Origin of the sequence: Okeania sp. SIO2C2 (genome assembly GCF_010692625.1) — a bacterium.
Lineage (GTDB): Bacteria > Cyanobacteriota > Cyanobacteriia > Cyanobacteriales > Microcoleaceae > Okeania > Okeania hirsuta.
Window position 1 is genome coordinate 1 of the sequence record NZ_JAAHGM010000058.1, and the last position, 45,524, is coordinate 45,524.

Sequence of the window (45,524 nt, forward strand, 5' to 3'; positions counted from 1 at the left end):
TGGATGGAAAGGTGTAAAAGCTTGACTAAAAATTTTGTTTGCGCAGCATTCGGCAGGAAAAGAACTCTGGAAAATGCCACAGCCAAGATTAATCTTTGTTTGATTCGACTGATGCTTAACAGGTTGGCGATCGCGACTTAGTATAATCTTGGACAGAAAAGATACGGTTAGGGGTTCTATAACAACTGATGATCTGAACTGGATATTATCTGTAATTTTCAAGTTTCACAAAACGGCAACTAAGGAATGAGAATTAAATAAGATCCAAAAATAGACTCAGTAATGATAGGCTGATTGTCATACAATTTTAACTTCTAATTATATTAATTCTATGAATCCTTATTCTGAAAAAGTAGAGCAACAAATGAAAAAACTGTATAACTCATTATCGGAAAAAGATCGTCGTCGCTATGCTGGGATAGAAGCGCTCAAACTGGGATGGGGTGGAATCAGTTATATTAACCTACTATTTCGGTGTGACTACTACACAATTCCATTGGGAATAGATGAACTTGATGATTCTTCAGCAATGAGTATGAGTAAGGTGCGTCGTAGTGGAGGAGGAGGTAAATCAGCGATATCAAGCATAGAAGGACTAGACGAAGCATTTTTCAAAGTCATTGCTGAACATACAGCAGGTTCACCAACGAATGAACAACTCAAATGGACAAATTTAACTCGACAAGAGATTAGTCAACTCTTAAAAGAGGAAGGCATAACAGTCAGTGTTACAGTTGTAGACCAACTGTTAACAAAGCACAACTATCGCCAGGGTCAAGCCCAAAAACGTATAACAATAGATGAACATCCCCAACGGAATCAACAATTTGAAAACACTGCTCAACCACAAGTGTCATAAATTATGGATCTTATTTAATTCTTGTTCCTAAACCAGTTCCGATACCCACATCCAGGATTTTTGTTCGGGTCTCTAAGATTAGTGCCAGTGAGTTAACAAAGGCTTGATAATCCTAATAACCTGCTTGCATCAATAAATCATAAAATTGAGCAAGTTCTATGTATTCATTCTGCTTTCTAATAGTAGCTGAAGAAGCTTGATCTATATTCGACATATTTTTGTTAGTCCTAGTTTGTAAGGTTTATCATTTTCTTTGTGGGTTTAATGCCCCACCGTCAACGGGGGTGTTCAAAATTACTTGGGGGAGCGAATCCATAAGTAATTTTCCTCCTGTCTCCAGTATAGCTGTCTCCTGTCTCCTTCTTCAATGTTCCGAGTAAGGAGGGTGAGCATTGCTCACCCAATTGGGTCACTCAATCCGCCCCATCGAGACTAAATTCATTAGCTACTTAGGCATTCGATTCGGCTGTTGGATGACCTGCGTTTTTTCCTACCTCATGGGTAAGTCCTGTGAATAGCGATCGCTATTTGCTTGAATAATGTTTCTCAAGCTGCTGAATGATTATGTCCCAGAAGTCTTCATTACTCATATCTTCCGAAGTTGGGATGCGCTCCATTGAATCTCCAAGCTCCACTTTCACAGTGTGAATCGTCCCGTCGGACTCATCGAACTCAAAGGGAGCAAAATCAGCATAGTCTAGGGAAACCGGTGCCCCCAGATCCGTGCCCACATCGAAGGTTTCACTGGCACTGAAGGCTCCGATGACGACTTGTTCGATAGTGATTGGGTCAGCGACTTCATCACCATCCACTCGTATAACCACTTCACCTGTAACCACTTCACCTGATTGCTCTAAACTCTCAATGGTTGTTTCTACTTCAATGGTGTGATGACCATCAGAGAGCGGTGCATCTGATGCAGCCTTATAACGATCTAGGAGCAGCATATTGTACTCGTACTTGAGAATTCCGTCGTCCATAAACAAGCTCACACCGCCACCGGAACCTCCCAAGGCATAGAGAACGCCGGAAGCATTTTTTTTCAGATCGACATCGATCGTAACCAGGTTGCTTTGACGACCTAGACCCGGTGCAGTGAATTCAGGCATACGAGTTGTGCCTTCATCAAAGACCCAGCTAGTGTAGGGACTCGCGATCGCTCTCAACATTCGGTTCAAAAACATCGGTAAAACCTAATAAGAAAGAGTTAACAAAATTCGGGACGCATCCCAAAATGCGATCGCCTCTTGCCAATGTATCGGGGAGCAATCAGAACGAAGTAGGCTGTTTTGTCCACCATAAAAGAATATTGGCAACGAGATTGGCGATCTAACTGGTTAGTTAATCAGGGCGAACAAAACCCACTCTATCGGTAACGACAGTTAGCTCGCACCACCAGAAGGTTCGGCAGGACCGAGATTCTCCAAACTGGGGGGTTCCCAGTACTGAGACAATGCTGGGTAGCCCGGTAAGTAGAGACGCATGAACATAAAGAAATCTCCTTCGGGTGCGGGTAGCCAGTTGGGGCAATCCTCCTGACTGGAGCAAACGCTTGGCAGGTCATGCTGGATGTAAATTGTGGTACTACCATCCTCAGCCTTGTTCATGCCACTTCGGTCTCCCACTAAGAAGCGATCTATCGGATTCGCGACCAGGGTGCGATCTGGGTTATACATGGTGATTGACCAGAAAGCTTCCACCTCAGGTTCTTGACCATCCTCGAATTTTAGTTCATAACGGTTTGCCCCGGTCAGCGGATTGTCATCCCCATCCAGCGATACATTCATGTAAATTGCCTCAATCGGATCGTTGCCAACGAAACCAGCTTCGGCCTGAATTGCACGAAACAACCAATTCCCTGATAATGAGGGTCTACCTGTATATGGAGGTGGGTAGTTCCACCCATTAACCTGGTTCTGGGCATACCCGTTAGCAAAGGCATCCCTGATAATCTGTAAACCATCGACAGCAGCGCGTGCAAGACCGCGCTTGGTACTCTCACTTTGGAGTTCCACATCTAACCCAGGCCCAACGCCAATACCCTTGAATAAATCCAGCAAAGCAGTATCTGCGGGATCAGGCGGATTGTCAACCATAGCGCGATTGATGTTCTTCCAGTCCACAAGGGGATCGTCGGAGGAATCGTCAGGTTCCAAGAGTTCGGGCCATACTAGTTCTGGAGCAGCAGAATTGTTCCACTGAGACAGAGGTGTCAACTTGTACTGGTTTTGAATGTCATATAGCTCATTTAGGTTGCCTGTTTGCCGTTCTTCCTCTTCCACCAGAGTTCGCCCGAAGAGATATGCCCAAGGCGTAGTGGAAAAACCTTCAATTTTCTGTACATTCTCAGGCAGCTCGCCTTCCCAATTAGGACCAACAATGGCATAGTTACCCGCTTCTGTTCCAGTGGCACGTTCACCCACATAGGCAAAATTATCTCCCCGGTAATCAACCATCTCAAATGTGTAATACCGAGACATTTTCGGTACGGACAAAATCAGGGGTTCGCCTCCGAGATAGAGAACTGCGTGAGAATATAGGGTGTCGTTGTTAGGGGCACCACCGCCTCCAACAAACTCATCATCCCTTAGTTCCCGGTAGTGGAAAAACTGGTTGACTGTGCCATTTTCACCCGTCATACGAGTCCAGTAAGCGTCTGACATATAGGCCCAAGGAAAAGCATAAATATACGCTTGCACCCCGAGGCTGTAAGCATATTCTTCTTCCCAATCAAAATCGGCTGCCATCACAGGAGGAGTAGCAGCACTCAGTAAGAGAGAGATGGCGATCGCTACTGCTACTACTCCTTTCAAAATCCGGTGCAAAAGACCGTTAAAAAACATAGATAAAATCTCGTAAAAGGGGTTAACAAAATCTCAGGCCGCATCCCAAAACACAATTTGGATAGCCTTGGGATGGCCTGTAGAGTCCCGATCGCTTGCTCGGAACCCTACAGGCTGAATTAGAGACGCAATAGTTCATCAATCAATGGTTTGTAATAGGTTTGATTTGAGTTTAGCGAACATGATAAAGAGGGAAATATCCCGGCTGACTATAGCCGGAATGTTGAGTTAAAACCGTAGGTTGGGTTGAGGAACGAAACCCAAACTACACTCTGAATATCGAATAGCGATCGCTATTTGTTGGAATAACGTTTCTCAACCTGCTGAATTATTGAGTCCCAAAATTCTTGATTCCCCACTTTGATTTCAGGTTGATCGGGAGGCAAATCAACCGTCACGTTATTTAAGGTTCCAGTGAAGTCAAAGGGCATTTCATCAAAATAGTCTTCAATTACAGGTGTCCCTGTATCAAAGCCCACATCGAAGGTTTCGTCCTGGCTAAATTTAACTGGGAGACTTTTCTCAACGCGACCTTGACCAATCTCAGTGTACTCAGTATCTGGAGTATCAGTTTCCTTAGCATATAGAGTAACTGTTGCTCCAGCTTCAGGTTCCTCACTATCGGTAATATACTCTGCCTTAAAGGTAACTTCGCCTGTCGGTAAAGGGCTAGTGGACTTTATATCATAGCGCTCTATCCCGGCAAAATTGTAGTGGTAAACCAGTTGATCATCCTTGATGAATAGTCCAAAACCGCCAAAACGTCCCCCTATAGTGAGTAGTATCCCTTTATCACCTGTGTTAAAGACAACATCTGCTGTAATGGTGTGGCTCTTGCCTTTCATGTCAGGTGCTGCCGTTTCCCTGGTGCGGAAATGATCGGGATAGGTGTTGGTGCGACGGCCAGTAAGAGTCGGGCGATTGGACTCATCAAATCGTTCGGTTTTGCTGTCATCCAGAGGAAAGACGTTGTATTTAGAGGCTTCAGCATAGAAGAGCTTAATCATTTCATCTAGCTTGTCTGCATTCTCAGGGTCAGCAGCTAGATCGTTGGCCTGGGAAAAGTCTTCATTAATGTTGTAAAGCTCCCAGTTCATGTGCAGCACATCAATGGAGTCGTCGTTTTGGTCAAGCCAAGGCTCACCCCGCATGGCACTAGCCATCCAGCCATGATCGTAGATCCCCTGGTTGCCCAGCATCTCAAAATATTGGGTGGTATGAAGAGTCTCAGCATCCGCATCATCAAAAGTATACACCAAACTTGTGCCTTCGATGGGCTTTTGATCAACCCCATTAACTTTAACTGGAGCCGGAATACCCACGGCTTCTAAAATAGTCGGGAAAATATCAATGATGTGACTGAACTGGTAGCGGGTAGTACCAATGTCCTTAATCCGATCTGGCCAAGAAATTGCCATGCCGTTGCGAGTACCGCCAAAGTGGGAAGCAATCTGTTTTGTCCACTGGAAGGGTGTATCCATTGCCCAAGCCCAAGCAGAGGGGAAGTGATTATAGTGCATCTGCCCACCGAGGGTATCCATGGCGGCTAGTTTGCTATCAAGGGATTCATCCAAGCCATTGAAAAAGGTTACTTCATTCAGAAGTCCTTCAATACCTCCTTCAGCACTGGAACCGTTATCGCCAGCGATGTAGATAATCATCGTGTCATCTAATTCACCTATCTCGTCGATCGCATCAATAACTCGACCGATCTCCTCGTCGGTTTGCTCGGTAAAAGCGGCACAAACTTCCATCATCCGGGCATATAATGCTTGTTCATCAGCCGTTAAAGAATCCCAGGCGGGTAAAGACTCAGGACGAGGGGTTAGTTGAGCATCTTGGGGAATTACTCCTAACGCCTTCTGTTGAGCAAAGGTTTGTTCGCGGTATTGATCCCACCCCATAGCGAACATACTTTCCCCGTTGTGTTCTGCCTTATATTGGTCATATTTGTCGAGCCATTTTTGGGGAACTTGGTGAGGGGAGTGGGTAGCACCAGTGGCGAAATAAGCCAGGAAGGGTTTTTCCGGTATCAGGACTTTTTGAGTCTTGATGTAGTTAATCGCATGATCGGCTAAATCAGTGGTGAAGTGATAAGGCGAACCATCGGCGTTGGTTGCCGGGGGTTCGACACGGGTTGTATTTTCAATTATGGGAGGGTGGTATTGGTCACTATCGCCCCCGATAAACCCATAGAAGTAGTCAAACCCTAAGCCTGTGGGCCAATGTTCAAAGGGTCCAGCTTCCGTGGCTTCCCATTCTGGAACGTTATGGTTTTTGCCAAACCAGGCAGTGCCATAACCATAAGCCTGAAGGACTTTGGCAAAGGTGGCGGCATTTTGGGGAATAATGCTGTTATATCCAGGGTATCCCGTTGAGCCATTACTCAGGGCACCAGTGGCTACGGAGTGGTGGTTTCGTCCAGTGAGTAGAGCCGCTCGTGTGGGGGAACAGAGTGCAGTGGTGTGGAATTGCGTGTAGCGCAAGCCGTTGTCTGCCACCCGATCCATCGTCGGAGTGTTAATCATCGGGCTACCAAAAGTACCAAATTGTCCATAACCTACATCATCCAACATCACTACTAGGATATTGGGAGCATTTTCGATACCAAAGGTAGAAGGCAGTTTCAGTTCCGGTATATCGGGTAGAGAGTCGGGAACGGTTAGCCCAACTTTACCCGCAAATGGGGCGTCGGGATGGGGTAGAATTTGCTGTGCCATTACTGGTGGAACAGTTGTTGTGAGGAGGAGAGAAGTGGCGATCGTAAACACCACAATCCCTCTCACCATCCGGTTCAAAAGACCGTTAAAAAACATAGATAAAACCTCGTAAAAGGGGTTAACACAATCTCAGGAACATCCCAAAACACAACATGGATAGCCTTGGGATGGCCTGTAGAGTCCCGATCGCTTGCTCGGAACCCTACAGGCTGAATTAGAGATGCAATAGTTCATCAATCAATTTGTTGTCATCAGTTTTCCAGGGCAATAATCCTATGAGGGTGGGTAATACCCACCCTACAGATGAACAGCTAGTCAGCCATACTCACGTCAATCTCATCAATGATTTTCGGTCAAAATCGAAGCTAAATAGACTACTGCAAACCCTGATTCGTCAACGCATCAAGTTGCTCGGCCATATTCTTGAGGGCCTGCTTGGTTTGTTGATCCTTGATACCCTCAACGGTATCGTCAATCACATTCGACAAATTAAAGGATTTTCCACTTTGTACTGGGGGATATTGAATCAAGCTTTGAAGATGTTCGCCTAACTTTTCGCTCATCGGTTGGAAAAGCCATGACACTTTTTGCAGAAGGTGTCCGTAAGCATCTGACGTGTCATAGCTTTCAAATGGGTCCATCCGCAGATTAAACAATAGGGGCATAGTACGAGGAACAAGATTGGCGTAGTAGTCTTCTTTGGTGGAAAAGTGGAACTTCCACGGCCCCATTCGCACTCCGGCCAAGATACTTTCGTAATAGTTGAACAGTAAGTTGCGGTTCGACTTGTCCGTCTTGCCAGTCCAGTAATCAAGATTGTTAACCCCATCAATGTACTGATGTTTTTCATAGTCCATCTTCTGTACTACATCAGGTACACCAGCCGCAGCAGCAAGGGAGGTGAACATATCTTGGTGAGCCTGAATTCCATTGAGTATCTGACCAGGCTTGATCATCTCCGGCCATCGAAGCATGGAAATTACACGAATTCCACCTTCGTAAGTGGTCATTTTTTCACCTCGGAAGGGTGTGGTTGCCCCATGAGGCCAGGAAGAATGTTCGGGGCCATTGTCTGTGGAATACCAAATGATGGTGTTATCATCTACACCCATATCTTTAAGGGCATCCAGGACAACACCGATATCATGATCATGCTGAAGCATCCCGCTACCGTGATAATCAGCTTCACTGGTATAGTCTTCGGCTGCATAACGCCATTCGTCATTTAGCCGACTGTAAAGGTGCATACGGCTGGTGTTCAGCCAGACAAAAAACGGTTTATCCTGATCCTTAGAATCTTGCATGAACTGGAGTGCTTTTGGAATTACTTCCCCTCCATCAAAATCCTTCATTCGCTCTTGGGTAAGAGGACCAGTATCCTCGATAGTTTGATAACCCACGACTCCAAAACGAGGATCTATGGCATTATTAAAAGTATCTGTGGCAAAGGAGTGGATTACACCTCGTGTGCCAAACTTATTTTCGTAGGCTTCTAGGCTACCCGAATACTTCTCACCGAAGTTTTGATAGTCTCGCTGTTCAGCTTCTTCTTGGGTATTGAGGTGGTAGAGATTACCAAAAAATTCGTCAAATCCGTGGACAGTCGGCAGATGTTCATTACGATCGCCCAGGTGGTTTTTACCAAAATGACCAGTTCTGTAACCCTGCTCCTTCATAACTTCCGCCAGAGAGGGTGATTCTGCTTTCAGTCCAAGGGTATCTCCAGGTTGTCCCACGGTAGTCATACCAGAGCGGATGGGATACTGGCCTGTAATAAATGCTGCTCGTCCGGCTGTGCAGCTTGGCTGGGCGTAGTGATCGGTGAAGCGAATCCCCTCGAAACCAATCCGATCAATATTTGGCGTGGTATACCCCATGGTCCCCATACCGTAAGAAGATACGTTCTCCCAACCAATGTCATCTCCCCAAATCACGAGAATATTAGGATGAGATTTTGCTGTCTCTGTGTCTATCAGTTGCGATTGTGCTAGTGCTGAACTAGGCAAGATACCGCAGATCGAAAAAACAGTGATTAGGAGAGACAATGTAACTGCCTTAAATCCTTGTCGGATCGTTTTTTGCGTTGGCAGTAAACGCAATATTTTGGCGCTGTTGCGCCTATATTTCAACATAGAAACCTCTTATGCTCAGGTTGTATTCACTAATGTTAAACCAGTTGATGTTATCACCCATGATCCAAAGAATGTTGGGTCAGGTTGTAGTTTTTTGGGCTAAAGCTGCGGCTGTTGGGAACTAAGGCAAAATGCCTGACACCACAAGCAATAGGGAGATCGCCATAGTAACACCCATTTTCATGCAAAGAATCACAAAAATGATCTCCTTAATTAATTTTCATATAGCTTCAAAAACTTATCTCACACTTAAAAAGCTTTCACCAGTTCAGCAATCAGCTTTGCTGATAGCTAGTTAAACAGGGACAAAAAGCTGCAATGAAAGAAGTTTGATGGCCATTGGTGATTCCGTGAGATGGACTTTAGAGTTCCAAGTAAGCGATCGGAACTTTATCAGTTGGACACCCTTGAATTGATTTATCGAATTAGGGGTTATACCCACTCCATAGCACAACGGAGCAATCCGAAGACTCGAAAATTAGTTTAATGGTAATCTATCATTTTGGATAACCAAAAATTCCAACTTTTTGAGTTATAGAAATTGATAAACTAAGTCAAAAAAAAAAATAAGTTTTACTTATATTTATTTGATTGTTTTCTATTAATGGACTGGAGCAAAAAGCACTTTATTGATGGATAGAAACAAGAGTAAAATTACGCAAACTAAAAATAATTCTGCGACGGGCAATCAGAAAATTGTCTCCAAATTCTTTACAGATATAGATGGTTTCAAAGAGTTTGTTGCCTATTCTGGGCTGGAAATAATACAACTTACTCCTGGCTCTCTTGAAGCTAGTTATTTTTCAATTCAGGTTGGTGACATCCATTTCATATATGCTCAGGCAAATCAAGGGACTCAAGCTTTTGGTAATAAATTGAAAGAATACTACTCTTTTGCCATCGTCTGGTTTGTGAATTCAGGGGAACCTTACACCTTCCGTCACCCCATCAAGGCTCAAACGACTCTTTTTGGCTTCAATGAAATGGCATTTGACTTTGTTTTTCAAGGTGGAGCGATCACAGAGATTTCTATCCCTTTGAAAACTTTTCATACTTATGCAGACAAACTACAACGCCACGATCTAGACGATAAATTCCTGACTAAAAATCATGTGAATTTATTACCAACTGGGATGAAAGAAATTAAAGATTACCTGAAACAACTATTTTGGTTAGCAGTACACGAACCTACTTGGTTACAAAAACCTGATATTGGGAAACTCGTTGCTGATGATTTCGTGCCTTTGTTAATTAGTCATATTCCCATTAAGTGCAATTCCAAGAATTTCATGAAACCTTCTCGAAGAGGAAAGTTGATTACTCAAGCAGAGAAAAAAATCTTAGGGCACTTAGATCAACCCCTAACGTTAAAACAGCTAGCTGAAAATTTAAAGTCTAGCAGTTCTGCCTTATCCTATGGTTTTCAGGACTTATTTGGTATGAGTCCCATGCGTTATCTGAAGGTGCGACGACTCAATGCAGTACGACAACACCTGAAAGCAAGCAGTCCAGAAAGTTGTATAATCGCTACCCTCGCCAGTCAATTTGGGTTCTACCACCGAAGTCATTTTACTAAAGATTACAAAGCCATGTTTGGGGAGTTGCCTTCAGAAACGTTGGGAAAGAAGGCATAAAGAACTGCAATAGTTGGACGCAAAGAGGTAAGAATCACCCTTAATCACGTCTACTGCTACTGCACCCTCGGCGGTTTTTTTGGGATCAAAACTTTCAGCTTGCCTGATACCTTCTGGATTAACGCTATAAGCGATATCCTTTCATTCAACCCGATACCAGTCGGCAGTACATTCCCAAACGTTACCGTCATGTCATACATACCGTAACCATTCGCTGAGAACGAACCAACAGGAGCAGTTCCCAAGTAGGTATCTGCTTTCGTATTTAGAAGAAGTGCTGCAAAAATGAGTAACATTATAGATTTAGACAAAAGTAAAATTACCCAAACTCAAGATAATTCTGAGACAAGCAATCATAATATTGTCTCCAAATCATTTACAGATGTGGATGGTTTCCAAGAGTTTGTTGCCTATTCTGGACTAGAAATAATACAACTTACTCCTGGCTCTCTTCAAGCTAGTTTTTTCTCAATTCAGGTTGGTGAAATATATTTCATATATTGTCAAACAAATCAAGGGACTCAATCTTTTGGTGAGGAATTGAAAGAATACTTTTGTTTTTCTATCGCCTGGTTTGAGAATGAAGGAGAAATTTACTCCTACCGTCACCTTGTCAATCCTCAAAGGACTCTTTTTGGTTTCAATAAAATGGAAGCAGATTTATTAGTTTCTCAAGGTGGAGCGATAATAGAGATTCATATCCCTGTCAAAACTTTTGATACTTATGCAGACAAACTACAACGCGACGATATAGACGATAATTTGCTGAGTAAAAATCATGTGAATTTATTACCAACTGGGATGAAAGAAATTAAAGATTACCTGAAACAACTATTTTGGTTAGCAGTACACAAACCAAATTGGTTACAAAAACCTGATATTGAGAAACTCGTTGCTGATGATTTCCTTCCTTTGTTAATTAGTCATATTCCCATTAAGTGCAATTCCAAGAATTTCATGAAACCTTCTCGAAGAGGAAAGTTGATTACTCAAGCAGAGAAAAAAATGTTAGGGTACTTACAAAAACCCCTAACCTTGAAACAGCTAGCTGAAAATTTAGAGTCTAGCAGTTCTGCTTTATCTTATGGTTTTCAGGACTTATTTGGCATGAGTCCCATGCGTTATCTCAAGGTACGAAGACTCAATGCAGTGCGACAACACCTAAAAGCAAGCGATCCAGAAAGTTGTACGATCGCTACCCTCGCCAGTCAATTTGGGTTCTACCATCGAAGTCATTTTACTAAAGATTACAAAGCTATGTTTGGGGAGTTGCCTTCAGAGACCTTGGCAAAACACTACAAAAGTTAGCTTGAGTATTGAGCGATAAATATATTCGGAATCTAAAGTTTTTCTTATAATAATTATCTTTTTAACAATTTAATGCTACTGTTTGCCTCCCAATATATTTAGTAGACAGAGCGATCGCCAAAATTATCAAATTCTCTTGCCTCACTCACAACAATAACTTAACTTCTGACTTTTGACTTTTGAATTCTGACTTCTAACTTCAAATATATGTTACTAGGTTACAAAAACGGTTGAAAAAATGGGTTAGTGTTGAGGACGTAAAGTTAATAAGCTAGACAAAATCTACTTTTCAGCACATCTAATACCCCACTTAACAAATAAATAATGTTGACAATTATTGGTTGCGGTAATCTTAACCGTAGTGATGATGGGGTAGGAGTAATTATTGCTCAACGCTTGCAGCAATATCTGACTGAACATCCTCATCCAAATGTCCGGGTTTATGACTGCGGTACTGCGGGAATGGAAGTGATGTTTCAGGCACGAGGAACTCAGCAATTAATTATTCTGGATGCTAGTGCTACCGGTTCTGAACCAGGTGCAATATTTAAAGTTCCTAGTTCGGAGTTGGAAGCACTGCCAGAACCTAGTTATAGTTTGCATGATTTTCGTTGGGATAACGCTCTAGCGGTGGGTCGAAAAATCTTTCGGGAGGATTTTCCTGAAGATGTAATTGTCTATTTAATAGAAGCTGAAAATTTGGATTTTGGTCTAGAACTTTCTTTTGTAGTTCAGCGTTCTGCTGAGAAGGTTTTTCAAGAACTTATATCAACTTTGGCGTTGGTAAATTAGGGTATGATATTAATCTTAATTATTTAGGAGTCAGGAGTCAGAAGGAAAGAAAGAAGAAGAAAGAGTAGTAGAGGGAGAAAGTTTTTTGTTTGCGCTCTTATCCGGACAAGACATCATACCTCAAATCACCAACGCCCAAAATGAATTTAACATTTTGGCATTAGGAAACACAGAACAGAAAATATAACTGAGTAGTAAATATACAAAGATTTTTCCCTATCTACTCTACTTAGTTATTAATAGCTGGAAGTTGAGAATTAGGAGTTGGAGATTTGTATTTTTACTTTCTTCCTATCTGACCTTTTTCTTCTTCCTTAAACTTAGCACAAACTTAACACAAGGAAATTATCATGGACGAACAAAGAACAGAACAATATTATGAATTAATTGATAAATTAGTGCAATGTCCTAATGGAAAAGAGCCTGATGTTTTAGATGAAAATATTGAATTAGTTGATGCTGGTTTTGTGTCAGTTTTAATGCAAGTTGGTCAAGCACAAATTCATCATGGCAATCAAGATGGAGCTAAGTTTTTATTCCATCTTGCTCGTGAATTAGCTAAACAATTAGGATTATATCCTGACCCTGAAGCTGCTACAACACCTGCTCATTGAAGAAGGAGTCAGGAGTCAGGAGTCAGGAGAATGGAGTCAGGAGAATGGAGTTGATGGGTATTCTCACCCTACCAACCGCATTTGCACCCCTGGTGACGGTGGGGTATTAAACCCATAAGGGTTAACGAAGTCAGAAGTTAACCCACCCCTAACCCAACCCACCCCCGCCCCTCCCAGGAGGGGAAATAGGGGATTTGAGCTTCGCTCCAAAAATATTTCGCTTTAAAAAGCGGGGTTGCGCGACCCATATTATTTTGATAAAGATCATGTAGATAGTTAATGTTATGTTTTCTCAGACAGAAGCAGAAAAATTAGCCATTAATTTTTTGGGGAATGATTGGGAAATTCCCCAGGCAGAACAAGAGTGGTTTACTATTAGAAATACGAAACAAGAGCCTAATTGGTATATTGTGGAAGTAGCAATAGAAGGATATCCTGATTATTGGATTCTTCAGGTTTATGATACGGGTGAATGTGACCCTTGTTATACTTTTGTCTCTCCTTTAAGTGGTTCTCAAGATACAGATGATTTGCAGGAATTACCAGAATCTATTGCTAATATGATTAGCTTTGAGCGTAATTCACAAATGTCTCAAACAGCAAAAGTTTGAATATACAGCGTTTCCCGTTGTTATGAGGTACAAAATTTTAGGTTTAAGGGAACAGGGAACAGGGAACAGGGAACAGGGAACAGAAAAGAATAAAAACAACCGTACATCATAGCTTCGGAAACTGCTGTAAAATACTAAATCAAGTTCGATATCTTGGGAATATTAATAGTTGAAATCGGTTATTTATTCTGATTTTTTTACTATTAAAATACATCCATCGAACTTGATTTTGTTGTATATAGAAATATTAAGTTTTAATGAAATTAAGTCCTTTGAAGAAATATAATAGTTTATAGCTAGTCAATACAGCTAGTCAGTAGTAGACTGACACAGCTAAAACTGTGCAATAGATTTTTGTTTCTAGGTGTCTTGATCCCCTCATCCCCCATCCCCCCATATCCCATCTAATGCAACATTTAAAGTGTGTCAGTCCAGTAGTCCAGTAGGGTGTGTTAGCGGTAGCGTAACGCACCGAAACGAAACTACAGTAAAGAACACCAAATAGGAGAAAAAAATTATGTCTATGTTTTGCGAACAATGCGAACAAACTGCCAGTGGACAAGGATGTCATCAGTGGGGATCTTGTGGCAAAAGTCCAGAACTCAACGCCATACAAGATTTATTGGTTTACTGCTTGCGTGGGTTGGCAGAAGTCAGACTCCGAGCAAAAGAATTAAACATTCCCACTAGAGAAATAGACGTTTTCATCTGTGAGTCAATATTTGCCACAATGACAAATGTTAACTTTAACAAAAAAAGCTTTGCTGAATATATCAAGCAGGCGATCGCTCACCGGGAAAACCTGAAAACCAAAATCCAAAAAACTAATACATCTATTCAATGGTCTGCTTTAGCTAACTACCAACCAGACTATACTGAAAGCTTATCCCTTCAAGGCGAAAATGCTTCCCTGAAATTTATTACCCACTCTGGCAGTAATGTTGATATATTCTCCCTCAAACTCACCGTTATTTATGGCATTAAAGGTGTTGCTTCCTACAATTTCCATGCTCAGGAGTTGGGAGAAGAGGATGAAAAAATTTATGACTTCATCGCCGAAGCATTAGTTGCCCTGGATAACCAAAACCTGACCCTTAATGACTGGGTAAACCTAGCATTGAAAGTGGGAGAAATTAATCTCAAAACAATGGAACTTTTAGATGCAGGTCATACTAAAACCTATGGTCATCCTGTTCCCACTACCGTACCGTTGAACCCCCGGACAGGAAAAGCAATTTTAGTTTCCGGTCACGATATTAGACAACTCGCAGAAATCTTAAAACAAACTGCGAATACTGGCATTACCGTCTACACTCATGGAGAACTTTTACCTGCCCACGGTTATCCGCTTTTGAAGCAACAATATTCTCACTTCTACGGTCATTATGGCACCGCTTGGCAGAATCAGACTAAGGATTTTGCTAAGTTCCCTGGTCCAGTTATTGTGACAACTAATTGTTTGATGCCTCCCCATGAAAATTATGAGGATAAGTTGTTTAGTATTGGTCCGGTGGGATATCCCGGAATGACTCATTTAGATGCGACAACAGATGGTATGCCTGATTTTACTTCTGTAATTCAAAAGGCGTTGTCGATGCCTGGGTTTACTGAAGATGGAGAACCAAAACAGGTAATGGTTGGTTTTGCTCGGAATACAGTGTTGAATGTTGCTGATACTGTAGTAGAGGCGGTCAAGCAAGGAAAAATTCGTCATTTCTTTTTAGTCGGTGGTTGCGATGGAGCAAAACCTGACCGCAATTATTATACGGAGTTTGTGGAAAAGGTTCCAGAAGATTGTGTGGTTTTGACCCTTGCTTGTGGTAAATTCCGCTTTTTCGATCGAGAAATGGGTATGATTGGGGAAATTCCTCGGTTGATGGATGTTGGTCAATGTAATGATGCTTATTCAGCTATTCAAATTGCTGTAGGTTTGGCAAAAGCGTTTAATATGGGTGTGAACGAGTTGCCGTTGTCGATGATTTTGTCTTGGTATGAGCAGAAGGCGGTAGCTGTATTGTTGACTTTGTTATATTTGGGAATTCAGGATATTCGGTTGGGGCCAACTTTACCTGCATTTATTTCGCCCAATGTGTTCCAGTTGTTGAGCCAAAAGTATAATTTACAGGCGATCGCTACTCCGGATGAAGATTTAGCTGCTTGTTTAGGTTGACTGGGATGTTTATCGTATAGCTAAGGAGTCAGGAGTCAACCCACCCGCGGGTCCCTCCCAGGAGGGGAAGTCAGGAGTCAGAATTCAGGATTTAGTAGTTAGAAGTAAAGAAAGGATTTGAATAGCATAAATTTTTAAATTCGTATTCAATAGAACATCTGTATTAAGATCGGGAGTCAGGAGTTAGCTATTATTTGGTAGTGGTGTTACCCACCTAAAACTGTGCAACAGATTTTTGTTTCTAGTCCGGTAATGTTGTAAGCGGGTTCAATGTCCAATAAATATTCTACAATTAACCCAGTACCTATTCCGATATCTAATAAATCTCTAGCATCTCCGATCACTTCAGCCAGTTCGCCAGCAATTTCATGGTAGTTCCTGTACTTTTGAACAATTTTGAACAATATCGTCATAAAATTGGGCTAGCTTTTGATATTGGTCGTTCATAGTTTCTATTTAATACTCCTGAATATTGTCGGAAATTTCTGTTTTTTATATCTGCTGAATTAACTTAATTACATCTAATTATATATCATAAAAAAAGGTTATTGTCAACAAATTAACGGTCATTAATACCAATTTTATTTGGCGCGTTCAATTAATCTTTCTATTTACCAACGTCAAAAATTGTAATAATAGATAGAAAATTGTAATAATAGATAGAATAAAGTCATGTTAGAGAATCAATTGACCATGGGAATAGTTGGCACTTCTAATAAAGAAAATGAATTTAGAGTTCCAATTTTTCCATCTCATTTTGAGCGAATTGATGAACATCTACGGAAGAGAATTTTTATTGAAAATGGGTATGGAGATAGATTTAACGTCAGTAAAAAAAAGTTAGAAGTATTATTTGCAGGGATAATGAGTCGTGAAGAATTGTTTAAGAAGTGCGATATAATCCTTTTACTTAAACCTACACAGAAGGACTTTATTTACTTTCAGGAAGGTCAAATTCTCTGGGGTTGGACTCATTGCGTACAAGGAGAGTCTATTACTCAAGTAGGTATTGACAAGAAAATGACTTTTATTTCAAATGAAGCTATGTTTACTTGGAAATTAAACGAGAGTAAAGGTATCCATATTTTTCATAAAAATAATGAAATAGCTGGATATTGCAGTGTTCTTCATGCACTTCAACTTGCAGGATTAACAGGTTACTATGGCCCTCCACGAAAAGTCGCCATTTTGAGTTTTGGTTCAACAGCTAAAGGCGCTCTACAAGCTCTATTAGGACAAGGATTCCATGATATATACATTTATAGTCAACGTTCACCTTATACTGTATCTGCGCCCATTTCTTCGAGTCGCATTAAACAGTTTATGAGGTATAAGTCTGGTTCTACAGAAGTTGTGGTCAAAGAGAGTAATGGCAAAACTAAAAGTATTGCTGAAGAATTGGCTAGTTATGACATTATTGTTAATTGCACTTTGCAAGATACAGATTATCCAATCATGTATTTTACGGATGGTGAACTCGAACTTATCAAAGAAGGAACTCTGATAATAGATGTAAGTTGCGATTATAAAATGGGCTTTAGCTTTGCTGTTCCTAACTCATTTGAAAAACCCACAGTTCAAATGAATCGAGGTATTACATATTACGCTGTAGATCATACTCCCACATATCTCTGGAATTCCTCTACTTATGAAATTAGCCAGTGCATTATCCCTTTTATTAATGTTGTTATGGGAGGAAAAGAAGCATGGCAAAAGAACATGACTATTGATAAAGCCATTGAAATCCAAGATGGTAATATTCTAAATAACAGAATCTTGCGCTTTCAGAATCGTAAAAGTAGTTACCCTTATTCAAAGTTATAGTAGTCATATTTGGGATTTTACAAACAAGCTCTCTGCTAAAAACAGGATATTTCCTTTGCCCCGATGCGGATATTGCCACCCGTCTCCCCAAAAGTTTGGTTCCTTACCTTCTTGAAGAAGGAGACAGGAGACAGGAGACAGGAGACAGGAGACAGGAGGAAAATTACATGGGGATAGTCAACGACCTGCCGCTCCGCGTCTACGCTCCCCCAAGTAATGCGTGAACACTCCAGTTGACGGTGGGGTATTAAACCCACAAAGAAAATGATAAATATTGGTTATGTCGATCGCCGGATTTAGCGTAGTATGCGATCGATAATATTACTCAAATTCGGTGAAAATATAAAAAGAGTATAAACAATAAGAGGGTAATTAAGTATATTGATAAAATAAAAATAACTTGAAAGTTAGACTTGGATAATCATCACAAAAACAACATATTTTCGTTGAAAATACTAATTTATTAAAAATTGTGCTTCAAACTATTAGTGATACCTCTGTTAGAGCAGCACTGAATGCCATTGAATCTGAATCAGCAAATGTTTCAGAAAAAATTCAGATGCTGATAGAAATGGCAAATGGGTTGCAACAAAAACCAAAAGACCCTAAACAACTGGATAATGCTATTGGCCTATATCAACAAGCTATAGAATTATCCAGCAACGATTATCCTCTGCTGCAAGCAAGAGCATTGGTAGGAATGGCAACAGCCTTAAGAGCTATGCCAGGAGAAGGACCCGATCTATTGCTAGAGGCAAGAGAAGCTTATGAAACTGCCCTAGAAATATTAAGGGAAGAAGGAATACCTGAAGAAGTTGCAGAAGCAGAAATGAATTTAGGCTTGGTATTACAAGCATTAGTTAGTTTTAACTTGGCAACAATGAAACAGGTAATAGAAGCATATCAGCGGGGGTTACTAATATTTACCGCAGATAAACACCCACAAGAATATGCCATATTGCAGAATAACATCGCGATCGCTTATCTCTCGATGACCCTATCTCCAGAAAGAGAGGGTATGCGACAAGCAATGGCAGTACAATCATTTGAGGAAGCATTAAAGGTAGTTAACCTCATCGAACATCCCAACGAATACGCGATGTTGCAGAACAACCTGGCCAATGCTTTACAATACCTCCCCAGTCTGCATCCGATAGACAATAATTTGCGGGCATTGACTGCATACAATGAAGCCTTGAAAGTCCGTACAGCAAAAGATACACCATTAGAGTATGCAGCCACTATCTCTAATAAAGCCAACCTGCTATACAACTTACCAGATAATCCAAAACATCCAGAAACAGGAAATCAGCAAAATCTACTCCAGGCAAAAATGCTCTATGAAGAAGCTCAAGCAATTTTTTGTCAGTATAGCCAAGTAGAAAGAGCAACAATAGTTTCCGAAGCATTAGCAGCAGTAGAAAGCGAACTATCACTTTTTGATTTTGACTCAGCAGTTACTACTAGATAGGAGGATAAACAAAATGAGCGGTCTAATTACCGTTGTCAGTACTCTGATTACAGACTTGGAAGCTATACCAGGCTTTCAAATTTTTATCAGTAACTTAGTTACTGGAGAAATTACAATACTAACAGCCATATTCTGGCTAGGAGTTGCTAGCGGAATTTCGATTATTGCTGGTGCTATTGGTGGAATATGGTTGGCAGGAAAAGATTTAGGTTATAGTCTAGCTGCCATGATTGGTGGATTGTTTGGCCCTGCTGGTGTGATTCCGGCAGTTATTGTTGGCTTGGCAATTTTAAAATTTGTTTAGGAGCTTTGACTGCCCTGAGTGTGGGATATCTATAGACCGCGATCTGAATGCGAGTATTAATTTAAAAAATGCGGTCCGCTTGACCGTCAATGCCTGTGTATGAGTAACCGCCAACGGTCTCAGTTGTTTGCATAGCATTCCGTAGGAAAGCAGGAAGTAAACATTAAAATGTCACTAATTATGCGGTGCGACCCCGCGTCGGCGCAAGACGCAAGCGGTCAGACCCCGCGACGACGCCAGCTCGCTTGCGGTCGGAACCCGCGTCGGCGTCAGACGCAAGGGAATGCCGACCAAGAGAGGGAATGCTGACCAAGAGAGGGAACGCGCACCAAGAGAGACGTTTTATATCGGTTTTATGAAGCAGCAAGACATTGATTTAGGTAAGATGCACAGATGTTGAGCGTCTCCCTCGCTAATGGATTCGTATATCAAATCTGCTGCATCATATTTGTAAATCTTTGAAAAGATTTTAGTTGTTGGCAACGACAGGTTTGACAATCAGGTAGTCCTACTTGTGTAATGGTAGATGGGGATGAACAATGGTGCTTCATGGGAGCAAGATACGAGCAAGGGAGCAAGATGCTTCCACTGCTTTTGTCCTTGAAAAATAATTAAAATAGACCACCATTACAATGCACCACTACCTAAATGTTTGAGTATTTGTTACAAACTTCAAACCATGCAATGAATATAAATGAATATATTCGTGCAACCCTACAGTAACTAACAGTTGAAAAAAGGAGAAACAATTATGCTAGAAGTCGGTTGGTTTAGTACCAAATTATTATTCAAAGGAAAACTACTACGAAATCCATTTTATTTTTTCAAACAAGTAGCCATAGGTACTTCTTTTGGTGCTCTATTACTAATAGTAATGGCACAAATGGGAACAACACTATTGTTTCCAATTATTATTTCTAGTTTGGCAACTGGAATCTCTATGCCATTTTTGCTGAAAGATTTGAAGTTGCAATAGGAAGAAAATAATAAAAATGACTCAAGCCAAACTTCCCTTGCAAGAGTCTGTGAGTCTAGAATCTCTAGTATCTGATATTAATCATTTTGAGCAGGCGATCGCTCATTGGGATGAAAATCAAAAAGTAGTGGTTGAAGGGTTGAAAAATTCCATAGAAGCATTACACAAAGAAGCTTTAACCCGATTAATTCGTAGTGTTAAACAGGAATCTATGCCAGCATTGCGTCAGGCAGTGCAAGATGAAGTAGTTTATAGTCTACTGCGTTACCACGAATTAATTAAACCACCTACGCCTTCTCTAGAAATCAGGGTTCAACAGGCATTAGATGAAGTGCGTCCCGGTCTGCAAAGTCATAATGGCAATGTGGAATTACTTGCCATAAAACTACCGGATACCGTGGAAGTAAAATTAGTGGGAAACTGTAGTAATTGTCCTGCTTCAACCTTAACCATGAAAGATGGAGTCGAGCAGGCAATTAAAACCCACTGTCCGGAAATCAAAAATGTAGTTTCGGTCAATACTCCAGTTACTGGAAAAGCAAGCAATACTATTGCGAGTCCCTTTGTTGCACAAGAGGAAACAGGTTGGGTTGCTTTAGCAAATATTGACCAGATACCGAAAGGTGGTATTTTAGCTGTTGATATGGATGGGTTGAAATTAATTTTGACTCGTGTGGGTAATGATGTTATTGCCTATCGTAATAGTTGTAGTCATTTAGCCAAACCTTTAGATGAAGGAGAAGTAATAGAAGGTATTCTCACTTGCCCATTTCATAACTTTAAATATAACTTAGCAACCGGACAATGTTTGACTGCTCCAGAAATGACCTTGCAACAGTATCCGGTAACTATAAGAAGCGGTCGAATTTTGATTAAGTTTTAGGTAGAGAAAAGTTTCAAGTTTTGAAATTAGATATCTGTGAAAAAGAATGTAAGAACATTCCAAGGAGCATCCCTACAATTATTTTAGGAAATGCTGGGGCACAATAATATTTATGTGCCCTATTTTTATAGATTATGTCCCCTAGAAAACCACTTGATCTAGCAATTAGATAAGAGAAGAATCACTGATATTAGTTAACCGACTTGCGATCTGCTCTGGACTAGCTAAAGTATTTTCTAGAGTAGTTAAAAGTTGGTTATCTAATTTTGACATACTCCCGACGTTGCGCATAGCGCGACAACGCGGGATTCTTCAGTCATGAAAAAAATGACCGCTGTTTCGTGTGAGGTGATGTCCTCCCCCTGTGTTGACGTTGATAATAACATGCATACCTCCTAGCTTGTCAAGGGTATAGGAAGGTTTTATTTGTGGAGGTATCCGACTATTGGCCCTAGCTTTCCCATCCCTCCGCTCCCCTTCGGGAGAGCGCGGGACTTCCCGCCAGGGAAGTTAAAAGCTTGTAGTGGGTGGGGATATGGGGAGTGTGGGGAGATGGGGAGATGGGGAGATCGAGTCCGTTGGTATCGTTTGTGTAAATCTAAGGGTGAATATCTACAGGAAATTTAAGTTTTTTTTCAGCCTTTTAAGCCTTCTTCTCTTTTCCTTCTTCCTTCTTACTTTCCCTTACAATACTGATGCTATCAGACTTGATTTGAATATGCTTTTTAAGCTTTTTGAGAGTTCCTCGCAGATCAAACAGCAATATGCACGATCGCATCACCTTGATTAACCAGAGGATTTTGTAAACTACCGATAACTATTCCTGCACAGGAAGCATTAACAGTAGTATTTTTTTTCTCCAAAAGCATCTGAAATTATACCTAAAACTTGCTTCTTAGTAACTTTCTGACCTAGTTTGACATATAGTCTCAAAATCCCACTATTAGAAGCTCTCACCCACTTAGTCTCATAAACTTGTACCGTTGGTTGTGGATCTATGTACGTTTCTTGTTGATACATATTTAATGCTCCCATTACCTGCATAATCCCTTCTACTCTTACTAGCGCGTCTAGACTAAAATTGTGGGTAAAGATGATGTAGCTTGACCCTAGCATCAGCAGTAGAAAAGCGCCAATGAACCTTAGCTTGAGAAGCATTGCGTTCATCCTGCCATGCTCGAAGTTCTTGCTCTAGTATGCGATTTGCTGACGCAACGCTACCGCGAACGCTCCGAATCCGGCGATCGAGACATTGTTGATGAAGGAAGTACGCTTAATTCTATTTCTGCGATATTTAGCCAACTACCATTGCGTGGGGTATGGTGAATTTCAAGGTGTCGAGCTAATTGATCAGCTTCTGATGCAGGAAACGCTTGATACAAAGAACCAATATGATCAGTGTTAAGATTGTCGCAGACTAACTTGACCTTGCGTGCATTTGGATAGTCCACTAATAGGGTAGTCCTGTAAAAGTAATAATATGTGGAGTAAAATGAGGAAAATAGTCAACCATAGTTACCACTATGCCCAACTGCCCTCAATGTCACGGTCAACCCGTTGTCAAAAATGGCCAGCTCCACAAGGGTAAACAACCCTTCAAATGCCACCACTGTGGTCGCCAGTTGATTGAGCATCCCACTCAAAATACCATTTCTGAACAGACTCAAGCTGGGATTGACCCGATGCTGCTGGAACGCATTTCTCTGACTGCCATTGCTCGGGTGGCTCAACTGTCTGAAAAATGGCTTCAAGATCATGTACTTGCCAAATATGCAGAGGTTCCTCCACTGGTGAAAACATCCCAAAAAAAAAAGGGAAGTTAACGTTGCCAGCATTGGAGATGTGGTCGTTTGTAGACAACAAAGGAAATCAGCAGTGGGTTTGGGTAGGACTGGATCAGGAAAGGCGGCAGATTGTTGGGGTTGATATCGGTAAACCAGATCGGGAAGCAGCCAAGGAACTGTGGTCTTCTCTACCAGGGGTAGATCGCCAGTGTGCAATAGTCTACACAGATTTTTGGCAGGCAGATGAACAGGTAGTCCCGAGCAAAAGACATGGAGCAGTGGGCCAACAAACGGGTCAGACAAGCTATATTGAAAGGTTCAACTGTACGATCAGACAAGGAGTATCGCGATTAGTGAGCACAGCACTATCCTGTTGCCAGAAACTAGAAAATCATATCGGAGCGATTTGGATGTTTATTGATCACTACAATGCCTGATTGCAGACATCATTACTTTTTTAGGACTACCCACTAATAGTAGATGACGTATCTCTTTTGCCCACTCAATACGAGTCCTATGTTCATAGCTTTTAACTCGTCGCCAACCGCGAATCGGGTCTAAAAATAGAAATATAGCTCTAGTATCATTGCGTTCATAGTGATAATCCTATGAACGCATCGTGACCTAGTTGAATAGGAATTAATTGTTTAACATCCCCTTTTAATTCCAAGACTGCTTCATCCATACAAATTAATGGTTGATCATCAGAGTGTTCAGCTATGTAGACATCTAGAAGTACTTCCATTTGAGCTACAAAGCGGGCGCTGTCTTTTCCCAGGATGCAATATCGTTGTTTCTTCCCAGGCCGCAGTTGGTTTTTTTTAAACTCTGACCTATTGTTTCTCTACTGATTTCGGTAACTATTCCACGTCGTTTTAGCTGCGAAACGAGCAAAGTGAGTGTCCATCGCACATGACCAGATGGAGGCTCATGCTACAATCATGACCATGAGATGAGCCATCTAGTTTTCTGGGCACTGGAGGAGTGCTACGTTGGCGACGTTCTAGGTCAGGGAGCATTCCATTCTGCACAAAGTCTTTGCGAAGTGGATTACTGATTAATGAACTTCTGAATGAATGCTTTTAAACATGGTTTTCCTGACCAAAGAGTAGGAAAGGTTCAGATTGCGATGTTTAAAGATGTTAATCAAAAATTAGTCTTTGAAGTATGTGATAATGGTATTGGAATACCTTCAAAAGTTAATTAGGAAACTTCTAACTCTCTAGACCTAAAACTCGTCCGTCTTTTGGCGAAACAGTTAAATGGAACTATTACTTTTGATACTTCTAACGGTACATCTATTAGCTTAATTTTCTCAGAGTTAAAGTACAAAAAACGGTTTTAAAATGTCAATTATATTATCTTTGGAGGTATGACAATGAAAATCCCTCTACCTCCTCTAAATTTCCCATTACTCCTGAGTTATAACTCCTGAGTTCTGACTCCTACCCCTGCCAAAAGACTTTTTCAGCAAACCCTAATTATTAATTATTAATTATTAATTGTTGAAACCTACCACCTAATAACTTTACGGTCGCTAATTATCCGGACATAATATAACTACAGCTTGTCAATCTTCAATGCGATCGCGCACTTGATCTTTTTCTGCATTCTTCTCTAAAAACTCAATTATCTTGCCAGAAACATCTACTCCTGTAGCTGCTTCTATTCCTTCTAAACCGGGAGAAGAATTCACTTCCATTACCACTGGGCCATGATTAGAGCGTAACAAATCTACTCCAGCAACTCTCAACCCCATTGCTTTAGCTGAACGCACAGCAGTTGAACGTTCTTCAGGAGTTAATTTAATTTTTTCTGCTTTACCACCTCGATGCAAATTTGAGCGAAATTCTCCCTCAGCTCCCTGTCTTTTCATAGCTGCTATTACTCTATCTCCTACTACAAAACATCGCAAGTCTGCACCACCTGCTTCTTTAATAAATTCTTGCACTAAAATATTAGCATCCAAGCCACGAAAAGCTTCAATAACTGACTTAGCAGCTTGATAAGTTTCTGTTAAAACTACTCCTATTCCTTGAGTTCCTTCTAATAGTTTAATGACCAAAGGAGCACCTCCCACGATATTAATTAAACCATCAATATCTTTAGTGGAATGAGCAAACCCAGTTACAGGTAATCCAATTCCTTCTCTAGCTAATAATTGCAAACAATGTAATTTATCACGAGACCGAGAAATGCCTTGAGAAGGATTTGGGGTAAACACTCCCATCATTTCAAACTGTCTAACTACAGCCGTTCCATAAAATGTTTTAGAAGCACCAATGCGAGGAATTATAGCATCAAATCCTTCCAAAGGTTCACCCATATAAATCACTTGAGGCTTCATTGAAGTAATATTCATATAACACCGCAAGTAATCAATAACTTGCACTTTGTGACCTTTTTTTTTCCCTGCCTCTAGCAATTTTTTAGTTGAATAAAGAGTTGGGTCAGTGGATAAAATAGCGATTTTCATTTTGTTGTTTTCTACAATTTTTTCCTCTTATTTTTGACTATTTATTGGGTTTTTATCTAAATAGGATTTGCCTGGGTCAATCAAGAAAAATTCTCGCACTGCTTGTCGCCCTAATAACATTCTAAATCCCATTAACTCCCGATTAGTTAATGTTAGCTCAATTTGCCATTTTTTGTTCATTAAATTTACTTCAGTTAAAATGACAGGACGTAATTCTGCTGTTCCGCTAGAACTACGAACATGACGTTCATCTATTAATTGTGCTTCAGCAATTACCGTTTGATTCGTATCTCGTTGTTTAGGATGAATTTTAAATCTTACTCTTGGTTTATGATCAATTTCAAAGGTCTCAATATCAAAAGCGTGTAAACTAGAAGTACGAGCGCCAGTATCGATTTTTGCCTTGATTTTAGTAATGCCAATTTCCGGTAATTTTATCCATTCCCGCCAGCCAATAATTGGTAATTCTTGATGTTTCATTTTGAGTTTTAGAGAATAGGGAGTAGGGAGTAGGGAGTAGGGATTAGGAGTTGTAGGGTGCGTTAGACGGTTAAAATTTAGACTGCGAAAACATTTAACAATCCGTCGTAACGCACCATTTGAGTTGTGTCATATCAAATCCGGTTAAACAGCCATAGAATGGTTAAGTTAGGAGTCCTCAGGAGTCAGGAGACAGGAGTCAGGAGCAGAAAGAATTACAAAGATGAGGGTAGTTATGACGATTGAAGATTTTTTTTATGTCCAATTAAACGGATTTGATATCACTCTACTACATACTATTACTTATTGACTTTTAAGTTTTAACTCATATCATAAGATGGTGCGTTACGGCGCAATTTTACGTTTTGAAGTACAACCACATTTACATGGTTGCGCCTCATGCACCCTACTGGACTGATACAGCTAAAACTGTGCATTAGGGGGTAGGGGAGTAGGGAAGTAGGGGACCCACCCGCGCGCCCCTCCCAGCAGGGGAGTAGGGGAGTAGGGGAGAAAGATTGTTGTTGGGTTTATCCTACGGATAAGCTGACGCTAACGTCCCTCAACCCAACCTACACCTATTGCACCATTGAAGATGTGTCAGTCTACTACTAGCGTGTCTAGCCTGAAAATGTGGGTGAAAAAACCTAACCCCCCAACCCCCTTCCCTACTAGCGTTGGGGGGATATCTCCCCTCTCGGAGCAGGAGAGGGGTTGGGGGAGAGGTCTTCGCTGGTTGCTCGCTCCTAAGCCACAATTTTAGTTTAGACACGCCACTACACTACTAATAAATATAGGGTGGTGGTGCATAGTAATGGTAGAGAGAGTGTGGGGAGATGGGGAGATGGGGAGATGGGGAGTATGGGAGAAATTAAAAAATATATATCTTCACCAAAACCCATGCAGGACTACCAAATATAGTTGTAATTTTTCCCTATTCCCTGTTCCCTATTCCCTGTTCCCTATTCTTTCTATAAAAGGGTCGCTTAACAACAATAGCTGCATAATTTTTACCCCTAACTTCTACTTCCAATTTTTGACCTACCTTAGCTAATTTTTTAGGTACATAAGCTAGAGCGATCGCTTTCCCTAAAGTAGGAGACTTAGTTCCGCTGGTAATTTCCCCTACCACTTTGCCATCACTTAAAACAGGATAACCATGACGAGCAATAGAGCGATCGAGCATTTCCAAACCCACTAAACGTTTTGAAACTCCTTCCGACTTTTGTGTTTCCAATACTTGACGACCAATAAATTCACCCTTTTTATCCAGATGAACTAACCAACTTAAACCCGCTTCCAGAGGAGTAGTCTCAGTATCAATATCTTGACCGTAAAGTGCCATTGCTGCTTCTAAACGTAGAGTATCTCTTGCTCCCAAACCGCAGGGAGTAACGCCAGCATTCAACAAATTGCGCCATAACTCCACACCCACGGAGGGATCTACCATAATTTCAAACCCATCTTCCCCAGTGTAACCAGTTCTAGCAATAAAACCAGGTTGCTCCAATACAGTAATATCTGAATGCCCGAAAAATCCAATTGCTGCCAAATTTTCTTTGACAAACTGCTGCACATAAGATTCTGCTTCCGGACCTTGAACAGCTAATAACACTTTTTCGTCAGATATATCTTGAAATTTAACACCACTAGCTTCTAGATGACTTAATATCCAAGCTTTATCATTAGCTTTAGTAGCAGCATTAACAATCATAAAACCCCGTGCTTCGTTGGTGAGGGGGTCATCACTTTGACGATAGAAAATGAAGTCATCAATAATGCCTCCCTGTGAGTTTAATAAGACAGTATATTGCGCTCTACCAGGTTCTAAACTGCTTAAGTCGGAAGGTACTAAATATTGGATTTTCTCAATTAGATCGTGACCTTGAGCGATAAACTTGCCCATGTGGGAAATATCGAACATTCCTGCTTTTGTACGTACTGCCTCATGTTCAGTGCTGATGCTAGTGTATTGTACTGGCATTTCCCACCCAGAAAATTCTACCATTCTGGCCTTGAGTTCGCTGCATAGGTCATATAAAGGGGTGCGGGAGAGAGTTTGTGTATTAGATTCTGTTGATTTGGCCACTGGTATGTCCCTAATTTAGAATAAACTTTATTGATTTTAGGACATTGTGGATATTTATAGATGTTATGGGTCATAAGTTAGGAGGGAAGAGTCAAGAGTCAGGATAGTAGAGCGATCGCTCTGCTCTCTTATTGATGCTGCTAATTCGTGAATTAGAACTATTCAGAGAAACTGATAAACATCCAATATCTGTAGCATAATTCCGTGATTTGTGGTATAATAAAAGTTATACATAAATATAGTCAAGTGATGTCAAATATCTTCGTTGATTTATACAAAAGAGCTACTAAATATTTGACAAAATTTAATAACTCCAAGGCTAAAGGTTTAATAGTATAATGAAATTGGCACTTGAGTTTCAGACTAAATAATCATCAAAATTCCGAAATCCTCGAATCCTAATATAATTTTAACCCCTTGATTTATGAGATTAGTTGAGAGACATATCCCATACAAAAAATCATCGGTTTTATCCTGAAATTGACCGACTGTGTTTCTTGTCTAAAAATCTCTATAACTATTCTAATTATTTAGTTCGTCAGTCTTTTATATTTGAAAAGGGCTTTGTTGCATGAAAGTAGCGATCGCGAAAACTCCCCTTAGAAGAGTTAACTAGATTTCAACTTTGTAACTTTTGGGTTTACCTGTTTGAATCATACGATTCAACATGGCACATTGTACGAACAACTCCACGGCTTGATTGTCGAATTTTCGTCGTCGCAACTTGCCTCCAAATATCACTTTCAGCCTAAACATAGTAGTCTCAGATAGGGAGCGTCGATGGTAGCCACTTTCACGCTTCCATTTCTTTCGTCCCACTTGCCTAATGCGCCTCAAGTTTTCGTCTCTAGGATGGGGAGTACTTCTACAGTTACCATGTTGCCAAATCACCGCATTTTTTCGTGGCGGAATGGTGATTTTAGCTCCTTTTTGACTAGCTTTTTCATAGCACTTGCACTGATCGTATGCTCCATCACCCGATATTTGGGTAATCTTCCCTTCTACCCCATCTAATAGATCACTAAATACTTGGTCGTCACTCACATCATTAGTTGTGGCAACTGCTGTAACAATCTCTCCCGTGGTCTCATTCACACCTAGATGTAATTTGCGCCATGTCCTGCGTTTACCCACACCATGAATCCTGGTTTTCCATTCCCCTTCGCCATATACTTTAACCCCTGTAGAGTCTACTACCAGATGAATGGCTTCATTCCTTGGTATCACTGGCAGTTGAACATTCAGTTTTGACAAGCGACGAGAGATAGTGCTATGGTCTGGTACAGGTAAATCGGCGTTGCATCAACTCAAATATAGATTCTACAAACCCCTCTGTCTGTCTTCCTGCTAGTCCGAACAAACTACTGAGAGTTACCATTAGTTCAATAGCTACATCACTATAAGTATTAGATGCTCCCCTACGTCCAGTTATCTGTTGATTTACCCACTGCTCTATTACTTCAGGACTGAGCCAAAATGTCAAACTCCCTCTCTGTTTTAAGGAATCATCATACTCTGACCAGTTGCTGACTCGATACTTGGACTTGGACTTGGACTTGGACTTACTCATATCTACGTTGGTGTAGGTTTGTTGTGCCATGCAATGTTATTTTTACCTTATTCGGTCTGTTTGTGCAACAAAGCCTTTGAAAAGACAAATAATTCCTATTATGACCTGCAAAAAACACTCTCTACTCAATCAGATTATCAAGCAGTTCCAGCTAAAGTATCTCAACAAATATTAAGGATATGTCATATTTGACCATATTTTTATGAACTATTGTTATCTCATACAGTTGTACAACTAGGACACAATTACAATTAATAGATTAGATAAAGACACCAAAAACAGAAAAAAACATCATAATGGTAACTTAAAAATGAAACAACACAAACAGTTGAAAATCAGACTTGCTTTAGGCATCAGCCAGATTTGTAGCATCATCCTATTTGCCAGTCAAGCTTCTGCAGTAACTTTTAATGTAGAATTTGAAAGTCCAAGTCGATGGGATAATCCTGAATATAATCAAGCCAAAGAATACATTAAAGAATTTTTAAATGAACTAGGGGATGAACTAGCCTCTGATGCCTTAATTGGTGTTTATATAACAGACGATGAGACTGAAGCAAATTCTCCAACATTTGCCTCAGCATTTAGTGCTCCTGAATCTACTTTTATAACTAGAGATAACAGACTTGAATTTCTTGCAACTGTAGCATGGAAAAGGATTAATAAAGGGTATAATGGGCACGGCGTTTATCAGAAGGATGGTACGGGCAATTTTGTTAAGATACCTAACAATGGAGACTTAGTTATTTCTTACAACTTCAAAAAGGCCACACTTTCCGTCAATGACCCCAATTTAAAGAGTAAGGTTCGTCAATTGCTTCGACATGAAATAATGCATCCTCTTGGTATGACTGGACATAGCCAAGGGGCTGGTCAAAGATCCTCCCCAACTATTTTTGAAAGCGAGATATATTACAATCAAAACAGCACCCGCATAGTTGACTTGAATTCAGCGGTTAGAGATGACAAGGGCAATTATACTGGCGATTATGACTACAGAGACTATGTGTCGTCTTATGATTATAATTGAGGTTGTGTTGAAAGATTTTCTGAATACTTTTTCACGACAACTAATTATCATTTTCTTTGTGGGTTTAATACCCCACCGTCTACACGGTGTTCAAAATTACTTGGAGTGAGAATCCCCATGTAATTTTCCTCCTGTCTCCTGTCTCCTGTCTCCTGTCTCCTGTCTCCTTCTTCAATTTTGGAACTGAATTTAATAATTCTGATCGACTTCTTCATGTTCATCTCAAATATGATTGGACTAATTGCTCACCCAAAGGAACGGCAGCAAAAATCAAAGAATATATCAAGACAAATAAAGACAAAAATACAAGTTTAAAATTCAAGCGCCACAGTTATACTAAATTTGACAATTTTGCTGGAGAAGTTTTTCGACCGGGTAGTAGAGCGCACAAGAAGAGAGCAAGAGAACATCGCTCATATAACAATCATTGGGAACTTGCGTGCAATGGTGTGGTCATTCACATTACCCCTGTGTACTGGTATAGTGAGTATAAAAAGAAGACTCAAAAGTTAAACCTAGCAGGAGTAAACTTGTCTGCAATTACTCCAGAAGCATTTTCTGAGGCACAAAAAAGTAATGACTATGAATTTTCCTGGTTATCTTGTTATATCAGCGATCCAGTGCCTTTGCTTTGGATAAAGTTGTAACACCAACAGCAGCTCAAATTAAATCACCAAAAATAGAAAACTGTTCCGGAACATATTTTGAAGTTGAAGCAACTATAGCTTATCCACCATAGTACCCTGTTCCGATAAATCACCAAAAATAAAAAACTGTTCCGGAACATATTTTGAAGTTGAAGCAACTATAGCTAATCCACCATAGTACCCTGTTCCGATAAATCACCAAAAATAGAAAACTGTTTCGGAACATATTTTGAAGTTGAAGCAACTATAGCTTATCCACCATAGTACCCTGTTCCGATAAATCACCAAAAATAGAAAACTGTTCCGGAACATATTTTGAAGTTGAAGCAACTATAGCTTATCCACCATAGTACCCTGTTCCGATAAATCACCAAAAATAGAAAACTGTTCCGGAACATATTTTGAAGTTGAAGCAACTATAGCTTATCCACCATAGTACCCTGTTCCAACAGAGATATTGCTTTGAATTTCAGCACAAATAAAGGAATAAGTAATAAACAGATCGGGAAAAAAAGGAAAAACAATCGAAATTGGTCTTATTAGGATTGGAGAAGTTATTTTTAGATATAATTTGCAGCCTTTTTTTGTAGGATTATTTTTTCAAGCTTGGTATTAAGTGTTCTAGAAATTAAAAATCACCAAATTTTATATACGAATTCCTCTGGAGTTTGTTAAGACTCCGGATTCTGAGTTATTTTTATTGTTTAATATAGTTATACCTATTTTGACCCTAACTTTTAGACCACCTGACAATGAATAATCAAACTGATGCTCCTGTTAATACCGATAATTATTTATTAAGAAGTGTACATACAAATAACTTCCCCCAAATTTTAGACCAGTTAGGCATATCTTTAGTCGTTTCCACTTATCAAGCAGGTAAATTAATTGTTTTGCGTGCCGATAATGGAGTAATTAATACTCATTTTCGTACCTTTAATAAACCCATGGGGTTAGCAGCAAACCACGAAAAAATTGCCCTGGGAACTGCTTATCAAATTTGGGATTTTCGCAACGTTCCAGCAGTAGCAGAAAAAATCGAACCACTAGGTAAACATGATGCTTGTTATTTACCAAGAAATATTCATATAACTGGAGATATTGATATTCACGAAATGGCTTGGGCAAAGGATGAATTATGGTTTATTAATACTCGTTTTTCTTGTCTATGTACCCTCGGTCATCCTAATAGTTTTGTGCCTAGATGGCGACCTCCTTTTATCACTGGATATGACTTAACAGACCGCTGTCATTTGAATGGACTTTGTTTAAAAAATGACCTGCCAAAATATGCCACAGCTTTAGGAGAAACTGATACTTCAGCGGGGTGGAGAAAAAATAAAGCTAATGGTGGAATATTAATGGATATAGAAACAAATGAAATTTTAATGCGGGGTTTATCTATGCCCCATTCTCCCAGATGGTATCAAGAAAAATTATGGTTATTAGAATCGGGAAATGGTAGTCTGGCAAAAGTTGATTTAAACCAGAGAAAATTAGAAACAATTGCTAAGTTACCTGGGTTTACTCGTGGTATAGATTTTTGGGGAAATTTAGCATTTATTGGTTTGTCTCAAGTTAGAGAAACTGCTGTTTTTACGGGAATGCCTATTACTCAACTTCAAGAAAGAATTTGTGGGGTTTGGGTAGTAAATATTTTAACTGGAGAAACTGTGGCATTTTTAAGGTTTGAAGCTGGAGTTCAAGAAATATTTTCTGTGGCAGTTTTGCCGAATATTCGCTTTCCTGAAATTATTGAATGGAACGAAAATTTACTTGCTAGTTCGTATGTTTTACCTGATGAAGCTTTAGCAGAAACAGTACAACCAACTTCAGAAATAGCAATATCAGAAACTCATTTAGTCAAAGGAAATCAGCTATATCAAGAAGGTAAATTAGTAGAAGCGATCGCTGAGTATCAAGAATGTTTGAAGTTACAACCGGATTTGACGAGAGCTAAATATAATTTGGGAGTAGCTTTAGGAGATAATCAACAGTATGAAGCAGCAATTAATGTTTTACAACAGGTAATTAGGACAGAGCCAGATAATGCGGATGCTCATAACAGTCTTGCTTATGCTTATAGTCAAAAAGGTGAATTAGAAGGAGCAATTAAACATTATGAAAAGGCAATTAATCTTAATGGTAGTTTTGCCAAAGCTCATTTTAATTTAGGCATGACATTGTTGAAAAATGGAGATTTTAAACGGGGATTTGCTGAATGTGAATGGCGTTGGAAAACTTCAGAATTTACTCCCTTTCAATGTCCTCATCCCCGATGGAAAGGGGAAGATATTATGGATAAAACTTTGTTAATTCATACCGAACAAGGAGCAGGAGATGCTATTCAATTTATCCGTTATATTCCTCTAGTAGCAAAACGCTGTCAACAGATTATTTTAGTGTGTACGCCAGAGTTAATTCCTATTTTTAAAAGTGTTCCAGGAATTGATAAATTAATGCCACCAGGAGAACTACAATTATCAGAATTTGATATCTATGTACCCTTGATGAGTTTACCTTATATTTTTGACACAACTTTAGAAACAATTCCTGTTGAAATTCCTTATTTAAGATACCCCAATACTAACTCTATTAACCTTCCCGACGCGCTATATAAAGTAGGTATTGTTTGGGCAGGTAGTCCTACTCATAAAAATGACCATAATCGTTCCTGTAAATTAACTGACTTTTTACCAATTTTGCAAGTACCTGGAGTAAAATTTCATAGTCTGCAAAAAGGAGAAAAAACTCAAGAATTAACTCAACTTTCCCACAATATTCAGATAGAAGATATGAGTCCTCAGTTAAATAACTATGCCGATACAGCAGCAATAATAAATCAATTAGATTTAGTAATTACTGTTGATACTTCAGTGGCACATTTAGCAGGAGCATTAGGTAAACCTGTATGGACTTTGTTATGTTTTAACACTGACTGGCGTTGGTTACAGGAAGGAGAAAATACTCCTTGGTATCCAACAATGAAATTATTCCGTCAGTCTCAGTCAAGGGAGTGGCAAGAAGTAGTTGAAAAGGTACAAGTAGAGTTATGGAAAATTATGGGAAAAAAAATGGTTATAAGTGTGAAGTAGAACTTTGAATTAAGTATTAATTTTAGGTTTTAGTAGAGATTTTCTCTGGAATTCCTCTACAGGATATAGCAATTCCCAAAAAGCGTGAGGTACAAAACTCGTTTGCTTTAGGCAACAGCTCCGGAAAGCAACAGGCAATAGTGAAGTAAAGATAAGAGTGTACCTCACACTTACTGAGAAACGCTATAATTTAACATCAAAAATACCCTTGAAGAAGTAGTTATTTTAGTTAACAGTTTGCTACCCATATATTTGTGTATAATTTTGTAGGAAAAAGCCTTTTTATATAGAATCCGGTTATATAATGTATCTTTATAATTCTATAATTACTTTAATAATATTCAATCTCCCCTACTCCCCTACTCCCTTACTCCCCACCTCTGTTGCTAGCGCAACATATAAACGCCACAAATGAGTGTAGATATCCCTACTTTTTGAACAGCTATACCTACCTTGGCAATAACCAAAAACTTTAATTAATATTTTGATATAAAGATTTACAGCTAATACTAATAGCTGAGTAAAACTGTGTACCAAAAATATTACTTCTAAAAATTTTCATCTCAGGAATTAGGAGATTTTTATATGCGGATTTCTCAAGTTACTCCTTTATGGGAAAGAATGTTTCCCGTTGGCTATAGTGGCATTGAATTAATAGTAGCTCTCTTGACAGATGAATTAGTCTACCGTGGGTATGAATCTACTCTATTTTCCCCTGTTCAAAAATCAATAAAAAAGAAGGGGATTTACTAAAAATAAAATTTTTTATTCTTTAATCTTTGTAGAACTACAGCCCATAAGGTAGCCAAAGATATCCTTGAAGTCTTAGTTATTCAGTAATATAAATTTAGTTTAGATAGGAGCTTGATTATGAAAAAAAAGCAGAGGAAAGTTATGTTTAAGGGTGAAAAAAAAGTTATAAATAGTACCTTTCAATGGGAATATTGGATATAATTCTCAAACTTTAGCCAATAGAATTAGTTGATACATACCTCATTTATACTGATTTTACTGTTAAACACTACAACGCTTATTTAACATTACAACTTCAGAAAATATATGGAGGTGCTAATGAATTTAATCTCATCGATTATCCTATGGACTATGCAGCTTGCCCCTATTTTTATTTGGTTGAAGCATCCATTTTTTAGGCACTATGTAGTCAATTTATTGCAGAGAGTAAACGGCTATTTAGTTAGTATCAAAATTCCCATAATTTAGTATATATAACTATTAAGGACAGTTATTTTAGAGCTAAATTATTTAATCACACTTAATAACAATCTTGTTAATATCGAGCTTTAAATTCAACTTCATACTTGATATCTAAAGGAGTCTTTATTATGTCAGCAGAACATGATTGGAAGATACTTTATGAAAAAACACAATAACAGATTAAACAGCAAGAATTATTACTATATGCACTATATCAACAGCGTACTTTTATTCGGTCACAAATTTTAGAACAAGCACTAAGCAAAAGTAATGAATCAAATAATTCTCTATAGCTAATTGTGAAATATCTCACATAGCTTAATTAGTAGAATGTAAGCATTTCCTGTGGAATGCTGCGCAAACAGCTATTAGCACTCAGCTTTTAGCTGTTTCATAAATAATGAATATACACTCTCCCTCATCAAGGTCAGTTTTTTTCCAATACTTTTAATTATCCTTAAATCTATCAATATTAATTTATGTTCAAAAAGCAATAAATTATATTATGTCCGGATAATTAGTGATAAAAAAAACATTCTCCTTTTCCTCCTCTTTTTTCTTGCTTCTTCCTTCTTTCTTCCCTCCTGACTCCTGAGGACTCCGTGATTTATTTATAACTATTCGACCGGACATGATATTAATAGCTGAATGCTGAATGCTGAATGCTTACAGTAGAATAGATTTGCCGGGAAAGTATCAATCAAGGATTAAGCAATTTTCATCATTGACAATTTTAGCTTTACCATTCAAAAATTCAATGGTGCTATAGGAGAATATTTAGAGTCAAGAAAAAACAGCACAACCGAAGATAGTTGGTATCATACAACAGCTAGAACTAGAACAGATGCAAGAATAATTAATCAAGTTATTCAACAAGCAGAAAATAATATTTATAGCACCAGGAAAAACATTTCCCCTGATTCGGTTCATCATCAACAGAAGTCAAATACCAACTCGTTCCTTGCTATAATAGAGGTGAAATATTTTTACACCTCTACTTTTTTCTTTTCTTCCCTCCTGACTTCTCTAGCTTATCTATCAAAAAACTCTACCCAATTTTTTGTTAAAGAAGGAAGAATAAGGAATAAGGAATAAGGAATAAGGAATAAGGAATAAGGAAGAGAGAAAAAGTTGATGGGTACTCAAACCCCAACTAATTGTAAACATCACGGGTGATAGTGACGTATTAAACCCAAAATCAAAAGATCCACCATGCTGGTATCAAAATGTTGGCCAAACAGAAAGTTAATATTGGGATTATTTGAAACATAATACTTAACTGTATAATGGTTGAAATTTTAAGTTAATATTTAGTTGTGATGTACAGAGGAACTTTACATAAATAAAATTCCTAGTATAAACAAATATTTAAAGGAAGTAGGACTGAAGTTGTGTAAGCATTCAGCCGTCAGCCATCAGCTATCAGCTATTCATGTTAGTTTACAATAAAAACTTTATTAATTATCTTACTAGAAAAGTTGGCTCCCTTTCCCTTAAATTCTATATTAATTTAAACACTGTCTTTAAGAAGAGAGTCTTGCTGCTGAAAGCTGACTGCTAATAGCTGAATGCTTACGAAGTTGTAGCACAGAAATTGTGGTTTCGGTCAAAAAAGTTAGTCAACCTTCTTCCTTCTTCCCTCTTCCTTATTCCTTCGAGTTAATAAATATGACTACTTGTACAAACTGTGGACATAACAATACTATTGCCTCTCGCTTTTGCTCTAACTGTGGTGCTTTTCTAGAGGAAATAAAACCCTTTCAAACAGCATCTACGGAATTAAAACCAGGAAGTAAATTAAGAAACCGCTACATAATTATTCGCCAAATAGGTCAAGGTGGATTTGGCAAAACTTACTTAGCAGAAGATACAGGTAGATTTAAGCAAGCAGTAGTTTTAAAACAATTAACACCAGGAAACCAAGGCACTGAATTTATACAAAAAGCGGAGGAACTTTTTCACCGAGAAGCAATGATATTACATCAAATTAATCATCCTCAAATTCCCCGTTTTTGGGAATTTATTCAGGAAAATAAATGTTTATTTTTGGTGCAAGATTTTATTGAAGGACAAACTTATGAATCTCTGCTTAGTCAACGTCGGCGACAAGGTAAATTTTTTAGCGAAGTTGAAATAATTGACTTTATTCGTCAAATCTTACCAGTTTTAAATTATCTACATAGTCGAGGAATTATTCATCGAGATATTGCTCCTGATAATATTATTTGTCGGGCAGAAGATGGGTTACCAATTTTAATTGATTTGGGTGGAGTAAAACAAATTGCTGCCGAAGTTTCTCACAAAGCTGATAGTTCCGAAAATGTTATTTATTCTGGCACTAAATTAGGTAAATTTGGTTATGCTCCTGACGAACAAATGCGCCTAGGAATAGTTGCTCCACATAGTGATTTGTATGCTTTAGGAGTGACTTGTTTAGTATTAATGACTGGTAAACTTCCCTCAGAGTTAATTAATACAAAAACAATGCAGTGGCAATGGAGTAAAGAACTAAAATTAAGTCCGAAGTTTGATGGTATTTTAAATAGAATGTTGGCTTTTATTCCTGGTGATCGCTTCCAATCAGCAGAGGAAATATTAGTACAGCTACAACCTCCAGAACCGGAAATTATTGCACTAACTCAAATCAGTAAAACTGAGTCAAAGAATCAAAAAATAGAGACAAAAAAAGCCATAGCTTCTATTCCAAAACTCGGAAATATTATTCATAGTTCAAATGACGTACCAGCAGAAATTATTGGTTGGAATTGGGGGGCATTTTTCTTGCCTGGTTTTTGGTGTTTAACTAATCATGTTTGGATCGGATTAATTGCCTGGATTGATTTAAGTTTTTTTACCTTAGGTATGGGATGGTTGCTGACAGGAATAATTTTAGGTCTTAAAGGAAATGAGTGGGCTTGGAAAAGCCGCAAATGGAAAAATGTTGCTGAATTTAGAAAGCATCAGAGAATATGGTCGATTATCTCTTTATTATTAATTTCAAGTGTCGTAATTATTGGGATTTTAGTGATTTTATTTCTGTTTGTTATTGCTGCTTTTATTGCTGGCTAGAAAGGTGGGTTTTCTCTAATATAGTTTGACTTTTAAATTAATCCTATGTATTATATAGTAGGGAATAGGGAATAGTTGGAAAAACATTTCCCCTGATTCGGATAGTCATCACTCGATGTCGGTGCCCTACCTCTCTATTCCTATATAAGCTATAAGCAGTTTTTTTAAAATAAAAATAGCACTAATGATGAAAGTAAAACATCCAATTAATCTATCTAAAGCGACAACTTTTATATTTATATTGACGCTGATGATAGCCTATCAAAATTTTTCTTTAGTTGCGTGGGTATATCTATCCCTACATGGTACTTATGGAATTTTATGGTTACTGAAAGACCGTATTTATCCAGATAAGCAATGGGAACAAGAAGTTCCTTTTCTACAAGGTATTATAATTTTTGGAATAGTCTGCTTATATTGGATAGCTCCCTATATTTTAATTAGTAGTGGAACTGAACCTCCAATACCTTTAGTAGCTGCTGCAATTTCTTTAAATATTTTTGGCATTTTCCTCCATTACAGTAGCGATGCTCAAAAATATTATACTCTCAAATATAAGTCAGGATTAATTACAGAAGGATTCTTTGCTCGCTGTCGAAATACTAACTATTTAGGAGAAATATTTATCTATCTTTCTTTTGCAATGTTAGTGCAACATTGGTTGCCTTATTTAATTCTAGGAGCATTTGTTGCTGGAATATTTATCCCTAATATGCTGAAAAAAGATAAGTCTCTATCTCGCTATCCCGAATTTGTAGAATATCAAGCTAGTTCTGGGTTAATTATTCCTCAACTGTTTGGCAAAAATTCTCTGACTTCGGGAGCCAAAAAATTTGCAGAAAAAAATAGTTAAAATCTTTGAGAAAAATCAAATTAAAACTATACCTAATCAATGTTTTTTGATTAATTGTATAAAAAAAAACAAATATACGGTAAATATAACTAGTGATAATACTTCATTCATTTACTGATTAAAAAATAAATCAAATATATGGATGCCAGTAATGGACGGCTTTGAAATCAGGACTTACGCAAAGGCACTATATATAGACTTACAGCACTTTTGAGGAAGCGTGAGGTACAGCTATAAGACTATTTATTTCTATATTCCCTGTTGCCTGTTGCCTTCCGGAGCTGTTGCCTAGAGCAATAAAACTTTGTACCTCATCAACTAGAAAACTGCTGTAAGTCTCTCTCTAAATTGGCGATCTAAACTAAGTTCCCCTTGGCGATCGCCTAAACCACAAAATTATCATCAACTGAAAAATTCGATTGAGGTTGATGTAGATTATCTGGTATTCTAATGGTGAATAAGATTAAATTTTTATGAAGAGTTTTTCATAGGCTTTAATTATATAAAATATTGTCAGTATTTAATAGAGTTGTCGCTAAATAGATAGAAAAAATCTCCAAAACCTAGACAAGGTAATTATTTCGACTCTTTTGATCGATAAATACCTACAAGCTTTACATAACGGGGGTTTCTAGAATTTTTTATTTTATAAAGCGACAAGTCTAATACAGCGTTTTTCATATGAATAAACCACAATGTGTAAACCAACCAAAAACATCATCTTCAGTAATTTGAGCGTACGCTTCGCTAATAGCTCGATCTAATTGTTCTTGAGGAAAGAGCTTGACGAGAGCGGAGAAACTCTTTGAATTTTGACCAACATAGTTCGATGGGTGAAAAATCAGGTGAGTACGCAGGTAAGAAGATTAACTTGGCTCCTGTGGAGGAAATTAACTCTTGAATTCTAGAACCTTTGTGGACACTTAAATTATCCATCAGTACAATTGCCCAAGCGCCATAGTTGAGGTACTAAAATCTGCTCTATATATGTTTCAAATACATTTTTATTTGTACTACCAATTACGGTCATTGATCCAATTAAACCATCCAAACTTAAAGCTCCTAAAACACTTGTATTCTTACCTTTATTTCTAGGGGCATTGCTGACTACTCTCTCTCCTACTTTTGCTGGACTATAAAGACGAGTCATCCCTAGATTAACTCCTGATTCGTCAACAAAAACCAAATTATTTATGTCTACTAAATCCAACCATTTTCGATAGTCATAGCGTTTTTGTTTTATATCTTCTCTGTCTTGTTCTGAAGCATAAAGACTTTTTTTTTCTACTTATATTGAATTTTTTTAAAATTCGATACATTGTTGATACACTTATATCATGTCCGGATAATTAGTGATAAGAAAACTCTCTCCTTCTTCTCCTGTTCTTCTTCTTTCTTCCCTCCTGACTCCTGACTCCTGACTCCTGAGTCCCCCGTAGTTATTTATTTATCACTGTTCAACCGGACATGATATTACTTTCACTCCGGTTCTAATTTCTAAATATTCCCATAACTCACAAAGCATGCATATCTGGTTTTTGTTGGATTTTCTGCGCTCATTAAAGAATCAAAATTGCCATCAATTTTAATCACTGGCTACCACTATGATGCTTTGGATTCACAGTTTCTGTGGTTCTATAATGCTTTCATAAATTACGGACAAAAGTCAAGCTAACTTGAAATCTTTGTGCTATTTGACGTTGAGAACCTTCTTGATTTTGATAGGCTCTAATCACACGAATACGTAAATAAGCGTGAGTATGGTCTGGCCATTTTTGGGCTTTAGCGATCGCTCTAGATAACTATTTTGTCTTTAGTTAAATTTTACACTTTTGTGGTTCACTCATATGAAAAGCGCTGTAAGTAGCCAGAAAAATTACACTCTCACAAATCTTGCTGACCATCTGGAAAAAGTTAGCCACGATAGCGTAGCTTTGTGTCAGCAATCAAATTAATCGTTAGCGTCAAAAATATTGAAACACGGGACAAAAATTTTGTGGCCAAATTTACAGGAAGATCAACTGAAACATCAATTTTTATCTAAGGCGTTGCTGACTGGTGGGTATGATTTGATAATTTTGTATTTGGGATTTTTTATTTTGGATGGTTTGAACTACTTGTTAATATTAACTGTTCCCTGTTCCCTGTTCCCTGTTCCCTATAAACCTACTTTCATACCTTAATTCAGCAATGCCAATTTTTATCTAAATATCGGCGTTGCTGATTTGAGCTATGATATCATTCAGGATAAGAGGGCGAGCAAAAAACTTTCTCCTTCTACTGGGGGTTTCTTATTCTTTCTTCCCTCCTGACTCGGTCTGACTGACTTCCCCTCCTGGGAGGGGCGCGCGGGTGGGTTGACTCCTAAGTAATTAGGATTAATATCATACACGCACTTCAGCAACGCCTAAATATCTAGTATCTGAACTCAAATATACTACAATTAAAATGATAGTCGTTTAAGTTTTTATGAATAGGAATAGAATCAGCAAAGCTGGGCGATCGCTATAATTTTGTAAGCGATCGCTATCGTTTAGCATACGCTATACATAGTGTCTTTGCGTAATATTATGTCCGGTTGAATACTTATAAATAAATGACGGAGTCCTCAGGAGTCAGGAGTCAGGTAGGGGAGCTGTCGGATTGGCGACGTACAGGAGTTAGGAGAGAACAAAGAAGAAGGAAGAGGAAGAGGAAGAAAAAGAGAAAGTTTTTTGATCACTAATTATCCGGACATGATATAAGTCCTGATCATAAGTATTCAACCGGATTTGATATAACAGCCTTTTTGAGCGAACCTCCTAAAACAGAAAATATCGCTGTGCCATGGGTAAAACTGTTGCAGGTTCACAAGTCAACAACTCCCCATCAGCTCTAACTTCATAAGTTTCCGGGTCAACTTCTATTTCTGGCAAAGCATCATTTAATTTCATCTCTTGTTTGCTAATTTGCCGAGTATTTACCACTGCAACTGCTGACTTTTTCAACTGTAGTTGAGCCACAATATCAGTTTCCAGAGCAGCTTGAGAAACAAAAGTCAAAGAAGTAGCAGCGATCGCTCCCCCAAAACTACCAAACATTGGCTGCATAACCACTGGTTGTGGAGTCGGAATACTTGCATTCGCATCTCCCATCTGAGCATAAGCAATAGCTCCTCCCTTAATCACAATTTCCGGTTTCACCCCAAACATGGCAGGTCGCCACAAACATAAATCTGCCAACTTTCCCAATTCCACCGAACCCACATACTCAGCAATACCATGAGCGATCGCCGGATTAATCGTGTATTTTGCCACATAACGTTTAGCACGCAAATTATCATTTTCCCCAGACTCTCCATTCAAAGGTCCGCACTGAATTTTCATTTTGTGAGCTGTTTGCCAAGTTCTAATAATAACCTCTCCCACACGTCCCATGGCCTGAGAATCAGAAGCAATCATACTAAACGCTCCCAGATCATGCAGTATATCCTCAGCAGCAATAGTTTCTCGGCGAATGCGAGATTCTGCAAAAGCCACATCCTCTGGAATATTTCGGTCTAGATGATGACACACCATTAACATATCCAAATGTTCTTCCAAAGTATTGAGAGTATAAGGACGAGTGGGGTTAGTAGAAGAAGGTAAAACATTTGCTTGACCGCAGACTTTGATAATATCTGGAGCGTGACCGCCTCCCGCACCTTCAGTGTGATAAGTATGAATTGTCCGGTTTTTAAAAGCCTTTATGGTGGTTTCTACAAACCCTGCTTCATTGAGAGTATCGGTGTGGATAGCAACTTGCACATCGTACTCGTCCGCAACATTTAAGCAGGTGTCGATCGCCACCGGGGTAGTTCCCCAATCTTCATGTAATTTTAATCCCATCGCCCCTGCTAATACTTGTTCGACTAGAGCTTGGGGTTGACTGCTGTTACCTTTGCCCATGAAACCTAAATTTACCGGAAAAGCTTCAGCAGCTTGCAACATTCGGTGAATGTTCCAAGGACCGGGAGTACAGGTAGTCGCATTAGTACCTGTGGCAGGACCTGTTCCTCCACCTAACATAGTTGTGATACCAGAAGCGATCGCTGTTTCGATTTGTTGAGGACAAATAAAATGAATGTGGGTATCAATGCCACCTGCCGTTAAAATCATTCCCTCACCCGCCACAGCTTCAGTTCCCGGACCGATGATAATATCTACATTATCTTGGATGTAGGGGTTGCCTGCTTTGCCAATTTTGCAAATTTTACCATCTTTAATGCCGATGTCTGCTTTGACAATTCCCCACCAGTCGAGGATGAGAGCGTTGGTAATAACTAGATCCACTGCGCCATCGGCATTAGCAATGGGAGATTGCCCCATACCGTCACGGATGACTTTGCCTCCACCAAATTTTACTTCATCGCCGTAGGTAGTGTAGTCTTGCTCGACTTCTATTAATAATTCTGTATCAGCTAGACGGACGCGATCGCCTATTGTTGGCCCATAAGTTTCAGCATAGGCGTGACGGTTTATTCTGTAAGCCATATTTATTCTCTAGTAAAAACTGTAAAATTAAACTCTGTTACTCTGCGATCTTAACTACTTTTTGGTGTTGATTTATTGTTAACAAATAGACATATCCAGAAAATCAATCTTTTAATTAGAGCAGACTAAGGATACGAAAAATTCACCCTAAAAAATCTTTTTTCGTGCCTTTTTCGTAAAAACATCTTACCTGTTGCCTGTTGCCTGTTGCCTGTTGCCTGTTGCCTACTCCTGCAAAAAATCTATATCTTTTTCGGAGATGTCTAATGAACTCCTTGAAATCATTTAAACAGAAGAAATGCGATTACAGGAAAGGATATTATGGATAGAGCGACCGAAAGTTATAAGGTCATGCTAGCCTATCAAGATTGGGTCGAAAATCTGTTTAGGACCCTAGATAATAAATTCGCCCTTGGACTAAACGGAAAAAAACTTTCGCCAATGCCCAAAACAAAACTTGTTGTCACCTCAACTAACTATCTATTGTATAATTATGCCATCTACAATGGCCAAGAAGTATATAATACATGGCTGCCACCTTGGGTAGGTCGCTTTTATATTGATCTGGATTATTTAGTAGATGATAGTCCCCTTGAAGATTATCCAGCAAAGCAAGTACAGTACATAACTTTTGTCTGGACTTGGTTGGGATCTAAAGATGAGTATATAGCGGACACCGACAGACCTGAATGCTGGGTTGGGATTGTTGAGCCAAAGCCTAGGGATACTGAATATCGGGTTTATGATGTTGCTGGAGAAATATGGAAATGTATACGTGTGGAGAAAGATGCGGAAAAAGAATCAGACGGATGGATTTTCGGTCGTTTTAATCCTAATAGTTTTGGGTCAGAATTAAACGGGTTTTGGCAAGTAAGGCGTTTTCCTTTGAGAGATATTTCCAGTATCTATCAAACCTACCAGCTAATCGTTAATCCCGTAACTGAGAAGCTAGCAAAGTTAGCAGGAGGCGAGAGCATTAGAGGATAGTAGATATTCAGATATTGAGTTGGCTTTAATTATGTTGTGTTCTTTAAGGAGAGAGACTTGTTATGATGAGAAAAGATATTATGGAGCAGATTGCCGAAAGCTACAAAGTAATGCTAGCTTATCACCAGCAGATCAGAAGTCTGTTTAAAGTTCTAGATAATCGGTTTGCATCGGAGCAGAACGCGAAAAAACTTTTACCTATATCTGCTTTGTCGCATTCATACTTTAAATAGAATTCTGCATTTCTTTCTGTAATTCTTTCTCCTAGCTGAACTTTTTTTCCATTGGGGTAACGAATTGTTCCATACCCAATGGTTGGTATTCCTACTGGGTCTAGATTAGCATTCAGAAAAAGTCCTTCCCATTTTTTGACTAAGTTTAGACAATTTTGTAATATTTCCATGCTACAGCTCCAATTTACAACTAAACAGTCATATTTTATGTTAGTTATCTAAGTACAGGACAAAAAGTGGAGTGAGTCGAGAAAAGCGTCAAATTTGTGGTCAAGATTAGTGAAAATAGAGCGCAGATAATCAAAGCCTAGACGAAACAGACTCTTGGCTCGTCGTCGATGGGA

At 39.1% G+C, this 45,524-nt stretch carries 42 protein-coding genes and 2 pseudogenes; 25 read left to right on the forward strand and 19 right to left on the reverse strand.

The genetic code is table 11. The annotated features are described in order from the left end of the window. Nucleotides 1–331: 331 nt before the first annotated feature. Nucleotides 332–859: a hypothetical protein gene (locus F6K18_RS28925; RefSeq protein WP_287525978.1), complete on the forward strand. Its 528-nt coding sequence runs from the start codon at nucleotides 332–334 to the stop codon at nucleotides 857–859. A 275-nt stretch (nucleotides 860–1,134) separates the two neighbouring features. Here the strand turns inward: F6K18_RS28925 and F6K18_RS28930 are convergent, their stop codons facing one another. The 5 genes from F6K18_RS28930 to F6K18_RS28950 all read right to left on the reverse strand — a co-directional run bounded on the left by F6K18_RS28930 (nucleotide 1,135) and on the right by F6K18_RS28950 (nucleotide 8,554). Further along, nucleotides 1,135–1,263, reverse strand: a complete 129-nt coding sequence (locus tag F6K18_RS28930) for a hypothetical protein (protein WP_287525980.1) — start codon at nucleotides 1,261–1,263, stop codon at nucleotides 1,135–1,137. Nucleotides 1,264–1,383: 120 nt separating this feature from the next. Beyond that, nucleotides 1,384–1,968, reverse strand: a complete 585-nt coding sequence (locus F6K18_RS28935; protein ID WP_287525981.1) for a hypothetical protein — start codon at nucleotides 1,966–1,968, stop codon at nucleotides 1,384–1,386. 273 nt (nucleotides 1,969–2,241) lie between these two features. Next, nucleotides 2,242–3,702: a DUF1254 domain-containing protein gene (locus F6K18_RS28940; RefSeq protein ID WP_287525983.1), complete on the reverse strand. Its 1,461-nt coding sequence runs from the start codon at nucleotides 3,700–3,702 to the stop codon at nucleotides 2,242–2,244. A gap of 293 nt (nucleotides 3,703–3,995) precedes the next feature. Beyond that, nucleotides 3,996–6,518 (reverse strand): arylsulfatase, encoded by a 2,523-nt coding sequence (locus F6K18_RS28945; RefSeq protein ID WP_287525986.1) that lies wholly within the window; start codon nucleotides 6,516–6,518, stop codon nucleotides 3,996–3,998. Between the two features lie 278 nt (nucleotides 6,519–6,796). Further along, nucleotides 6,797–8,554: an arylsulfatase gene (locus F6K18_RS28950; protein ID WP_287525989.1), complete on the reverse strand. Its 1,758-nt coding sequence runs from the start codon at nucleotides 8,552–8,554 to the stop codon at nucleotides 6,797–6,799. Nucleotides 8,555–9,186: 632 nt separating this feature from the next. On the opposite strand from F6K18_RS28950, the gene F6K18_RS28955 reads away from it, so the two are divergent. The 6 genes from F6K18_RS28955 (at nucleotide 9,187) to hcp (ending at nucleotide 15,683) form a co-directional block, all read left to right on the forward strand. Next, nucleotides 9,187–10,188, forward strand: coding sequence for a helix-turn-helix domain-containing protein (locus F6K18_RS28955; RefSeq protein WP_287525992.1), 1,002 nt, complete (start codon nucleotides 9,187–9,189; stop codon nucleotides 10,186–10,188). A gap of 285 nt (nucleotides 10,189–10,473) precedes the next feature. Further along, a complete protein-coding gene (locus F6K18_RS28960) occupies nucleotides 10,474–11,496 on the forward strand; it encodes a helix-turn-helix domain-containing protein (RefSeq protein WP_287525995.1) in 1,023 nt (340 codons plus the stop codon). Nucleotides 11,497–11,820: 324 nt separating this feature from the next. Continuing rightward, a complete protein-coding gene (locus F6K18_RS28965) occupies nucleotides 11,821–12,288 on the forward strand; it encodes a hydrogenase maturation protease (protein ID WP_287525998.1) in 468 nt (155 codons plus the stop codon). A gap of 350 nt (nucleotides 12,289–12,638) precedes the next feature. Continuing rightward, nucleotides 12,639–12,902, forward strand: coding sequence for a hypothetical protein (locus tag F6K18_RS28970; RefSeq protein ID WP_287526000.1), 264 nt, complete (start codon nucleotides 12,639–12,641; stop codon nucleotides 12,900–12,902). 284 nt (nucleotides 12,903–13,186) lie between these two features. Further along, entirely contained in the window at nucleotides 13,187–13,513 is a 327-nt protein-coding gene (locus F6K18_RS28975; protein ID WP_287526003.1) for a hypothetical protein, read from the forward strand. 523 nt (nucleotides 13,514–14,036) lie between these two features. Further along, on the forward strand, nucleotides 14,037–15,683 hold the full coding sequence (gene hcp / locus F6K18_RS28980; protein WP_287526052.1) for a hydroxylamine reductase: 1,647 nt from the start codon (nucleotides 14,037–14,039) through the stop codon (nucleotides 15,681–15,683). Nucleotides 15,684–15,889: 206 nt separating this feature from the next. Here the strand turns inward: hcp and F6K18_RS28985 are convergent, their stop codons facing one another. Then, nucleotides 15,890–16,087: a hypothetical protein gene (locus F6K18_RS28985; RefSeq protein WP_287526005.1), complete on the reverse strand. Its 198-nt coding sequence runs from the start codon at nucleotides 16,085–16,087 to the stop codon at nucleotides 15,890–15,892. A gap of 268 nt (nucleotides 16,088–16,355) precedes the next feature. On the opposite strand from F6K18_RS28985, the gene F6K18_RS28990 reads away from it, so the two are divergent. The 8 genes from F6K18_RS28990 to F6K18_RS29020 all read left to right on the forward strand — a co-directional run bounded on the left by F6K18_RS28990 (nucleotide 16,356) and on the right by F6K18_RS29020 (nucleotide 21,768). Continuing rightward, the gene (locus F6K18_RS28990) at nucleotides 16,356–17,507 is read left to right on the forward strand and encodes a N(5)-(carboxyethyl)ornithine synthase (RefSeq protein ID WP_287526008.1); all 1,152 of its coding nucleotides are present in this window, start codon (nucleotides 16,356–16,358) and stop codon (nucleotides 17,505–17,507) included. A 95-nt stretch (nucleotides 17,508–17,602) separates the two neighbouring features. Continuing rightward, nucleotides 17,603–17,731 carry a hypothetical protein gene (locus F6K18_RS28995; protein ID WP_287526011.1) on the forward strand — a complete coding sequence of 43 codons (129 nt, stop codon included), beginning with the start codon at nucleotides 17,603–17,605 and terminating at the stop codon, nucleotides 17,729–17,731. 248 nt (nucleotides 17,732–17,979) lie between these two features. Continuing rightward, nucleotides 17,980–18,978: a hypothetical protein gene (locus tag F6K18_RS29000; RefSeq protein WP_124143863.1), complete on the forward strand. Its 999-nt coding sequence runs from the start codon at nucleotides 17,980–17,982 to the stop codon at nucleotides 18,976–18,978. Nucleotides 18,979–18,991: 13 nt separating this feature from the next. Beyond that, the gene (locus F6K18_RS29005) at nucleotides 18,992–19,282 is read left to right on the forward strand and encodes a hypothetical protein (RefSeq protein ID WP_287526013.1); all 291 of its coding nucleotides are present in this window, start codon (nucleotides 18,992–18,994) and stop codon (nucleotides 19,280–19,282) included. Further along, entirely contained in the window at nucleotides 19,275–19,385 is a 111-nt protein-coding gene (locus F6K18_RS36955; RefSeq protein WP_124143865.1) for a zinc ribbon domain-containing protein, read from the forward strand. The genes F6K18_RS29005 and F6K18_RS36955 overlap by 8 nt, the downstream gene beginning before the upstream one ends. A gap of 648 nt (nucleotides 19,386–20,033) precedes the next feature. Beyond that, nucleotides 20,034–20,258 (forward strand): hypothetical protein, encoded by a 225-nt coding sequence (locus F6K18_RS29010; protein ID WP_124143866.1) that lies wholly within the window; start codon nucleotides 20,034–20,036, stop codon nucleotides 20,256–20,258. A 16-nt stretch (nucleotides 20,259–20,274) separates the two neighbouring features. Next, nucleotides 20,275–21,141, forward strand: coding sequence for a NifU family protein (locus F6K18_RS29015; RefSeq protein WP_287526015.1), 867 nt, complete (start codon nucleotides 20,275–20,277; stop codon nucleotides 21,139–21,141). A 426-nt stretch (nucleotides 21,142–21,567) separates the two neighbouring features. Continuing rightward, on the forward strand, nucleotides 21,568–21,768 hold the full coding sequence (locus F6K18_RS29020) for a hypothetical protein (RefSeq protein ID WP_287526017.1): 201 nt from the start codon (nucleotides 21,568–21,570) through the stop codon (nucleotides 21,766–21,768). Nucleotides 21,769–21,978: 210 nt separating this feature from the next. On the opposite strand, the gene F6K18_RS29025 is transcribed toward F6K18_RS29020, so the two are convergent. Together F6K18_RS29025 and F6K18_RS29030 are read right to left on the reverse strand one after the other, a co-directional pair. After that, entirely contained in the window at nucleotides 21,979–22,257 is a 279-nt protein-coding gene (locus F6K18_RS29025) for a hypothetical protein (RefSeq protein ID WP_287526054.1), read from the reverse strand. Further along, nucleotides 22,217–22,607: pseudogene (locus F6K18_RS29030) on the reverse strand (IS630 family transposase); the annotation flags it as partial. The pseudogene F6K18_RS29030 and the gene F6K18_RS29025, both read right to left, overlap by 41 nt. A gap of 57 nt (nucleotides 22,608–22,664) precedes the next feature. Here F6K18_RS29030 and F6K18_RS29035 point away from each other — a divergent pair. Beyond that, nucleotides 22,665–23,362, forward strand: a protein-coding gene (locus F6K18_RS29035) for an IS1 family transposase (protein ID WP_375341365.1) whose coding sequence is annotated in 2 segments (ribosomal slippage) — nucleotides 22,665–22,950 and nucleotides 22,950–23,362 — 699 coding nt in all. Because the reading frame shifts where the segments join, the coding sequence is not laid out codon by codon here. Between the two features lie 155 nt (nucleotides 23,363–23,517). Here F6K18_RS29035 and F6K18_RS29040 read toward each other — a convergent pair. Continuing rightward, nucleotides 23,518–23,670 (reverse strand): hypothetical protein, encoded by a 153-nt coding sequence (locus tag F6K18_RS29040; protein ID WP_287526020.1) that lies wholly within the window; start codon nucleotides 23,668–23,670, stop codon nucleotides 23,518–23,520. 327 nt (nucleotides 23,671–23,997) lie between these two features. On the opposite strand from F6K18_RS29040, the gene F6K18_RS29045 reads away from it, so the two are divergent. Further along, nucleotides 23,998–24,132: a hypothetical protein gene (locus F6K18_RS29045; protein ID WP_287284768.1), complete on the forward strand. Its 135-nt coding sequence runs from the start codon at nucleotides 23,998–24,000 to the stop codon at nucleotides 24,130–24,132. A 363-nt stretch (nucleotides 24,133–24,495) separates the two neighbouring features. Here F6K18_RS29045 and rimK read toward each other — a convergent pair whose 3' ends face one another. From rimK to F6K18_RS29065, 4 genes and pseudogenes are all read right to left on the reverse strand, one after another. Then, the gene (gene rimK / locus F6K18_RS29050; RefSeq protein ID WP_287526021.1) at nucleotides 24,496–25,401 is read right to left on the reverse strand and encodes a 30S ribosomal protein S6--L-glutamate ligase; all 906 of its coding nucleotides are present in this window, start codon (nucleotides 25,399–25,401) and stop codon (nucleotides 24,496–24,498) included. A gap of 27 nt (nucleotides 25,402–25,428) precedes the next feature. After that, the gene (locus F6K18_RS29055) at nucleotides 25,429–25,881 is read right to left on the reverse strand and encodes an ATP-dependent zinc protease (protein WP_287526023.1); all 453 of its coding nucleotides are present in this window, start codon (nucleotides 25,879–25,881) and stop codon (nucleotides 25,429–25,431) included. Nucleotides 25,882–26,815: 934 nt separating this feature from the next. After that, nucleotides 26,816–27,970: a glycine cleavage system aminomethyltransferase GcvT gene (gcvT, locus tag F6K18_RS29060; RefSeq protein ID WP_287526026.1), complete on the reverse strand. Its 1,155-nt coding sequence runs from the start codon at nucleotides 27,968–27,970 to the stop codon at nucleotides 26,816–26,818. 612 nt (nucleotides 27,971–28,582) lie between these two features. After that, a pseudogene (locus F6K18_RS29065) lies at nucleotides 28,583–29,540 on the reverse strand (IS5 family transposase). A gap of 310 nt (nucleotides 29,541–29,850) precedes the next feature. Here F6K18_RS29065 and F6K18_RS29070 point away from each other — a divergent pair. Further along, nucleotides 29,851–30,570: a hypothetical protein gene (locus F6K18_RS29070; protein ID WP_287526028.1), complete on the forward strand. Its 720-nt coding sequence runs from the start codon at nucleotides 29,851–29,853 to the stop codon at nucleotides 30,568–30,570. A gap of 47 nt (nucleotides 30,571–30,617) precedes the next feature. Here F6K18_RS29070 and F6K18_RS29075 read toward each other — a convergent pair whose 3' ends face one another. Next, on the reverse strand, nucleotides 30,618–30,785 hold the full coding sequence (locus F6K18_RS29075) for a hypothetical protein (RefSeq protein ID WP_287526030.1): 168 nt from the start codon (nucleotides 30,783–30,785) through the stop codon (nucleotides 30,618–30,620). A gap of 234 nt (nucleotides 30,786–31,019) precedes the next feature. On the opposite strand from F6K18_RS29075, the gene F6K18_RS29080 reads away from it, so the two are divergent. The 5 genes from F6K18_RS29080 to F6K18_RS29100 all read left to right on the forward strand — a co-directional run bounded on the left by F6K18_RS29080 (nucleotide 31,020) and on the right by F6K18_RS29100 (nucleotide 39,449). Beyond that, nucleotides 31,020–31,217 (forward strand): hypothetical protein, encoded by a 198-nt coding sequence (locus F6K18_RS29080; RefSeq protein WP_287526032.1) that lies wholly within the window; start codon nucleotides 31,020–31,022, stop codon nucleotides 31,215–31,217. A gap of 752 nt (nucleotides 31,218–31,969) precedes the next feature. Continuing rightward, nucleotides 31,970–34,312, forward strand: a complete 2,343-nt coding sequence (locus F6K18_RS29085; RefSeq protein ID WP_287526034.1) for a TIGR03032 family protein — start codon at nucleotides 31,970–31,972, stop codon at nucleotides 34,310–34,312. A gap of 585 nt (nucleotides 34,313–34,897) precedes the next feature. Beyond that, a complete protein-coding gene (locus F6K18_RS29090; RefSeq protein ID WP_353735205.1) occupies nucleotides 34,898–35,065 on the forward strand; it encodes a hypothetical protein in 168 nt (55 codons plus the stop codon). Between the two features lie 2,130 nt (nucleotides 35,066–37,195). Then, the gene (locus F6K18_RS29095) at nucleotides 37,196–38,596 is read left to right on the forward strand and encodes a serine/threonine-protein kinase (protein WP_287526036.1); all 1,401 of its coding nucleotides are present in this window, start codon (nucleotides 37,196–37,198) and stop codon (nucleotides 38,594–38,596) included. 184 nt (nucleotides 38,597–38,780) lie between these two features. Beyond that, nucleotides 38,781–39,449: a DUF1295 domain-containing protein gene (locus F6K18_RS29100; RefSeq protein ID WP_287526038.1), complete on the forward strand. Its 669-nt coding sequence runs from the start codon at nucleotides 38,781–38,783 to the stop codon at nucleotides 39,447–39,449. Nucleotides 39,450–40,196: 747 nt separating this feature from the next. On the opposite strand, the gene F6K18_RS36960 is transcribed toward F6K18_RS29100, so the two are convergent. From F6K18_RS36960 to F6K18_RS29110, 3 genes are all read right to left on the reverse strand, one after another. After that, nucleotides 40,197–40,385 carry a transposase gene (locus tag F6K18_RS36960; protein ID WP_353735206.1) on the reverse strand — a complete coding sequence of 63 codons (189 nt, stop codon included), beginning with the start codon at nucleotides 40,383–40,385 and terminating at the stop codon, nucleotides 40,197–40,199. Continuing rightward, nucleotides 40,378–40,659: a transposase gene (locus F6K18_RS29105; RefSeq protein WP_287526040.1), complete on the reverse strand. Its 282-nt coding sequence runs from the start codon at nucleotides 40,657–40,659 to the stop codon at nucleotides 40,378–40,380. Before F6K18_RS29105 ends, F6K18_RS36960 begins: the two co-directional genes overlap by 8 nt. Before the next feature lie 1,032 nt (nucleotides 40,660–41,691). After that, nucleotides 41,692–41,853 carry a hypothetical protein gene (locus F6K18_RS29110; protein WP_287526042.1) on the reverse strand — a complete coding sequence of 54 codons (162 nt, stop codon included), beginning with the start codon at nucleotides 41,851–41,853 and terminating at the stop codon, nucleotides 41,692–41,694. Nucleotides 41,854–42,045: 192 nt separating this feature from the next. Here F6K18_RS29110 and F6K18_RS29115 point away from each other — a divergent pair, with 192 nt between their 5' ends. Then, the gene (locus F6K18_RS29115; protein ID WP_287526044.1) at nucleotides 42,046–42,174 is read left to right on the forward strand and encodes a hypothetical protein; all 129 of its coding nucleotides are present in this window, start codon (nucleotides 42,046–42,048) and stop codon (nucleotides 42,172–42,174) included. Nucleotides 42,175–42,250: 76 nt separating this feature from the next. Here F6K18_RS29115 and ureC read toward each other — a convergent pair whose 3' ends face one another. Next, a complete protein-coding gene (gene ureC, locus F6K18_RS29120; protein ID WP_287526046.1) occupies nucleotides 42,251–43,960 on the reverse strand; it encodes an urease subunit alpha in 1,710 nt (569 codons plus the stop codon). Between the two features lie 321 nt (nucleotides 43,961–44,281). Here ureC and F6K18_RS29125 point away from each other — a divergent pair, with 321 nt between their 5' ends. Further along, nucleotides 44,282–44,947, forward strand: a complete 666-nt coding sequence (locus tag F6K18_RS29125) for a hypothetical protein (RefSeq protein WP_287526048.1) — start codon at nucleotides 44,282–44,284, stop codon at nucleotides 44,945–44,947. Nucleotides 44,948–45,068: 121 nt separating this feature from the next. Here the strand turns inward: F6K18_RS29125 and F6K18_RS29130 are convergent, their stop codons facing one another. After that, entirely contained in the window at nucleotides 45,069–45,350 is a 282-nt protein-coding gene (locus F6K18_RS29130; RefSeq protein ID WP_287526050.1) for a glycoside hydrolase family protein, read from the reverse strand. Nucleotides 45,351–45,524: the final 174 nt, after the last annotated feature.

Bases quoted from the DNA above. Each gene is read 5' to 3' on its own strand.
- F6K18_RS28925 (WP_287525978.1), top strand. From the start codon at position 332: ATGAATCCTTATTCTGAAAAAGTAGAGCAACAAATGAAAAAACTGTAT.
- F6K18_RS28935 (WP_287525981.1), bottom strand. From the start codon at position 1,968: ATGCCTGAATTCACTGCACCGGGTCTAGGTCGTCAAAGCAACCTGGTT.
- F6K18_RS28940 (WP_287525983.1), bottom strand. From the start codon at position 3,702: ATGTTTTTTAACGGTCTTTTGCACCGGATTTTGAAAGGAGTAGTAGCA.
- F6K18_RS28945 (WP_287525986.1), bottom strand. From the start codon at position 6,518: ATGTTTTTTAACGGTCTTTTGAACCGGATGGTGAGAGGGATTGTGGTG.
- F6K18_RS28950 (WP_287525989.1), bottom strand. From the start codon at position 8,554: ATGTTGAAATATAGGCGCAACAGCGCCAAAATATTGCGTTTACTGCCA.
- F6K18_RS28955 (WP_287525992.1), top strand. From the start codon at position 9,187: ATGGATAGAAACAAGAGTAAAATTACGCAAACTAAAAATAATTCTGCG.
- F6K18_RS28960 (WP_287525995.1), top strand. From the start codon at position 10,474: ATGAGTAACATTATAGATTTAGACAAAAGTAAAATTACCCAAACTCAA.
- F6K18_RS28965 (WP_287525998.1), top strand. From the start codon at position 11,821: ATGTTGACAATTATTGGTTGCGGTAATCTTAACCGTAGTGATGATGGG.
- F6K18_RS28970 (WP_287526000.1), top strand. From the start codon at position 12,639: ATGGACGAACAAAGAACAGAACAATATTATGAATTAATTGATAAATTA.
- F6K18_RS28975 (WP_287526003.1), top strand. From the start codon at position 13,187: ATGTTTTCTCAGACAGAAGCAGAAAAATTAGCCATTAATTTTTTGGGG.
- hcp (WP_287526052.1), top strand. From the start codon at position 14,037: ATGTTTTGCGAACAATGCGAACAAACTGCCAGTGGACAAGGATGTCAT.
- F6K18_RS28990 (WP_287526008.1), top strand. From the start codon at position 16,356: ATGTTAGAGAATCAATTGACCATGGGAATAGTTGGCACTTCTAATAAA.
- F6K18_RS29005 (WP_287526013.1), top strand. From the start codon at position 18,992: ATGAGCGGTCTAATTACCGTTGTCAGTACTCTGATTACAGACTTGGAA.
- F6K18_RS29010 (WP_124143866.1), top strand. From the start codon at position 20,034: ATGCTAGAAGTCGGTTGGTTTAGTACCAAATTATTATTCAAAGGAAAA.
- F6K18_RS29015 (WP_287526015.1), top strand. From the start codon at position 20,275: ATGACTCAAGCCAAACTTCCCTTGCAAGAGTCTGTGAGTCTAGAATCT.
- F6K18_RS29025 (WP_287526054.1), bottom strand. From the start codon at position 22,257: ATGCTAGGGTCAAGCTACATCATCTTTACCCACAATTTTAGTCTAGAC.
- F6K18_RS29040 (WP_287526020.1), bottom strand. From the start codon at position 23,670: ATGGAAGTACTTCTAGATGTCTACATAGCTGAACACTCTGATGATCAA.
- F6K18_RS29045 (WP_287284768.1), top strand. From the start codon at position 23,998: ATGAATGCTTTTAAACATGGTTTTCCTGACCAAAGAGTAGGAAAGGTT.
- rimK (WP_287526021.1), bottom strand. From the start codon at position 25,401: ATGAAAATCGCTATTTTATCCACTGACCCAACTCTTTATTCAACTAAA.
- F6K18_RS29055 (WP_287526023.1), bottom strand. From the start codon at position 25,881: ATGAAACATCAAGAATTACCAATTATTGGCTGGCGGGAATGGATAAAA.
- F6K18_RS29070 (WP_287526028.1), top strand. From the start codon at position 29,851: ATGAAACAACACAAACAGTTGAAAATCAGACTTGCTTTAGGCATCAGC.
- F6K18_RS29075 (WP_287526030.1), bottom strand. From the start codon at position 30,785: ATGAAGAAGTCGATCAGAATTATTAAATTCAGTTCCAAAATTGAAGAA.
- F6K18_RS29085 (WP_287526034.1), top strand. From the start codon at position 31,970: ATGAATAATCAAACTGATGCTCCTGTTAATACCGATAATTATTTATTA.
- F6K18_RS29090 (WP_353735205.1), top strand. From the start codon at position 34,898: ATGCGGATTTCTCAAGTTACTCCTTTATGGGAAAGAATGTTTCCCGTT.
- F6K18_RS29095 (WP_287526036.1), top strand. From the start codon at position 37,196: ATGACTACTTGTACAAACTGTGGACATAACAATACTATTGCCTCTCGC.
- F6K18_RS29100 (WP_287526038.1), top strand. From the start codon at position 38,781: ATGATGAAAGTAAAACATCCAATTAATCTATCTAAAGCGACAACTTTT.
- F6K18_RS36960 (WP_353735206.1), bottom strand. From the start codon at position 40,385: ATGGATAATTTAAGTGTCCACAAAGGTTCTAGAATTCAAGAGTTAATT.
- F6K18_RS29115 (WP_287526044.1), top strand. From the start codon at position 42,046: ATGACGGAGTCCTCAGGAGTCAGGAGTCAGGTAGGGGAGCTGTCGGAT.
- ureC (WP_287526046.1), bottom strand. From the start codon at position 43,960: ATGGCTTACAGAATAAACCGTCACGCCTATGCTGAAACTTATGGGCCA.
- F6K18_RS29125 (WP_287526048.1), top strand. From the start codon at position 44,282: ATGGATAGAGCGACCGAAAGTTATAAGGTCATGCTAGCCTATCAAGAT.
- F6K18_RS29130 (WP_287526050.1), bottom strand. From the start codon at position 45,350: ATGGAAATATTACAAAATTGTCTAAACTTAGTCAAAAAATGGGAAGGA.